Genomic DNA, 55648 nt, shown 5'->3' with positions numbered 1-55648 from the left:
TGCGAGCGTCACTGCCGCCGCCGCGATTGCCAACGTGGAGATGACCCGCTGAATGAGTCGCCTGCTCATGATCCGAGAGCCCTCGCGCCCGCGAGGTCACAGGTGTCGTAGACATCGGCGAGCTTTCGAATCACTTCGGCATTACGAGTCAGTCGCTCTCTCCTCGTGTCTGCTTCGGCGAGGACTCGGGCACTGGAAGCGATTGCTGCTTCCGAAGCTTCGCCACTTGTCGTGGCACGCAGTGAGTCGATCGCCTTCTTCAGGTCGTCGGAAGTCTGCCTGAGTTCCTCCGCCTGGGCCTCCAACCTGGTGGCCTGGTCCAGGAGAGGACCCAGCCGGATATCGAGACGAGATGCCATCGCCATCACCGCGCCGGGCTGCGTCGGGCGCGGAGGTCGGCGACAAGGGGGGACTCCTCGCCGAGGAAGACAGCTGCGCGGTCGGCGGCCGCCTCACGAGCGGCCGACTGCGCGGCCTCGATGGTGCGGGTGAGGGCGGCGTCGAGTCCGGCGCCGAGCTCCGCGCCCGGGGACACACGAACGTTAGTGACGAAGCCCTCGGCCGTGGCGGTGACCTCGCAGTCGTTGCGGGGACTGCGGACCGTGACCGACACGTTCCGCAGCTCCTCTAGATCCTCTTTTAGATTCGCATGGGCGGCCCGGGCGGCCGCCACCTGAGCATCAAGGCGCGCTCGGGCTGCCTCCACGCGCGCGTCGATGTCATCGATCATCATCACTCTCCTGTCCGCGCCACGTAGACCTCGTCAACCGAGCCGTTGAGGAAGCTCCAGTCATTGCGGAAGCCGCCGCCGTTGTTGATGTAGTCCTTGAGGTCGTCTGTGTAGTTGCGTGCGTTGTGCGTCTGGTCAGGGCTCATGGAGCCGTCGGGATCACCCAGGACAACCCAATCCACATTGTCAGGTAGATGCGGCGTGACTGTGACGGACGGTCCCATCGGTCCGTTGACGACGTGGGGTTGCGGGACCAGCGGCGTCTGGAGGTCGAGCTTCGCCACCGGGTCTGAGACGTGCTCCACCTGCATGACCGGGATGTTGTCCGGAATATTGAACCCGTCGATCGGGGAGCCATTGGTGACGACACCGATGGTGTTGTAGGGCACCGCGCCATCGGCCGCGAGGTTTCCTGCCATGATTCCGCCCTGGCTGAACCCCGACCAGACCACATCCGATCCGGGTGGAACCCCCGCGTCCTGCATGGCCTGCATCACCGCGCGTTCATATTGGGTTCGCAACACGGGGTTGTCCATAATCATGAGAGCGATGTTGCTGTCCAGATCGTTCATCGGTCCGGCATCGCGGAACGTGTCCGCCCACTCGCCGCCCATGAGTCCCTTCAGAATGCCCCAGTCCTGCGTCGAGGGCAGGTTGACGAGGGTGTACGTCGACCCATCGGGACGACGGACGGTGGTCACACTGATCGCCGTTTGCTGATCTCTGCCTAGACCGTCGATCAGTTCATTCCCTTGCAGCAGATCAGCGGGAGATCTGATCTCGCTGCGGTTCATGAGATCGTCGTAGAACTGACTCTCCACCGCATCTTCAGGGAACAGCTCGCTCACCCGGGGGTCCGACCGCAGCATGTCTCCCAACCCCGTGCCCAAGAGGTAGCCCAGCACGCCGCCTGTCGCCATCGCGATTCCCGGGAGCATCCGGCCGAGAAGGTCCTGAAAGACTGTCAACCCGTCTTGGACGATCGGCCCGAGCTCCGCCAGAAGTCGCGCGAGCTGACCCAATGCGGTCACAAGCTGCTGCACAAGGTCCCGCGCCAAGACGATGATGTCCCACGCCGCGTCGGCGAACTCGCGGATGGCGTCGAGCTTGTCGAACGGGTTCAGGGTGAAGCTGGTCAGCGAGTCCGCCAAACGCGCCAGGGCGTTCAGCAGGCCGCAGATCGCGTCGCGGCAGGCGGTGACGAGAGTCGACGCGAGGGCCAGCGCGGACGACGCGGCACCCGCCCAGTCCTGCACGTCCGTCAATACCCTCGAGACGTCTTCGTACCGCTGGCGAAGGGCGCGCACCGTCCGGCCATCGAGGTCGTCGAGAGTCCGCGCGGCGGACGCGAGGTCGAGCGTCAACTCCGACACCGACGACTCGACCGTGCGCCATTCCGACGAACGCATCGCGACGGCACCCGGGTCGCCCTGCAACTCGTCCATCCACTGGGGCAGCGGCTGCACGTAGGTGATCAACCAGCCGACGAACCCGGGGATGCCCTCGCAACCCCCGCCCGAAGATCGAGATGCGCCCGCAGCCCACGACTCGCTGCGCAACTGGGCAGCGACGGCGGCAGCGCCGCTCATGACTCGAACTCCTGCATGACCGCGACGGCCTGCTCTTCGACGTCATCAAAGGATTCGCGCGCGACCTGGACGCCCTTCTGCATCGTGGCGACGAGTTCACGCGCGCTCGACAGCAGTTGCGCGGTGTTGCTCGCGAGGCCGTTCGCGGCTCCCACGACGATTCCCGACGCCAGGACGCCGAACGCCGACCCGGGAAGTGGTGCGCCGGCGGCGGCAGCCGCGGCATCCAGGGAATCGCTCACGCGTCCCAGTGTCGACGCCTGTTCCGCCAGGACGTCGGTGTCCATGATGATGTGCGTTCTTCCCGCCACGTGGCCCCCGCTCGTGTCAGCTTTTCCAACACCATAGCGAAAGCCCTCGCGGCCACGCACGGCCCCCTACGGATTGTGGATAACCGGATGCCGGTAGGCTCGATGTCGCTGGGGGCGGTGGCCAAGCTGGTGAAGGCAGCGGGCTCATAACCCGACGATCGTGGGTTCAAGTCCCACCCGCCCTACGACAGACAGGCGCTTGGCGCCGCCGTCCTCGCGGACGTCGGGCCCGCGCAGCCCCCACCGCCCGAGCAGGACCGGCGGAACGAGCGGGAGGGCCGTTCAACGCTCCCGTCTCTTCGCGGCCGGATCAGCCGGTGCTCATCGCGGATTCGTAGACCGCGATGATCGGGTCGACCCGTTGCTCGATCTGAGCGCGTCCCCGGATCATGGCCGCGCTTGCCGCCGTGATCAGGTGGGGTTCCCGCCGGATTTTGGCCACGAGAGCGCTGATCCCCGCGGCATCCGGTGTATCGGTGAGGAAGCCACCGCCCGGCGGCACCACCTCGCCGAGATCCGGGTCGCAGAACAGCACGGGAAGACCGGATGCCGCTGCCTCGAGCATCACCATGGGCTGGTTGTCGAAGTCGTACGAGCTCGACACCAGCAGGTGGCTCGCCCGCATCGCATCGAGCACCTCCTGCTGGGACACTGACCCGTGCAGGGCCAGCCGGGTACCCCTTCTCTCGATCGATCGCCGCGAGAGACCGTCGCCGTAGACGTCCACCGCGACGTCGCGCGCGAAGGTGCGCGCGGCGTCGGCGAGCACCGCGGGACGTTTCTCCGGCGACAGTCGCCCGACCCACACGAGACGGAGGATCTCCCCGGGGGAGAGTCGACGCTCGAGTGGTGCGCCGATGCGGTCGAGCACGCTCGGTTCGAGCCCGTTCGGCACCACCGAGATGGGCGTCTGAACCCCCTGCTGGGTGAGCTTGCGGGCGAAATGCGTCGACGGGACGATCACATGGTCGCTCGCGCGGGACTGAGCGAGCATGAGTCGCCACATGCTCCTTGCCGCCGGGGTGGCGGTATAGGGGGAGTCGGGGCGCACGCGCAGGCCGCGGTGGCTGATGTGGCGGGCGTGCAGGGCGGCCAGCAGGGGAACGGTGACGTGGGGGAGAGGGAGTACACTCGTCGTGTACACGTCCACCCTTCCATGCATGGTGTGGACGATCGGGAGACCCAGATCGCGCGCCGCACGCACTCCCGCGAGGGCGGCGAACATCTCGGAATGCGTGTGCACCACGTCGATCCGGCGCTCGGTGAACTCTCGACGCATCAGCGCCGCTGCGTCACGCGGTGGCCAGGTGAACGGATAGCCGTCGGGACGAAACGCCCGGGAAGTGGGCAGCGCGACGATCGACGGATCAGCGCTCGGCTGCGCCAAGGGGCAGAACACCGCCACCTCGTGCCCCGCTCGGGTGAGCGCTTCGCGGAGCGACTTGACCGCGGTCTGCACGCCGCCGAGCGTGGGCAGGTAGTAGTCCGTCACCAAGGCGATGCGCATATCCCGAAGCATAGGGACAGGCGGCTCTAGACTCGGCCGGATGAGGGAACGGGCAACGGAAGGCGGCGCTCCCGGCGTCTCGCCCCGCGGGAAAACAGCGCTCGTTACCGGCGCGAGCGGGTTCCTGGGCGGGTACGTCGTCCGCGACTTGCGCGCCCACGGGTACGACGTGATCGCGTCGGGTCGGAACGCGGCCGCTCTGCCCGCGGGAGAGACCGTCGTCGGCGATCTCGACGAGCTCGCGCGGGTCGACCTCGGCCGGACGGTGGACATAGTCGTGCACTGCGCGGCGCTGTCCTCGCCGTGGGGTCGCTGGGCCGAGTTCGAGCACGCCAACGTGACCGGCACCGCGCGAGTGCTGGAGTTCGCGCGACGCGCCGGAGCACGCCGGCTCGTCCACATCTCGTCCCCGGGAATCTATGCCGCCCCCCGCGACCGGATCGGCATCCGCGAGGGCGACGTCGATCCGCGGCATCCGATGAACGGCTACATCCGGTCGAAGCTCGAGGCGGAAGCCCTTCTGCATGGCGCGGCCGCGGAGGGGTCGGCGCCGGAGATCGTCATCCTCCGACCTCGCGGAATCATCGGTCACGGCGACCCCAGCCTCGTCCCCCGGATCCTCCGCGTGCGCGAGCGGTTCGGCATTCCTCTGATGCGCGGCGGCCGAACCCTCGTCGATCTCACCGCTGTCGAGAACGTCGCTCTGGCCGTGCGGCTCGCGGCCGAGGCGCCCGGTGTGCACGGCCAGGCGTTCAACATCACCAACGGGGATCCTCGTCCCTTCCGCTCAGTGCTCGAACAACTGCTCGAGGGGCTCGGGCTCGAGCCGCGGTACCGGCGGGTGCCGACCGCGGTCGCATATCGGGTCGCGGCGCTGCTCGAGGCGGTGAGCGGAGTTCTGCCCGGACATCCCGAGCCACCCGTCACCCGCTACACCGTGACGACGATCGCCCATTCGCAGACGCTCGACATCTCGCGCGCTCGGGATCTGCTCGGCTATCGACCCGAGACGTCGCTCGACCAGAGTCTCGCGAGTTACACGCGTGCCTGAGCTCACGTACTTCGCGTGCGGCGCGACCTCCCACGAAATGAGCCGGTTGCTGCGCGGTACCGCTCGGGAGCGGCGTCTCTTCCCGGCCGGGGCTTTCCTGTACCGCTCAGGCGCTCGGCGCGTGCTCTTCGACACCGGCTACGCTCCCGAGCCGTGGCGCGCCGGACTCGGGGCATGGGCGTACCGGAGGATGCTTCCCCCTCGTGTCGAACCGGGTGACACGATCGCCGAGCAGATCGACCCCGCCACGATCACGCACGTCGTCCTCTCCCACCTGCACCCGGACCACATCGGCGGCGTTCGGTTCTTCCCGAACGCCGCTTTCGTCCTCAGCGACGGGGCGCGTCGCACCCTCGAGCGAGCGCGACTCCGCGACGGGCTGCTCCGCAGACTGCTGCCCACGTGGTTCCCCGCGGCGACGGTGCTGCCCTCTCCCGTGTACACGTCCGGTCCGCACGGGTTGCGTACCGCGGACCTGTTCGGCGACGGGTCCTACCTCCTCGTCGATCTGCCGGGTCACGCCCGAGGTCACCTCGGTGCCCTCGTCGAGCAGAAGGTGCTCCTCGCCGGAGACGCCGCCTGGGGGCGCGATCTGCTCGGCGCCGAGCACCGTATCCGGCGCCTCCCGCGACTGGTCAGTCACGACATGACCCGGCAGCGCCACACCGCGCGGGTGCTCTTGTCGGCGGAGCAAGACGGCCTGCGTCTCCTCTTCAGCCATGATCACCATCCGACCGGGCAAAACCTGCTGTGACCATGAGGAGGACAGGGATGCCGCAACATCGACCTACCGGACCGAGCCGTGAGCTTCGGCCGTGCCGGCTGGCGGGATGGGGAACGTACCTCCCGGATCGGGTGGTCACGTTCGGAGAACAGAAACGTCACCGCATCCCCGATGGCATGTCGCAGCTCGACATGCTCGCCGCGGCAGCCGAGGACGCCCTCCGACGAGCCGGGCTTCGTGCTGACGACATCGACTGCATCATCGCGGCCTGTGCGGCGGGCGTGCAGCCGATCCCCTGCACGGCGGCGCTCGTGATGGAGCGCGTCGCCCCTCACGCCGGCGCCGCCGCCTTCGATGTCAATTCGACCTGCACGAGCTTCATCACGGCGGTGGACATCGCGTCGCGGTACCTCGCCGCCGGCGACTACGAGCGGGTGCTCATCGTGTCGGGCGACGTCGGGACCCGCTTCCTCGACGCCGGCCAGCGAGAGAGCTTCGAGCTCTTCTCCGATGCGGCCGCCGCTGTCGTGCTGACGCGTGGAGCTGACGGAGAGAGCGATGCCGCTGCGCCCGGAGTGCTCGGTAGCCTGCAGCAGACGTGGCCCGAGCACGCGCACGACACGGAGCTTCGCGGCGGGTTGTCGCTGCACCCGGCCCAGTCTTACGCCGACGGCGACCCCTCCGACTACGTGTTCGCCATGGACGGGCGGCGGGCACTCCTCGGCATGTTGGCTGTGCTGCCGGATTTCTTCGCCCGGTTCTTCGAACGAGTGAACCTCCGTCTCGACGAGATCGACCTGGTCGTGCCGCATCAGGCGAGCAGGGCCCTCAGCATCGCGATGCGTCGGATCGGCATTCCGAGGGACGCGTACATCGACCGCGTCGCCGAGTTCGGGAACATGGTGTCGTCGTCGGTGCCGTTCATGCTGGCGACCAGTCTCGACGAGGGGCGGATCGGCCCCGGAGACACCGTCGTCCTGTGTGGCACCGCCGCGGGCTTGACCGCGAACGCCCTCGCGCTCAGGCTCTAGCGAGCCACGCTGGCAATGTGCATCGGAGGGATGCCGCGGCCCCACCGTCGAAGCCGGGTCCCGTCGAGGCGGTGTCGCGGCTGGCCCTCTTCACCCACCGATGAGGCGGCCACGCCGGTCGGGCAGCGGGCTCGAAACTCGACGACCGTGGGTTCACCTCCCACCCGCTCTCCGCGAGACCCCCGACCGGCTTCGACTGGTCGGGGGTCCTCTGCATGCGGCGGGCCAGCTCAGCCGGCGATCGGCGTCCGGATGAACAGGAACTGCGAGAAGAACAGGGTCGCCGTCGCGAGGATGACTCCGATCGCGAGGTAGCCGAGGACGAGTCCGATGATCGCCATCACGCGACCGACTCCGTAACGCTGGGCGGCGCGCAGTCCGAAGTGCCCGAGAATGATCGTCGCCACGGCGAGAGGGAACGCGGCGAACACGGCGACGAAGCCGATGAACGGCAGCGGTACGAAGGCCGAGTTGAAGAGTGCGATCGGTCCCACGATCACCGAGGCGATCGCTGTGCCGTTGGTGGTCGGGTCCGCCCGCGGCGGCGACGGCGGAGCGAACGGCGGCTGGTGCGGCGGCACGGCGGGCATCGTCATGCCCCCGACCCTAGTGGCACGACGCTTCCCCGAAAGCCCACCGGATGCCGATGTCGGAGGTGCCGTCTACGGTCGCTGGCGTGGCGGAGAGAGTGCAGGCATGGTGGGCCCGGCGACAGTGGTCGAAGGGGCGGGAGGTGCCCTACGCCGTCGGCGCGTACCGAGACTCGTGGGCCGCCTTTCCGGCGCTCATCCGTCAGTACCACCCCGATCTGAACGCGGGGATCGCACTCAGTCAGGTGCCGCCGGCCGCTGACGTCTTCCTGCTCTGGCAATGCGATTCAGGTCACCGTTTCGCGGCCACGCCCGAAGAGCAGCGACAGCGCCCCGGGAGGGAGCGCCGGCGCAGCGCCTGGTGCCCGGAGTGCAGCGAGCAGGCCAACCCGACACGCGCGATCGCTCTGCCCATGCGCGAATCGGTCTCGGCGCCGCCCGTCGCCGGGAACGCGGTACTTCGGCGCCGCCGAGGTGCCACACGCGCCCCGATCTGTCAAAAGACCCCGGACGTTCCCGTCGGCACGGCCTTCCTCTCACCGTGCGCGCCGCAGCCCGCCTCGGCCGTGGAGGATCGCGTTCGCGCCGACCTGCGGCAACGCCTCCTGCTGAGCGACGGATCCAACGCCATTCGGATTGCCAGACCGTTTTTCCACCATCTCGAGGTGTGGCCCGACATCGTGTTCCCCGAGCTGCGCATCGCCCTCGAATACGACTCGATCGGCCGTCACGGCCTCGAACACGTGGGAAAGCGTGAGGCGGCCGACCGCCGGAAGGACAGGGCTCTGCGCACAGCCGGATGGGAAGTGGTGCGGTTGCGAACCGGGAAGCTCGAACCTCTCGGCCCGCACGACCTCCAGCTCGCGGCCTGGAATCCGGCCGCACTGGACCGGCTGGTCGAGGCATTCCGCGGCATCCGGGGATCTCTGCTCGTGGACTCGTACCTGCGATGAGCCGCGCGCCTGGCGACGGCTCCTTCTCGGAAACCGACGACAAACGGGGCGCGATCCATGCACCGGTCCATCGAAAAGCGACCCCGTGCACGGTCCGCGCCCCGGAACAACGTCCGAGATCGACGCCGCGCGGCTACGAGCCGTGCGCCTCCTCCGACACGGGCTGCCACTCGCGCCACGTTTGCAAGCGCGACTCGTAGTCGCGCTCGGCAATGCCGAGGGGCGCCTTGCCGAAGAAGATGCGCAACGGCGGGGTCGCAGCATCCACCACCTTCAAGATCGCCGCGCGAGTGGCTTCAGGCTTGCCGGGGTCGGCGGCGGAGGGGCGCTTCGCCGCCTGCTCGCGCACGTCGGCGTAGACCTCGATCTCGTCGCTGCGCTGCGCCGAAGGGCCCGACCAATCGGTCGAGTACCCGCCGGGCTCGATGAGAGTGACGTGGATGCCGAACCCGGCGACCTCCTGCGCGAGCGACTGCGAAAGGCCCTCCAGGGCCCACTTCGACGCGTGGTAGGCACCGACCGTGGGGAAGGCGCTGATCCCGCCGATGCTCGACACCTGGATGATGTGGCCCGAGCCCTGCGCGCGCAGGATCGGAAGAGCTGCCTGCGTCACCCAGAGCGCCCCGAAGAAGTTGGTCTCGAGCTGAGCGCGGACCTCGTCCTCAGTGAGTTCTTCGACCATGCCGAAATGCCCGTAGCCGGCGTTGTTGACGACCACATCGAGTCATCCGAACTTCTCGTGCGCCTTCGCGACGGCGTTGAAGTCGGCCGAGCGGTCGGTCACGTCGAGGCTGAGGGGAAGGAATGTGTCGGGGTAGTTCTCGACGAGCTCCGAGACGTCGTCGATGTTGCGGGCTGTGCCGGCGACGTTGTCGCCGCGTTCGAGGGCCGCCTCGGCCCACTCGCGGCCGAAGCCCTTCGATGCGCCGGTGATGAACCAGGTCTTGCTCATGGGTGTCCTCCGAAGAGATGTGGGGGTGAACGCGAGCGACGGTACGCCGCGCTCCTTGGCCCATTCGATGGCTTGACACTCGAACCCGCCGCGCGACTACTCACCCGTGACGAACGCCTGCCGCATCAAGGCACGCTCGCGAGGAGCGCTCCCGAACGCGGCAGGCGTTCATCGCGAGATCAGGTCAGGCGGCAGACCCACCCTGTGCCGCGGCCAGCTCGCCCGGGCCCGGCAGAATCTCGCGCAGCAGGTCGTCGAGAGTCACGACACCGAGCAACTGCTCGCCCGCCACCACGGTGGCCAACTGCACGCGTCCGCGACGCATGCGAGCGAGCGCGTCGTAGGCCGAGGCACTCGGCTCGAGCACGAGCGGTTCGCGCGCGATCTCGAGCGCCGGGGTGTCGGGGTCGACGGTCAACGTGTCACGCACGTGGGCAACGCGAGAGTCCGCGCCCGAGCCCACGAGGATGCGCAGGTGCGTCGACGAGGCGGCGACAGCCTGGATCTCGGCGACCGTGGCATCCCTCGGCACAGACGTCGGGGAACGATCCGTTCGCACGATGTCTCCCACCGTGAGCGTGCCCAGGGCGATCGCCTGAGCGATCGGCTCCGAGTACTGCTTCTCGAGCGTGCCCGCCTGGCGCGAATGCGCGACGAGCTCGCGGATCGTGTCGGCGTCTTGCCCGCCGGCCGCGGCCTTTTCGACGGGCTCGACACCCGACGCCTTCACGAGGCGGTTCGCGATGTGGTTGATCCACAGCAGGAACGGTCGCAGCGGCCAGGTGAGGGCGCGAGCCAGGATGCCGGTGGCCTTCGCCGCCGTCTCGGGATGAGCGATCGCCCAGGACTTCGGGGCCATCTCGCCGATCACGAGGTGCAGGAACGTCACCACGATCAGAGCCAGCATGAACGCGATGATGTCGGCGAGCACGTAGGGCAGACCCCACGCCTCGAACACGGGAGCGAGCGCGTAGTCGATCGCGGGCTTGGTGATGGCGCCGAGCAGGAAGGTGCACGCGGTGATGCCGAGCTGAGCGAACGCCAGCATGACGGTGAGCTCGTTCACACCGCGCAGGGCCGCACGCGCCGAGGCGCTCGTAGCGGCCTGCTCCTCGAGCCGGTGGCGGCGCGCGGCGAGCAGAGCGAACTCCACGATGACGAAGAACGCGCTCGCGATGATGAGCGCCGTGGTGATCAGGGCGACGGTCCAGCCGTTCATCGGGCCACCTCCTCGTCGATCGTCGAGACTCCGTCGGCAGGCTCGGCATCCCGGTCCACCTCGTTCAGGTGCACGGCCAGCTGGGACGGCACGTGTCGATCGACCTCGACGACCTCGATGGCGAGCCAGCGCTCGATGTCGAGGCCCTGCACGGTCTCGGACGCACGCTCGGGAAGGTCGACGCGCACGACACTGCCGATGGCGGGCAGGTCACCGTGGGTCTCGATGACGAGACCCGCGACGGTCTCGACGTCGCTCTCGGCGAGGTCGTACCCGATCAGGCGCTCGAGCTCGTCGAGGTGCAGGTCGCCGGGCACCGTCCAGGCATCGTCTCCGTTCGCCGAGACCTCGGCGACCTCGACGTCGTGCTCGTCGGACAGCTCGCCGATGACCTCCTCGGTCAGGTCTTCGATCGTCAGGATGCCGTCGAAGTTGCCGTACTCGTCGACCACGCACGCGAGCTCGTTGCGCGAGCGACGCATGCGGTCGAGCGCGACGGGCAGGAGCATCGAGGTCGGGATGACGACGGCGGCGCGCATGACGGATACGACGGGCGCATCGTCCGCGGGCCGCTCGCGCAGCACGTCGATCAGTTCGACGACACCGACGGGGGAGTCCTCGTCACCGATCACGGGGTAGCGGGTATGGCCGGTGGCCATGAGCGCGCGGACCTCGCCGACCGTGGTCTCCGGGGTGACCGAGTCGATCTGCGACCGGGGGATCATCGCGTGTTCCACATCGCGCTGCGGGAAGTCCAGGATGCGGTCGATGATCATCGACAGATCGTCGGGGAGGTCTCCGCTCACGCGCGACTCCTCGATGATCGCCTCGAGGTCTCGCGCGGTGGCGCTTTCGTCGACGTCCTCGAGGGGCTCGATCCGCAGCAGTCGCAACAACGCGTTCGCCGCCACGTCGAACACGGTGATGAGCCACCCGAACAGCAGCAGGTAGATCCGTGTCGGAACAGCGAGAGCACGGGCGAGGGGCTCGGGACTCGCGATCGCGAGATTCTTCGGGTACAGCTCGCCGAAGATCATCGTGACGATGGTCGCCAGCAGCAACGCGCCGATGGTGCCGATCAGCACCGAGACGGTCGGGTCGATGCCGGCGCCGCCGAGGAGGGTCCCCAGCGACTCACCGATCAGCGGTTCGGCGACGTATCCGATCAGGAGGCCCGTCACGGTGATTCCCAGTTGGGCGCCCGACAGCATGAACGACGTCCGCTTGGTGATCGCCAGCACCCGCTTGGCCTGCGCGTCGCCCTTCTCGGCCTTCGCCGCCATGCGCGAGCGATCGACCGACATGTAGGCGAACTCCTGCGCGACGAAGAATCCGCAGGCCGCGATAATCGCCAGAGTCACGATGATCCCCAACAGCAGTGTCAGGGCCGCAGCCAGCATCAGATCTCACCCCCTCTCGAGAAGAGGGGGCTCGAAGATCGGCCCTCCTGGTCGGTGGAGGTGCGGTGATGGCTCACGGGTTTTCTCTCTCGTGGGTCGGTGATCACTGATCCCTTCGACTGTATCCAGCGCGATTCCGCCCAGGCTGGGGATTCACCCCGACCGTGCGCTCACTCCGGTTGCGTGATCTTCTGATCGGTGTTCGTGTACACGATCGAGTCGGCCGTGGTGCCGACCAGGCCGAGGGTCACGCGCGCGAGCCCCGGTGCGATCCCGTCGGCCGGTGGGGGAGTGTCGGCCCCGAGGGTGAGGGTCTTGCCGTCGGCGGTGGTCGCCGACAGCGAGTTCAGGTAAACCGAGACGTGCCCCGACAGCGTCATGCGGTCGGCTGTCGTGACGAGGGCGGGACCCGTCGCCCGCCGCACGGTGAGGGCGAACCCGTCGATGGTGATCTCATCGGCCGTCATCTTGAGCACGGTGATGCGCGTGCCGTCGGCAAGCGGCACGGTGACCACGCTGACGAGAGGGATCCCCCGGAACGACAGGGACTGGGCGCCCAACTGGGCCGAGGGTTGCGTGAAGACCGGTGAGTTCTCATCGACCACGGCGGCCTGCGCCGGCGGGGTGGTGGAGTCCTGCGGAGGCGGGGTGGGCGCCGGCGACGTCTGGCTTGCCGGCGTCGTCGGGTCCGGCGCCGGGACCACCGGGACGCCCGGCAGCGTCGGCAGAACGGATCCCGACGTGGGCGTGGGGCTGGGCGTGGGCGACGGAGACGGGTCGCTGCACGGGAGAAGGATCGGGATGCATAGGCGCGCCGGCCGCGTGCCGTCGTCCGCCCACGCGGCTCCGGCGCCTGTCGCACCGCCCAGCAGGAGCATCGCTGCCGTCAGCGCGGCCGCTGCTCGGGCGCGCTTCATCGCCCGGCTCCCGTGATCGCGCTCTCCGCCTCCTCGGCCGTCGGCGCCGGATCGTCCTGCGACCGGGGCGGCGCCCACGACACCGCGATGATGCCACCCACCGTGCTCAACAGCATCCCGAGCAGGAAACCTCCGAGGTTCACCCCGACGAGCGAATAGACGGCCACGGCGAGGGCGACGACCCCGTAGAAGATCCGGTGCGCGGGCATCGAGATGAGCAGGATGCCGAGGAGCACCAGGACGAGGGGGATCACCGTCGCCTGGAGACCCTCGATTCCGAGCTGGATGTGCAGCTGACCGATGTCGAGCTGCCCCGAGAAGAACATCTCGATGCCGCCGAGAGCGACGAGCAGGCCGCCCACGAGGGGGCGACGGCGGCGCCATGCGCGAAAGCGCGCCCGCGCGGTGAGGTCGGGGGAGGTCATGGCGGCGCCGATCAGAAGCACGTCTTCGAGCCGTCGGTCAGCTCGAGCTTCATGCCGGTGAGAGTGAAGACCGACGCCTGCGTGCTCCACGCGGTCTGCTTGAGGTTCGCGATCGAGATGGTGTCGGCATCCTGCGCGAAGTCACCCGCGGTGCCCTTCGCGGACGTGTTGACGGTCGAGGCGTCCACGCCGATGCGGATGTTGCCGAACGAGGAATCGCCCTGCAGGCCCGTCATGCCGATCTGCAGGTCGGAGGCCGACGCGGGGGAGCCCCCGCCGCCCGCGGTGATGAGGACGCCGACCTTGCCGAGCGGGGTCTCGCTGACGACCGATTGGCAGAGGTCGGCGAGCGTCGCCGACGTGATGTTCGCGATGGCGACGTTGTGCTCCCCGCCGGCGGTGTCGTTGGTGACGCCGGCGTACTGCGAGAAGCCGGTGCCCTCGAGCTGCGAAGCACTGATCTGGAATTGGCTGCCCGAGACGGAGAACGACACGGGCACAGCGCCCTGGGCGACACCGGTGAGAAGAAGACTCGCCACGGCGGCGACGGGGACGGTGGCGAGGGCCACACGGCCGGTACGGGAGCGGGTCAGGTCACGGAACTTCATCGATCCTCCTGCGGAAGCGGGCCCGGCGACGGCGCCGAGCGACCTCAGGCTACGCCTCATTGACAGAGTGTCAATAGATCGCCGGCGCATCGCTTCGTTAGAGTTTCCTCATGTCGAGCGACCGGCGAACGCGCCTCACTCCCGATCAGCGGCGCGCCCAGCTCGTCGCCTCGGGCGTGGCGTTCCTCGTCGAGAAGCCGCTCGACGACCTCACGATGGAGGTGCTGTCCGAGCGCGTCGGGGTCTCGCGGGGCCTGCTCTTCCACTACTTCGGATCACGTCAAGGACTCCATCGCGAGGTGGTGGGCACCGCCGCGGCGGCACTGCTCGCGGCATCCGTCCCGCGTGAGGATCTCGCTGCCCGGGAGCGGCTCGACGACACGCTGGCGCGCATCGTGAGCTTCGTCCGCGAGCACCGCGGCACGTTCTTCTCGCTCGTGCGCGGCGTCGCGTCGGGCGACACCGAGGTGCGGCACGAGGTGGATCGCGCGCGCGACGTGACCGCCGGATGGGTCACCGACGGGTTCCTCGAGCTCGGCGCCGAGGACTCGCCCCTGTTGCGCGTCGCGCTGCGTTCCTGGGTGAACTTCGCCGAAGAGGTTCTCGTCGAACTCGCCCTCGGCACCGAGATGCCCGCGGTCGACATCGTCTCGTTCCTCTCGCGCTCGGCCTTCGGCGTCGTCGACTCGGTCGGAGCGGATGCCGAGCAGGCTCCCCGCACCTGAACGCCCGTGCACGTCCTCCCGGAAACCGCCCCCGAGGCGGGGCCGGGTGGCACAATGAAGAGGCCCCCATTGCTGCGCCCCAGCGCGGTCCCCACGAAACACGGTTCGATTCGTCGAGCCAGAAAAGGACCTGTGATGGGACGTCTCATCTATCGTGACCGCGCGTCGTTCGACATCGACGACCGCATCCTCGCCCACCTCCGCATCGTCGTGATGAACAAGCTCCGGCGCAACGAGGGCTTCATGCTGCAACTGCCCGTCAACGAAGGCGTGCGCCAGGCCAGCCTCTGGATCCACGCCTCGAACGCGCTGGTCCTGCAGTTCTACGGTGGCCGGGAGCCGGCGATCGACCGCGCCCTGGTCGACCAGATGATGCACGACGCCAGTGGCGCCGACGGGCTCACGCTCACCGCCGCGGGAATCGCGCCGGCGACCACGGCGCCGCCGCGGCAGCCGGTGGGCGGTCGCTCGGCCTGAGTTCCGGAGTCACCCTGCTGCTCGCTGCTCGAGCGGCAGGGTGACCTCGAAGCGCGCACCGCGATCGCTGTCGACGCATCGCACGTCGCCGCCGTGCGCCCGCGCGATGCCGCGCGCGATCGGCAGCCCCAGGCCCACCCCTCCGAAGGCCGCGCGCGCATCGTCGAGGCGGACGAGACGCTCGAAGATGCGCTCGCGGTCCGCCGGTGGCACGCCCGGCCCGTCATCGGTGACGGCCACGACCGCGGTGGACCCCCGCCGTTCGACGGCGATCGTGACCCGTCCGGTGCGATCCGTGGCACGAGCGGCGTTCTCGATGAGATTCGAGAGCACCTGCGCGACGCGGTCGGGGTCCGCGTGGACGGGAACCGTGGCATCCAAGATCTCCGTCCGGATGCGCAACGAGGGGTGCACGAGAGGAACGCGCTCCGCCTCGGCGGTGACGAGGGAACGCAGATCGAGGTCGGCCCGGGAGAGCTCGAGGCCGCGGTCGACGCGCGCCATAGTGAGCAGGTCGTCGACGAGACGCGACGCACGCGCGGCCTCGCGGGCGACGTGCGCGGCGAGCACCTCGCGTTCGGGTCCGGCGAGGTCGGCGCGGACGAGGGTGTCGGCGGCGGCACGGATGCCGGCGACCGGCGTGCGCAGTTCGTGCGCGGCGTCGGAAAGGAAGGCACGCAGCCGCTGCTCCGCGTCGACGGCCGCCTGCTCGGCCCCCACGACGTCGTCGAGCATGTCGTCGAGGGCGGTCGCGACGCGCCCGATCTCGGTGTCGGGTCGCGTGGGGTGCAGGCGCCTCTCGCGCTCTCCGGAACCGATGGCGCGCGCCACCCGCGACACCTGGTCGAGGGGGCGCAGGCTCCGGCGCACCACCAGGGTGACTGCCCCCGCGGCGAGAACGAGAACCCCGATGGACGACAGGGCCATGATCCACCGCACCTGCACGAGCGTGTCGTCGATCCCCGCCGCCGATGCCGTCAGCGTCAACGTCGAGCCGTCGCTGAGGGTCGAGCGGAGCGTGACCAGGTCGCTGTCTCCCGTCACCTCCGAGGCGACGACGCTGACGTCGCTCGAGCCGGTGGGCTGCGGAGTGGACCGGGCACCCGGCCCTCCGCCTGGACCGCCGGGGCCGCCCGGAGGGCCGTCGCGCAACTGCTCGGGGCTGGGTCCGGCGACGACGGAGTCCCCGCTCGCGCCGTCGATGCGCACGGCGAGTCCCTGGTCGGACAGTCGCTCGGCGAGGTCGGAGTCGTCGACGGTGCCCACGAGGGATGCCGCCGCGGCGGCGCGATCGCGAAGACGGTCTTCGATCTGACCGCGCAGGCGCGCACCCAACGCCACGTCGACGACGATCGCGAGCACGACGAGCAGGAGCGCGACCAGGGCGACCACCGCGACGATCGTGCGGCGACGCAGCGACCCCGATCTGAGCGGGGGAGAGATGCTCATCGTTCCTCGCTCAAGCGATAGCCGAGCCCGCGGACGGTGTGGATCAGCCGGGGGCCGCGCTGCTCCATCTTGCGCCGGAGGGCGCTCAGGTGCACCTCGACGAGATTGGGGTCGTAGTCCTCGTAGCCCCACACTTGCGTGAGGATCTGCGCTTTCGAGAGCGTGCGTCCGCGGCTCTCGGCGAGAAGCTGCAGCAGCCGGAACTCGGTGGCCGTCAGCTCGAGCGACACCCCGCCGCGATGCGCCGTCGCCGCGTCGGGATCGACGACGAGATCGCCCACCGACACGGTCTGCGGCAACCGCCCGCGACGGCGGAGGACCGCGCCGCTGCGCGCGACGAGCTCGGCCATCGTGAACGGCTTGACGACGTAGTCGTCGGCCCCTTCCGCGAACCCGCGCAGGCGATCGTCGACCTCGTCCCGAGCGGTCAGCATGATCACCGCCGTGTCACCGGCGGCTCTCACGAGCGGAAGCAGACGGATGCCACTCGGCCCGGGCATCATCCAGTCGATGATCACGAGGTCGGGGCGGAACGAGGCGAGACGGTCGCTGAGATCGGTCCCGTCGGGCGCCGCCTCGGTGAGGAAACCGTCGGCGCGCAGGGCCGTGGTGACGGCGATGCGGATCGTCTCGTCGTCGTCGAGGACGAGCACGCGGGCAGCGAAGGACATCCGGGCGACGATACGGACGCGGGCTGTACGCCGGTTATGGCTTACCTATGCGAAGCAGGCGGGTGCGCGGGCTTCAGGTTCGCTTCAGTCCCGGCTCGAAGTCTGGTCTCAGAGCCGGTGACCGACACCGGACGGGAAGAGAATCATGAACGACGACAACCCCACGCTGCCGCTGCCGCGACAGGACGAGACCCCCGAACCCCGCCGCCGCTCGTGGCGCGGACCGGCGCTGATCGCTGGCGCCGTGATCGTGGCCGCCGGCCTCACCGGCGGAACCGCCGCCCTCGCGGCGCAGAGCAACGGCGCGGGGTCCCTCGCCGCCTCGTCGACCTCGGCGCCCAGCGCCGACGGCGGATCCACCGGACCGGGTAGCACCCCCGGTACCACCCCGACCCCGGGGGCCTCGCCCACGACCCCGGCCGACGGCACGGCTCCGACGCCTCCCGCGGACGCAACCGCTCCGGCGGCACCCGCCGATGGCAAGGAACCCGGCGCGTGCGGACCTACCGGCCCCGGTGGGCCCGGCGCCCCGAAGGGCGACGCTGCCAAGCCCGCACCGCCCGCCGACGGCACGGCGCCCACCCCTCCCGCCGACGGGCAGAAGCTCACGCCTCCCGCGCCTCCGGCCGATGGCACCGCTCCGACCCCGCCCGCGGAGGGAACCGCTCCGACTCCTCCCGCAACGCCGGGCAGTTGAGCAGCGCCCCGCGCTGACCGCCGCGCCACGCCCTGCGCGTGCAGCGAGCGGTCAGCGCGGTGGGGCACGATCGTTCGGTGGCGAGTACTCGGACGCGCCGACGGCGGACGCCCCGGCAACGGCTGATCCGGCGACGACGCATGACGTTCGCTGCGGTCGCCGTGATCCTCGTGGGCCTGATCGCTCTGGCGGTCATCCCCCTCGTCTCCCTCACCGCCGCGTGGAACAACGAGGCACGGCGCGAGGCCATCGACCTCACCTCGTTCGATCCCGGCCATCTCATCGACGACGAGCAGTTCTACGACGGCGACGCCATGACGGCCGACCAGATCCAGTCCTTCCTCGACGACGAGGTGAGGGAGTGCCGCAACGACTCCTGTCTCTCGGTTCTGCGGTCTGACCTGCCCGCGCGGGGACCGATCGTGTCGGATGCCACGGGCCGCACGATCTGCGAGGGCTACGACGGGGGAGAACTCACCGCCGCCCAGATCATCGATCGCCTGCAACGCGCGTGCGGGATCTCGGCCAAGGTGCTGCTCGTTACCCTCCAGAAGGAGCAGAGCCTCGTGTCCGGCCGAACGGCGCGCGCCCCGTCACCTGAGCAGCTCGGTGCGGCGATGGGGGCGAGATGCCCCGACACCGCCCCGTGCGACGCCGGTGCTGCCGGGTTCGGCGCCCAGGTCGCCCAGGCCGCCACCGATCTGAAGTCGTACAGCGCCTCGGACTTCATGCGGCAGCCGGGAACGCACTACCTCGCCTATTCACCGGATCCCTCGTGTGGGGGTTCAGACGTGACGATCGCGAACGCTGCCACCGCGGCGCTGTACAACTACACGCCGTATCAGCCGAACCCGGCGGCCCTCGCCGCGCGATGGGGGACGGGCGACGCCTGCTCGGCGTACGGCAACCGCAACTTCGCGCTCTACTGGGCGCTGTGGTTCGGCTGACACCCGCTGGGCCGATCGCGCGGCCGCCCCGCGGGACGCGCGGAGGAATCACAGTGTTGTGATTTCGTTATGCACGGGCGATAATGGCCGGACAACCGAACAATCGCCGGCACTCCATCACAGGTCGTAGGGGAAGACGTACCTGACGAAGGAGAAACCATGGCGATCACGTCTTCGCGCGGAGTGATCCTGATCCACTCCGCGCCCCGCGCGCTGTGCCCCCACCTCGAGTGGGCGGTCGGACGTGCTCTCGGCCGCGCCGTCAACTTCGACTGGGCCGAACAGCCCGTGTTGACGGGCAGCCGTCGCGCGGAGTTCTACTGGGAGGGCCCCGTCGGTTCCGGCGCAGCACTCGCGAGCGCCATCCGGGGGTGGGAACACCTGCGCTTCGAGGTGAGCGAGGATCCCACGCAGCGCAGCGACGGCGGACGCTGGATGCACACGCCGGGTCTCGGCATCCACTTCGCTCAAACCGATTCGGCCGGCAACGTCGTCATCGCCGAGGATCGCGTGCGCTACGCGATGGAGGTCGCGGCCGGCGACCCCTTCGAGCTGCAGCGCGAACTCGACGTCGCCCTGGGCTCAGCCTGGGACGAGGAGCTCGAGCCCTTCCGCCACGCCGGAGACGACCAGCAGATCGTGTGGCTGCACAAGGTCGGATGAGCCCGTCGAGTGGGGGAGGCGCCACTACCGGAGGTCGGTGAACACACCCGGCACCGGGACCGCGTATCCCTCGCTTGACGAAACGAGAGCCCCCTGGCATCCCCGATCGCAGTCGGGGGGGGATGCCAGGGGGCTCTCGTCGTGACGGGGAACGCGCTCAGACCGAGGCGATGGCGACGACGGCGTTGTGCCCGCCGAAGCCGAAGGAGTTGCTGATCGCGAGCTGGTCTCCCGCGCCGAGCTCGACGGGCGAGCCCGAGAGCGCGAACGGAACCTCGGGGTCCTGCTCGGTCAGGTTGATCGTGGGGGGCGCGACGCGGTTCTGCAGAGCGAGAACCGTGAAGATCGCCTCGAGGGCTCCGGTGCCGCCCAGAAGGTGGCCGGTGGACGCCTTCGTGGCCGAGACGGGGATCTCGTCGACCCGACCGCCGAAGACGGCGCGCAGCGCCTTGTACTCGTTCGGGTCGCCGACCGGCGTCGAGGTGGCGTGCGCGTTGATGTGCGTGACGTCGTCGACCGACGCGCCCGCCATCTCGAGCGCCATGTGCACGGCGCGAGCGGCGCCATGACCCTCGGGGTCGTTCGCGGTGATGTGGTACGAGTCGGCGGTGACGGCACCGCCCATGATCGACGCGTAGATCTTGGCGCCGCGGGCCTTGGCGTGCTCCTCGGTCTCGAGGATCAGCACGCCGGCGCCCTCGCCCATGACGAAGCCGTCGCGGTCGATGCTGGCCGGACGCGAAGCGGTCTCGGGCGAGTCGTTGCGCTTCGACAGCGCCTGCATCGACGCGAACGAGGCGATCGTGATCGGGTGAATGGCCGATTCGGTTCCACCCGCGATGACGACGTCGGCGAGGCCGTCGCGGATGTGCTGCACCGCGTTGACGATCGACTCGGTGCTCGAGGCGCACGCCGATGCCACGGTGCGCGCGAAGGCGCGGGCGTTGAAGTGCAGCGAGAGGTTACCGGCGGCCGCGTTCGGCATGAGCATGGGAACCGTCATCGGCATGACCCGACGCGGGCCCTTCTCGCGCAGGGTGTCCCACGCGTCGAGGAGGGTCCAGACGCCGCCGATGCCCGTGGCGAAGTCGACGCCGAGGCGGTCGGGGTCGATGTCGGGGGCGCCGGCGTCTTCCCACGCTTCTTTGGCCGCGACCATGGCGAGCTGCGACGAGGGGTCGAGCCGCTTGGCGACGGGTCGCTCGAGCACGGTCTCGGGACGCACGAGCGCCTCGGCGGCGAAGGTGACGGGCAGGTTGTACTGCTCGACCCACTCGTGCTCGAGGGAACGGGCGCCGGAGGTTCCGGCGAGCAGGGCGGACCAGCTCTCGGGTGCCGTTCCGCCGATGGGCGAGGTGGCTCCGATGCCGGTGACGACGATGCGGGGTGTGCTCATGAGCGAAGAATCCTTGGTGCGGCCGACAGGTCGTGACCGGTGGGGGCCGAAGCCCCCACCGGGAGGTGTCAGGACTGGTTCGACGTGATGAAGGTCACGGCGTCGCCGACGGTCTTGAGGTTCTTGACCTCGTCGTCGGGGATGGTGACGCCGAACTTCTCCTCGGCGTTGACGACGATCGTCATCATCGAGATGGAGTCGATGTCGAGGTCGTCGGTGAACGACTTCTCGAGCGCGACCTCGTCGGCCGAGATACCCGTCTCGTCGGTGATGAGCTCGGCAAGGCCGGCGAGAACCTCGTCGTTGGTGAATGCCATGATGTCTCCTGTTTCTTGGGGGCGGGCCTGTCAGGCCCCGATCAGTCTAGGGTTCGGTGTCGCCGCGTCAGGGCAGCACGACGACCTGCGCGCCGAACACCAGTCCGGCGCCGAAGCCGATCTGCAGCGCGAGGCCGCCGCTCAGCTCGGGGTGTTCCTCGAGCAGGCGGTGGGTGGCGAGGGGGATGGATGCCGCGGAGGTGTTGCCCGTAGTCTCGATGTCGCGACCGATGACGACGGTCTCGGGCAGTCCCAGCTGCTTGGCGAACTCGTCGATGATGCGCATGTTCGCCTGGTGCGGCACGAAGGCGGCGAGGTCGGCGGGCTCGATGCCGGCGGCCTCGATCGCCTGGCGCGCGACCTTGACCATCTCCCAGACGGCCCAGCGGAACACGGTCGGACCCTCCTGGCGGAGGGTGGGCCACGCAGCGACGCCGTCGCGGAAGTCGGTGAGCGTGGCGTTCATGCCCACGGCATCCGCCTTCGATCCGTCCGAGCCCCAGACGGTGGGGCCGATGCCGGGGGTGTCGCTCGGTCCGACCACGACGGCGCCCGCGCCGTCGCCGAGCAGGAACGAGATGCTGCGGTCGGTGGGGTCGACGACGTCGCTGAGCTTCTCGGCGCCGACGACGACGACATGCTTCGCCAGACCCGCCCGCACGAGGGCGTCGGCCTGACCGACGCCGTAGGCGAAGCCGGCGCACGCGGCGTTCAGGTCGTAGGCGGCCGCGGGGTTCGCCCCGATGCGGTCGGCGACGATGGCCGAGGCCGAGGGTGTCTGCTTGGGGTTGCTGATGGTCGCGACGATCACGGCGTCGATCTGGCCGGGGGCGATGCCCGACTTCTCGACGGCTTCGCGCGCGGCCTCGGTGGCCAGGTCGATGGCATCCGTGTCCTTGTTCGCGCGGACGCGCGTGACGATCCCGGTGCGCTGGCGGATCCACTCGTCGCTGGAGTCGATGGGCCCCACGAGGTCGTCGTTGGGCACGAAGTTCTCACCGCGCGCGGCGCCGTAGGCGTAGATGCGCGTGTGAGCGGCTCCCTGCAGCTGACGGAGGGTGGGGGTGCTCATGCCTGGTCTTCTTTCAGGAGTGAGACGGCCGCGTCGAGGTCGTCGGGGGACTTGACTGCCACGGTGGGGGTGCCGCGCAGTGCTCGCTTCGCGAGGCCCGTGAGGGCGCCGGCGGGCGAGAGTTCGATGATGCCGGTCACGCCCCGCTCGCCGAACGAGGCCATGCAGCGGTCCCAGCGGACGGGCGACGAGACCTGGGCGACGACGAGGTCGAGGGCGCGGCGACCTTCGGTGACGACGGAGCCGTCGGAGTTGGTCCACAGCGTCGTGGCGGGGTCGGACACCTGGACGTCTGCTGCGGCGGCGCGCAGCGTCCCGACGGCGGGCTCCATGAAGCGGGTGTGGAAGGCGCCTGCGACCTGCAGGGGGATCACGCGGGTTCCGCGCGGCGCCTCGGCGGCGAGCTCGGCGAGGGCGGGGAGTTCGCCGGCGGCCACGATCTGTCCGCCGCCGTTGTAGTTGGCGGGGGTGAGTCCGAGCGCCTCGAGGCGCTCGAGCACGGCGGTCTCGTCTCCGCCCACTACGGCGCTCATGCCGGTCTCGACGGTGGCCGCGGCCTCGGCCATCGCGCGGCCGCGGAGCCCGACCAGGCGCAGCGCGTCCTGGTCGGAGAGCACTCCGGATGCCGCCAACGCGGCGATCTCGCCCACCGAGTGCCCCGCGACACCGGCGACGGAGGTCGTGGCTCGCTCGTTCAGCGCAGACCACGACAGCAGGCTCGCCGCGACGATCAGCGGCTGGGCGACGGCGGTGTCGCGGATCTGATCGGCATCCCATTCGGTGCCGGCGGCGACGAGGTCGACGCCCGCCTGCTCCGAGAAGGTCTCGAGACGCTCGCGCGCTCCGTCGAGTTCGAGCCACGGCGAGAGGAACCCGGGGGTCTGAGAGCCCTGCCCGGGGAAGACGGCGATGATCACCGTTCCATCCTGCCAACGATCGAGCCCACGCTTATGGAGATATCGACACAGATATACGGCGTGTCTTTGTGCGCGCCGTGCATCAGCGCGCCAGGGGCGACCGTCGACCCACGGGTCCGCGACGGCGCGTGGCATCCGTTCCGATCGATCCCAGGATCAGTGCGGTCTGCAGGATGAGCGCCTCCCGGGGGCCCGTGGCATCCCATCCGATGACCTCCGACACGCGCTTCAGGCGATAGCGGACCGTGTTGGGGTGCACGTACAACTCGCGCGCCGTCGCCTCGAGCGAGCGCCCGTTGTCGAGGTAGCTCCACAGCGTCGCCACCAGATCGGCGCTGTGCGCCTGCAGCGGCTGGTAGACGCGATCCACCAGCGTCTGCTTCGCAACGGCGTCGCCAGCGAGGGCGCGCTCGGGCAGAAGATCATCGGCCTCCACCGGCCGCGGGGCATGACGCCACGCGCGGGCGACGGCGAAGCCGGCGAGGGCGGCACGAGCGCTCTGCCCGGCGTCGACCAACGCGGGGACCGCCGGTCCGAGGACGAGATGGCCCGACCCGAAACCGGGCTCAAGACGCTTGGCGATCTCGGGGAAGGGCAGTTCGGCGGAATCCTCTCCACCGCGCGCCGGCAGGTCGGCACGACCGACCACCAGCACCAGGCGCGAGCCCTGCACGCCGATGAGCACGTCGACGCCGAGCTTGCGCGCGGTGCGACGCACCTGGTCGACGTCGAGTTGCGGGGGAGTGGTGCCCACGAGCACCGCGACCTCTCCGTGGCCGTGCCAGCCGAGCGCGGCGATGCGGCTGGGGAGTTCGTCGTCGGCCTCGCCGGTGAGGATCGAGTCGACCACGAGCGCTTCGAGGCGAGCGTCCCAGAGGCCCCGGGCCTCGGCGGCGCGTGCGTAGACGTCGGCCGCGGCGAAGGCGACTTCGCGCGAGTACGACAGCATCGCCTCGCGCACCTTCTCGCTGCGTCCGGCGACGCGCTCTTCCATCACCTCGACGGTGACGCGCACGAGCTGCAGGGTCTGCGTCAGGCTGACGCTGCGCAGAAGCTCACGAGGGGCCGCGGCGAAGATGTCGGCGGCGATCGCCGGAGTGGATGCCGGCTCCTCGAACCACTGCAGGAACGAGGTGATGCCGGCCTGGGCGACGAGCCCGACGGCGGACCGCCGGGCTGGCGGCATCTCGGCATACCAGGGAAGCGTCTCTTCGAGGCGCTGGATGGTCGCCGTCGCGAGATCGCCCGAGATGCGCCGCAGCCAGGTGAGGGTGTCGGCCTTCTCCTGCGCGGCGGCCGCGACCGCGCCCGCAGACCGGTCGGGCCCGGCCCCGCCCATGGAGGCGGAACCGGACCCGTCGGTGGTGCTCGTCACGCGCTCAGGCCTCGCCACCCGCGTTGCCGCTGGTACCGGCGTTGACGTCGTGCAGGCGGTACTTCTCGATGGCCTGACCCACGACCGCGCCGTCGACCTTGCCCTCGGCGGCCAGCGCCTGCAGGGCACGGACGGCGAGCGACGGACCATCGATCTTGAAGAAACGACGGGCCGCGGCACGCGTGTCCGAGAAGCCGAAGCCGTCGGCGCCGAGGGTCCAGTAGTTCTGGGGGACCCACTGGCGGATCTGGTCCTGCACCGCGTGCATCCAGTCGCTGACGGCGACCACGGGGCCGTCGGCTTCCTTCAGCTTGTCGGTGAGGTAGGCCACGCGGGGCTCTTCCTCGGGGTGCAGGAAGTTGTGCTCGTCAGCGGCGAGACCGTCGCGGCGCAGCTCGCTCCACGAGGTGACCGACCAGACGTCGGCCGTCACGCCCCAGTCGTCCTTCAGCAGACGCTGGGCCTCGAAGGCCCACGGCACACCGACGCCCGAAGCGAGCAGCTGCGTCCGGGGACCATCACCCTCGCCCGCCGAGATGTGGTGGATGCCGCGGACGATGCCGTCGACGTCGACACCCTCGGGCTCGGCCGGCTGCACGTACGGCTCGTTGTAGACCGTCATGTAGTACATGACGTTGGGGTCGGGGTGGTTGCCGCCGTACATGCGCTCGATGCCCGAGCGAACGATGTGCGAGATCTCGTAACCGTAGGCCGGGTCGTACGACACGGTCGCCGGGTTCGTCGAGGCGAGCAGCTGCGAGTGGCCGTCGGCGTGCTGCAGGCCCTCACCGGTCAGGGTGGTGCGACCGGCCGTGGCGCCGATGATGAAGCCGCGAGCCATCTGGTCGCCGGCCGCCCACTGGGCGTCGCCCGTGCGCTGGAAGCCGAACATCGAGTAGAAGACGTAGACCGGGATCAGCGGCTCGCCGTGGGTCGAGTACGCCGTGCCCGCCGCGGTGAACGCCGCGAGGGCGCCCGCCTCGTTGATGCCGACGTGGATGATCTGACCCTGCGGGCTCTCCTTGTACGCCAGCAGCAGCTCGCGGTCGACGGAGGTGTAGTGCTGACCCTTGGGGTTGTAGATCTTCGCCGTCGGGAAGTACGCGTCCATACCGAACGTGCGCGCCTCGTCGGGGATGATCGGCACGATGCGGTGACCGAAGTCCTTGACCCGCAGCAGGTCCTTCAGCAGACGCACGAACGCCATGGTCGTGGCGATCTCCTGCGTCCCCGATCCCTTCTTGGGCAGCGCGTACGCGGCGTCACCGGGCAGCTCGAAACCGACGTGCGTGGTGCGGCGCTCGGGCAGGAACCCGCCGAGCGCGCGACGACGCTCGAGCATGTACTTGATCGTCTCGTCCTGCTCACCGGGGTTGTAGTACGGCGGCTGGTACGGGTTCTCGTCGAGCTGCGCGTCGGTGACGGGGATGTCCATCGCGTCGCGGAACGACTTGAGGTCGTCGAGTGTCAGCTTCTTCATCTGGTGGGTCGCGTTGCGACCCTCGAAGTGCGGACCGAGGCCGTAGCCCTTGATCGTCTTCGCCAGGATGACGGTGGGCTGACCCTTGTGCTCCTTGGCCGCCTTGAACGCCGCGAACACCTTGCGGTAGTCGTGGCCACCGCGCTTGAGGCCCCAGACCTGCTCGTCGGTGTAGTCCTTGACGAGCTCGAGGGCACGCGGGTCGCGACCGAAGAAGTTCTCGCGCACGTAGGCGCCGTTCTCGGCCTTGTAGGTCTGGTAGTCGCCGTCGGGGGTGCTGTTCATGAGGTTGAGCAGCGCGCCCTCGGTGTCGCGGGCGAGCAGGTCGTCCCACTCGCGGCCCCAGACGACCTTGATGACGTTCCAGCCGGCACCACGGAAGAAGCTCTCGAGCTCCTGGATGATCTTGCCGTTACCGCGCACCGGGCCGTCGAGGCGCTGGAGGTTGCAGTTGACGATGAAGGTCAGGTTGTCGAGGCCCTCGTTCGCCGCGACCTGCAGCTGACCGCGGCTCTCGACCTCGTCCATCTCGCCGTCGCCGAGGTAGGCCCAGACGTGCGAGTCGCTGACGTCTTTGATGCCGCGGTTCGACAGGTACTTGTTCGACATCGCCTGGTAGATCGCGTTGATCGGGCCGAGGCCCATCGACACGGTAGGGAACTGCCAGAACTCCGGCATGAGGCGCGGGTGCGGGTACGACGGGATGCCGTTGGGCGCCTGCGACTTCTCCTGACGGAAGCCGTCGAGCTGCGCCTCGGTGAGACGGCCCTCGAGGTAGGCACGGGCGTAGGCGCCGGGGGAGGCGTGGCCCTGGATGAAGATCTGGTCGCCACCCGACGGGTCGTCGAGGCCGCGGAAGAAGTGGTTGAAGCCCACTTCGTAGAGCGCCGCCGACGAGGCGTAGGTGGAGATGTGGCCGCCGACGCCGATGCCGGGACGCTGGGCGCGGTGCACGGTGACCGCGGCGTTCCAGCGGATCCACTTGCGGTAGCGGCGCTCGAGCTCCTCGTCGCCGGGGAACTCGGGCTCGTTTTTCTGCGAGATCGTGTTGATGTAGTCGGTGGTCGGAACCATCGGCACGTTCAGGTGCAGTTCTTTCGAGCCCTTGAGCAGGCTCAGCATGATCTCGCGAGCGCGAGCCGGACCCTTCGCCTGGACCAGCTGGCGCAGGGATTCCTGCCACTCCCCGGTCTCTTCCGGGTCGCTGTCCTGCGGCCCCTGCGAATACGGATCCTGGTCGTGAACAGTCACGGAAGACCTTTCGTCGTCTGGCAGGTCATGCCAGAGAATCGCCATACGAGTGCGGCAACCCTTGTTCGCTCCGCACAATCAACCAGCGTCCAGCCTAGCGAGTCGGAACGGGATCGGATGCGCGGCGGGCGCGAGCGATCCTCGCCCTGCGCGCAGACGGTTCGATGTCGAGACGAGTGGATGCCCGTCGAGAACGCCTGCAGCCCCCGCGCCGCGACAAGGCGCTCGAGGACGCAGGTCTACCCTGAGCCCGTGAGTACCCATGAGCGCGAGGGCTTCCGCACCCGGCCGGAGCATCGCTGGCCGGTCCTGATCGCCCTGGCCGTCGGTACGGGGCTGTACGCGGTGCTGCCGAATGAGGCGTCCGGCGTGCTCCGCTACGTCGTCGTCATCGCCGGCGTGCTGTGCGCCATCCCCATGGTCGTGACCAACCCCTCCCGACTGTCGCGCGAGTCGGCGGTCGGGAGGGGGTTCGCGCTGGCGTTCACCGCCGTGCTGCTCGTGGCGAACCAGGTCGCGTTCTTCCTGCTCATCCAGCAGCTGCTGCGAGGGGAAGGAAGCGGGGCCGGCACCCTGCTGGGGGCTGCGCAGGTATGGGCGATCAACGTCATCGGCTACGCCGTCGTCTACTGGGAGATGGACCGCGGAGGGCCCATCGCTCGCCGTCGCGACGCACGCGACGAGCTTCCGCCCGCGGACTTCCAATTCCCGCAGGACTCCGACCGCGACGCGGTGAGCGAGGTTGCCCGCCGTTCGTCCGACACCGAGGACTGGGCGCCCGGGTACGTCGACTACCTGTACTTCTCGGCATCCAACGCCATGGCCTTCAGCCCCACCGACGTCATGCCCCTCAGCACGCGCGCGAAGCTGTTCATGATGGTGCAGGCGGTGTCGGGGTTCATCCTTCTCGCGCTGGTGATCTCGCGCAGCGTGAACATCCTGAACTAACGCGACGCCGTCAGCCAGGTCGGGGCGCCCATCAGGTCCTCGAGCTCGGTGACCAGTCGGGCCGCGTGGAATCCGTCTGCGACCGCGTGGTGGAGCTGCAGGGAGAGGGGCATGAACAGGCGCTCGCCGCGCTCGACGTACTTCCCGATGGTGACGATGGGGGCGAGGTGCGACGCGCCGTTCTCGATGTTGAGGGTGAAGCCCGTGAAGCTCGTCCACGGCACGCTCGATACGTCGAAGGTGTTGCGGGGCGGCTCACCCTGCGGGAAGAAGTCGAGACTGTTCGCGTGCGCGGCGATGGTCTGTTCGGCGCTCGCGTGGAAGGCCGCGAAGTCCGAGTCGTACGGCACCCAGAGACAGGCGAACGTCTCCCGCTCCGCGTGGAAGACCGTGAAGGCCGGGTGGACGACGTTCCAGACGGCGGGCGCGCCCGCTTCGTCGACGCGCATTCGGAATTCCGGATGCCGGTTCACGATCGACGCGATGGCCCAGATCTGCGCGATGGAGGTGCGGCACCCCGATGCGCGCCGAACCGCCACGAAGTCGGTGACGTCGATCTCGACGGTCATCGCGTAGGTGCAGGGCGACGAGCGCAGGTAGTGCTCGAAGTGCTGACGTCGGGGCCACGTCTCGAGGTCGATCGGAGTGAGCTGGTCCATCCGCCCATGATCCCAGGAGAGAAAAGACAGTGCGACTGAAAGGGGTGGGCCCTGCCGGGATCGAACCGACGACATCCACGGTGTAAACGTGGCGCTCTACCAGCTGAGCTAAAGGCCCTGGTCCGTCCGATCCTAATCGGCCCCGTCGATCCACCGAGACGGGAACCTTGTAATATGGCACGTAGTACATATTGGAGGGCACGTGACGACCGCGACACCGCTGCTTCGCGCCGCTCGCAAGAGCCGCAATCTCACGCAGAAGGCCATCGCCGATCGGCTTCACGTCGATCAGGGGCGCATTTCGCGCGCCGAGAGTGCGGGCGAGCTCGAGTATGGAACGGTCGAGCGCATTCTCGGCGCGACCGGCCACCGGTTGTACTCTGCCCCCACTCGTCGCGACGATGTCGCGACTGCCGCGTCGTCCATTCGCTCGCATCTGCGGCGCGGCGATCGACACCGCGCGCTTCGCGCGTTCATCCAACTCAGCGACGACCTTCAGGCCGAACGCGGGCTCATCCGTGGAGTGCTGGTGGTGGCCGAGCCGGAGCCCACCGGGGAAGCCGTGTGGGACTCCGCGCTCGCCGCGCTCGTCTCTCTTCGCCTCAATGAAGAGAATCTGCCGCATCCGGAATGGACCAAGACACCGAACCGGCACCTCCCGTCACCGAGGACACTGGAGGTAGACCCCGCCGACCCGCGCCCTGGCCCCGGCGACGTACCGGAAGAATTCCTCGAGCACGGTGTCCTCATCTGGAGCGACACCCTCGCGAGCGTCTGAGGTGCCCATCCTCGGGCGGGACGACATCGTCGCAGCATTGCGCGATCTCGTCGAAGAACTCGTCGCCAGCGGGGATCGCGTCGGCATCCGCCTCGTCGGGGGAGCCGCAATCGCGCTCCGCCATTTCGAACGGGAATCCACAAACGACCTGGATGCAACAGGGGTGACGAGCCAGGACGATCATGCCGTCGCCGAGGCGGCAGCGCGCGTCGCCGAGCGACGCGGATGGCCGAAGGATTGGTTGAATTTCGAGGTCGACCAGCTCGGAGCAACTCCCTGGATCGGTCGCCCTGCCGAATGGGAGAACCTCTACGACGCCGATGGTGTGGTCATCGAGGTCGCTTCGGCGGAGACGCTGCTGGCGATGAAACTTCGAGCAGGACGCCCCGGTCGCGATGTCAATGACATACGTCGGCTGCTTCATCTGTGTGTAGTCGGCACCATCGATGCGGCGGAGGACCTTTATGAGGGGTACTACCCCGGCGACAGCATGAGCGCACGGACGCGGGGATAGTTGAGCGGATCCTCGAAGAAGCCTCGCCACCACCGCTCCACCCGGTCGACCCGATTCGGTGGTGACCGCGCACCAGGTACGCGTACCGCGGATGTCCGAGGCCCGGGGTAGCGTGGGGGACGTGAATGCCGATCCCGCCGACCAGCGCAAACTGCTCGACCTCGCCGACCTCGACGCGCGTATCCACCGTGACGAGAAGGTCGCCGGCAACCCACCGCAGGCCGACCGCGTGCGCGAGCTCATCGCGCAAAGGGCGACGCTCACGCAGGAGCTTTCGACGCGCGCCAACGTCCGCGACGACATCAACGCCGAACTGAAGCGCCTCGAGTCCGACGTCGCCGTGGTCGACGCCCGCATCGCCCGCGACACCGAGCGACTTGCCGCGTCGTCGAACCCCAAGCAGGCCCAGGGCTTCGAGAGCGAGCTGACCTCGCTCAAGCGGCGCAAGAGCGACCTCGAAGACATGGAGATCGCGCTCATGGAGCGGCTCGAGGCAGCTGATGCCGCTGTCACCGAGCAAGAGGCAGTGATCGCCGACACCAACGCGCAGGGCGCTCAGCTCAGCGCCGAGGCCAAATCCACCGTCACCGACGCGACCACGCGACTCGAGGGCGCGCGCCGTGATCGTGAGGCCGTGGCCGCTTCGGTTCCCGCCGACTTGCTCGGGCTCTACGAGCGGCTCGCCTCGCGCGGCAACGGTGCCGGACTCCTGCGTGCCGGGGCGTGCGAAGCGTGCCGCATGGTGCTTCCGCCGAGCGATCTCGCCGTCGTCCGCCGCGCGCAGACAGACGAGGTCGTGTTCTGCCCCGAGTGCGGCGCGATCCTCGTCCGCACCGAAGAGTCCCGATGACCCGAGACGGCCGTGGCCTCTGACACGGTCGTCGTCGCCCGCGCGGCATCCGGTTCCCCCGTCCTGATCGAGCTCGACGCCGACGCGAACCCGCTTCGCTCGACCGAGGTCGACGAGCTCGTCGCGGCCGTCCGCGCGCGCGAGCACGCGGGCGACGTGCGCTGGGTCTGGCCCGACACCACCACCGCCTACCCAGAGCTGCTCAATGCAGGCGTTCGCGTCGCACGAGCGTGGGACCTTCGGCTGGTGCACGCGATCCTGCGCGACGCCGTGGCCGTCACCGGCGACGCCGGGCTCCGCCGCGCGACCGCCTGGGATGCCGCATCCACCCCACCCGACGCGGGCGACGCCCTCTTCGACCTGGGGGAATCGGCATCCGGAGTCCCCGAATCCGCCGACGAAGCGGTCGCCGAATACCGGCGCCAGCATGGCGCCATCGCCGCCGCAGCGACACCCGGCGCCCTGCGGCTGCTGGCCGCCGCCGAGTCGGCCGGTGCGCTCATCGCCGTCGAACTGCACGCGGCGGGCGTGCCGTGGAGTGTCGAGGCGCACGAGCGCCTGCTGGAGACCGAGCTCGGGCCGCGGCGCGGCGGCGGGCTCCCGGAGCGCATCGAGCAGACCGCCGCCGTCGTCCGCGACGCGCTCGGCGACCCGAAAGCCTCGCTCGACTCGCAGCCGCGACTGCTGCGCTCCCTGCACCGCGCCGGCCTGCTCGTGCAATCGACGAGCCGCTGGGAGCTGTCCGAGCACGACCACCCCGCCGTCGCCCCACTGATCGCCTATAAAAAGCAGATGCGCCTCTACACCGCGAACGGCTGGGCGTGGCTGGCCGAGTGGGTGCGCGACGGTCGGTTCCGTCCCGTCTACGTGCCGGCCGGCGTCGTCACCGGGCGGTGGGCCTCGTCGGGCGGGGGAGCCCTGCAGATCCCACGCGCCCTGCGGACCGCGGTGCGGGCCGACCCCGGCTGGACGCTCGTCACCGCCGACGTGGCCCAGCTCGAACCCCGCGTCCTCGCCGCGATGGCACGTGACACGGCGTTGGCCGAGGCGGCATCCGGTCGCGATCTCTATGCCGGCATCGTCGAGCGCGGTGCCGTCGCCACCCGCGCCGAAGCGAAGCTCGCGATGCTCGGGGCGATGTACGGCGCCACCACCGGAGAGAGCGGACGGCTTCTCCCGCGGCTGCGGAGCACGTTCCCCTGCGCGATGCAACTGGTCGACGACGCGGCGCGCACGGGAGAGGACGGCGGGGTCGTTCACACCTGGCTCGGTCGGACGTCCCCCACTGCTGGGGAGTCCTGGCGCGCGCTGCAATCTCGGGCGAGCGACGCTGCGGCATCCGGGATCGACGAAACACGCGCGCGCCGATCCGCGCGCGACCGCGGACGCTTCACACGCAATTTCGTGGTCCAGGGCACGGCAGCCGAGTGGGCGCTGGCATGGCTGGCCGACCTCCGCTCACGTCTCGCGAGGTTCCCCGAGGTGGATGTCGCCCACGCGGCGCCTGCGTCGGGACCGGTGTTCCACCGGGCGCCGCACCTCGCCTTCTTCCTGCACGACGAAATCGTGGTGCACACCCCTCTTGCGCACGCGGATGCCGTGGCCGACGCGGTGCGGGAGGCGGCGGCATTCGCCGGGCGCTTGCTCTTCGGAGCGTTCCCCATCGACTTCCCCCTCGACCTCCGCGTCGGCACGACCGCAGACAAGGGCTGACGGGCGCTCGGTACGCTCGAGGGGTGATCGAGCTGCCGCCGTACCCGCGACGCGCCTCGAATGCCGCGGTGAGGGACGCCGATCCGCTCGCCTACCGCCTGGCCGCGACGGGCGTGGGCACACTCGCCCTCGGACTCCTGCTCCTGGTCGGGTGGGCGCTCGTGCAGTTCGAGGTCGTCAGAGCCGCATGGCTCGACACGCTCGCGGGACTGGTCGCTGTCGTCCTCCTGTGGGCGGGTGTCCTCGGGCTGGCGCTCGGGGCCGCACTGGTCGCCCATCCGGCCGGAGTGCGGCGCGAACTCGCCCTGCACCGCTTCGCGCGTTCTGTGGGGTTGTCGTACGCGCGATTCGGCGCACCTCTCGAGATGGGCGGAGTCTTCTTCGCCGAGCGGGCCCCCGGTGCCGATCCCTCGTACGGGAGCGCCTTCGAGCTGTATCGGCCACCTTTCGACGATGCCCCGCTTCGCCTGGGTGTCGCCACGTTCGAGGGGGGACGGGATGCCGCGCGCGGGCCGCGCCACGCTTTCCGCTTCCTCGCTCTCCGGCTGCCCCGCCCGATGCCGCACATCATGATCGACTCGGTGCGCAACGGACGCCTCCGAGCCGAGCTACCGGGCGCGCAACGGGTGTCCCTCGAGGGCGAGATGGATCGCCACTTCGCGGTCTATGCTCCTCTCGGCTACGCGCGCGACGCTCTCCAAGTCCTCACACCCGACGTCCTCGTCTGCCTCCTCGAGCACGGACGGAACTGGGACGTCGAAGTCGTCGACGACCTCCTGCTCGTGGCATCCACCCGATTCCGGCGGGGCCGGGATGCCACGGAAGTGCCCGCTCTGCTGCGCTTCGCGACCCTCCTGGGTGCCGAAGTCCGCACGCAGGTCGTGCCGTACACCGACCCCCGCGCTGTGTTCCCCCGCACGCAGGTCGCCGCCGCGGGGAGACGTCTGCGGCGGCGTTCGGTCTGGTGCGACATCGCCATTCTGCTCGGGCTCGTCATCGGAGTGCCCGCGGCGATCCTCGGTGGCGTCTTGCTCGTCGCCCGGTGACGGTGTCGGCGCGGCACGGCCCCGTAGACTAGCGAGCGCGAATGGGTCGGCTGGACGGTCGCGTCACGGGTTCGCCCGTGCCGAGGAACGTCCGGGCTCCACAGGGCAGGACGGTGGGTAACGCCCACCCGGAGCAATCCGCGAGACAGTGCCACAGAGAGCAGACCGCCCCGTCCCCTCGGGGTGCGGGGTAAGGGTGAAAGGGTGGTGTAAGAGACCACCGGGGTCGTGGTGACACGACCCGCGAGGTAAACCTCGTCCGGAGCAAGGCCAGACAGGGGATGACGACGCGGCTCGCCGAGTCCCCGGGTAGGCCGCTGGAGCGGCACGGCAACGTGTCGCCGAGAGAGATGACCGTCCACGGGGTTTCGACCCCCGGACAGAACCCGGCGTACAGGCCGGCCCATTCGCCCCTCGGGATCGCACGCCGAAAACCAGTAGTCCGGTCGGCATCTGAGCGCCGTGCGGCTCCGAAGACCTGTCGTGGCACAAGACGACGCACGGGACTTCCTGGTCAATCTCATCGATCGGGCGGACGCGACAGGACGACCCTTCTGGGACGCGACCGCCGACGAGCGGGCGATCGTGCGTGCGCGCTTCGGCACGCCCGCGGCCGCGCTGCAGACGACGCGCAGCCGCGACGGCGATTCGGGGGCCGTCGGCGCGGCCGATCTGTTCCTCGGCACGGCGATCCTCGTCGAGGTCGCGGCGGAGCTCCTGCAGGCGCCGAGCAATGGGCGCTCGCGCCAGCAGGCCGTCGCCGCCATGCGCGAGCGGGTGCATCTGCTGCTCGGCTAGACGCGCTCGCGGGTCACCCCCGATGCCGAGTGTCGGACATATGTTCTACACTCGACCACGGCCGGGGAAGGGGTCCGGTGCATGGGTTCGACGAGAGTCAGCGACGAGATGGTCGCTCGGGTGTTGGCATCCATCGCCCCCTGCACGTTGCAGCCCGAGACCTGGGGAGCGCGACCCATCGAGTGGTACGCGCAGAAGCGCCCCGTATGGGCGTGGGTGACCTGGCCCAACCGGGCCGCCACCCGCGAACCCGCGTGGGCGACGGGTGGCAACGATCGCGTGGTCATGCTCGAGGTGCCGTGCGAGGGCGGCCACTGGGCACCCGTCGTGTGGCGCAACGCGGTCAGCCTGCGTCGGGCAGACGCCGCCTGAAAGGTTTCCGGATGCCACGGCACCGGCCCCGGATCTACTTGACCGCGGGCAGCGCCTCGGGCACCGGCACCGCGAGCGACGCGGCGCCGATGATGCCGGCGTTGTTGCGGTGCTTCGCCGGGACGATGGGAGCACGCAGCTTCAGCAGGGGGAGGAAGTTCTCGGAGTGCTTCGACACGCCCCCGCCGACGACGATGAGGTCGGGGCTGAAGAGGAACTCGACGTAGTCGTAGTACCACTGCAGGCGCTTCGCCCACTTGTCCCACGACAGTTCCTCGCGCTCCATGGCCGAGTAGGCCGCGAAGTGCTCGGCGTCCTTCTTGTGCCCGGCGCGCTGCAGGTGACCGAGCTCGCTGTTGGGAACGAGCACGCCGTCGTAGATCATCGCCGACCCGATGCCCGTGCCGAGCGTCGTGAGGATGACGAGACCGTTCACGCCCTGGGCCGCGCCGTAGCGCACCTCGGCGATACCGGCGACGTCGGCGTCGTTGGCGAAGTGGATGTCGCGCGACAGGCCGTGCTCGAAGAACTTCTCGGCCTCGAAACCGATCCACGACTTCGAGACGTTCGCGGCCGAAAGGGTGCGGCCGCCCTTCACGATCGCGGGGAACGCGACGCCCAGGGGAAGATCCGCGGGGGCCTCCAGAGTCTCGAGCACCTGCTTCACCGCCGCGAGGACGTCGGCCGGCTCTGCACCCTCGGGCGTCGCGACCTTCACCCGGTCGCTGATCAGCTCACCGGCATCCAGATCCACGATCCCGGCCTTGATGCCGGTTCCGCCGATGTCCACTCCGACCGCACGAGACGCATTCGTTGCCATACCCCTCAGCCTATCCAGCCGCACGGTCGGGATCAGTAGGATCGGGGGAGCACCGGCGGTTCGCGCCGAGACGCGAGATCCACGTGAGGAGCGATCGTGAGCGACGATGACAAGAAGTACTGGTACAACCTCGAGACCGGCAAGGTCGAGCAGGGATACGAGTCGCCCGCGGTGGATCGCGCCGGCCCCTTCGACACCGCCGAAGAGGCGGCCAACGCGCCGCAGCTCATGAAGGAGCGCTCGAAGCAGTGGGCCGAAGAAGACGCCCGCGACGACTGGGGCTCCGGCTCCACCCGCTGAACGCCCACCGAAACGAGGGATGACGATGGACAAGCAGCGCGATTTCGTCTTGCGCACGATCGAGGAGCGGGGCGTCAAGTTCGTCCGCCTCTGGTTCACCGACGTGGTCGGCACGCTCAAGTCGGTGGCGATCGCCCCGGCCGAGGTCGAGGGCGCCTTCACCGAGGGGCTGGGCTTCGACGGCTCCGCGATCGAGGGACTGACGCGGTCGTACGAGTCCGACCTGCTCGCGCACCCCGACCCCACGACCTTCCAGATCCTGCCGTGGCGCGGTGAGATCGACCCGACCGCGCGCATGTTCTGCGACATCACGACGCCCGACGGGCAGCCGGCCGTCGCCGACCCGCGTCACGTGCTCAAGCGCACGCTCGCAAAGGCGGCCGACGCCGGGTTCACGTTCTACACGCACCCCGAGATCGAGTTCTACCTGTTGAAGTCCTCGCAGCTGGGTGCCGACGGTCGCCCGCAGCCGGTCGACTCGGCCGGGTACTTCGACAACGTCCCCGGCGGCACGGCGCACGACTTCCGTCGCCGGTCGGTGCGCATGCTCGAAGACCTCGGCATCTCGGTCGAATTTAGCCACCACGAGGGCGGACCCGGCCAGAACGAGATCGACCTGCGCTACGCCGATGCGCTGACCACCGCCGACAACATCATGACGTTCCGCACGGTCGTGAAAGAGGTCGCGATCGAGCAGGGCGTGTACGCCACCTTCATGCCGAAGCCGATCAGCGGCCAGCCCGGCAGCGGTATGCACACGCACCTGTCGCTGTTCGAGGGCGACATGAACGCGTTCTACGAAGAGGGCGCGCAGTACCAGCTGTCGAAGGTGGGCCGTCACTTCATCGCGGGCCTGCTGCGTCACGCGAACGAGATCTCGGCCGTGACCAACCAGTTCGTCAACTCGTACAAGCGCCTGTGGGGCGGCGACGAGGCTCCCAGCTTCATCTGCTGGGGCCACAACAACCGCTCCGCTCTCGTGCGCGTGCCGCTGTACAAACCGAACAAGGGCCAGTCGACGCGGGTCGAGTACCGCGCGCTCGACTCCGCCGCCAACCCGTACCTGTCGTACGCACTCATGCTCGCGGCGGGCCTCAAGGGCATCGAGCAGGAATACGAGCTCCCGGCCGAGGCCGAGGACAACGTCTGGTCGCTCAGCGACGCGGAGCGCCGCGCGCTCGGCTACGCACCGCTGCCGGCCAGCCTCGACCACGCCCTCGAATACCTCGAGGAGTCCGAGCTGGTCGCCGAGACGCTCGGCGAGACGGTCTTCAAGTACGTGCTGCTCAACAAGCGTCGCGAATGGCAGCAGTACCGCGCTCAGGTGACGCCGTTCGAGCTCGCGAGCAACCTCGAAGCGCTCTGACAGTCGTTCCATGACCTCGGGCGATCGTTCCACTGCGCTCACCGCCCTCGCCCGCACCGGCTTCTCACGGCTCGCCGAAGCAGACACGCTGCTCTCCGAGCTCGAGGAGTCGGTGGGGGTGGAGCGGGCGGATGCCATGCAGCTCGCGCAGCGCGTGGCCGACCCCGACCGTGCCCTGCTGTCGATCCTGCAGGTCACCCGCCGTGATCGCGAAGCGGTTCGCGCGGCGGCGGCGGACGCGGGAGCGTGGCGCGCCCTGTGGGACATCGTGGGCGCCTCCGACGGCTTCGCGGAGTTCTACCTGCGCCACCCCGATGAGCTCGCGCATCTCTCGGGTGCGGGCCTGACCCTGCCGGACGAGCCCTTCATGCGCGCCGAGCTCCTGGCATCCGTCGGCGATGTCGAGGGCTTCTCGTCGGATGCCTCGGATGCCGCGTGGGTGGCGTTGCGCGTGCGCTATCGGCGACTGCTGGCCCGGATCGCGGCCTACGACCTCGGGCAGGACGACCCCGCGGGCGCGATTCCCGCCGTGGCCTCGTCGTTGGCCGACTTGGCGGGAGCGGCCCTCGAGGCGGCTCTCAGCGTGGCGAGGGCGCGGGTCAGCGGGCCCGGGCCGGGATCGTGCCCTCGTGAACAGGTGGAGGCGACCCGGTTCGCGATCATCGCGATGGGCAAGACGGGCGCGCGTGAGCTGAACTACGTCAGCGACGTCGACGTGATCTTCGTGGGGGGATCGGCCGATGAGGACGCCGTCACCGAGGCGCGCGCGATCGACATCGGCACGCGGCTCGCCGTGCAGACGATGCGCGGCATCTCGGGTCCCGAGATCGAGCCGCCCCTGTGGGAGGTCGACCCGAACCTGCGCCCCGAGGGCAAGCAGGGCGCGCTCGTCCGCAGTCTCGCCTCGCACGAGCAGTACTACGCGCGGTGGGCGAAGAGTTGGGAGTTCCAAGCCCTGCTGAAGGCCCGGGCGATCGCCGGGGACCCGACGTTGGGCGCCGAGTACGTCGCCGCCGTCCAGCCCCTGGTGTGGCACAGCGCCGCGCGAGAGAACTTCGTCGAGGGCGTCCAGCGCATGCGCGAACGCGTCACCGATCACATTCCGTCCGCGGAGGTCAATCGACAGCTCAAGCTCGGGCCCGGCGGCATCCGAGATGTCGAGTTCACCGTGCAGCTCCTGCAGCTGGTCCACGGTCTGACCGATGAACGGATCCGCCAGCGCGGCACGCTCGAGGCGCTCGACGCGCTGGTCGCCGAGGGGTACATCGGGCGGTCCGAGGCCGAGGCGTTCGGTCGCGACTATCGCCTCCTGCGTCTGCTCGAGCACCGCCTCCAGCTTCGCGGTCTCCGCCGCACGGCGCTGCTGCCCGAGAAGGACGACGACCTGCGGGTCCTCGCGCGAGCGTCGCGACTGGCCGACTCGGCATCCGGGGTGCAGGCCGTGTGGGAGGGCATCAAGCGCGAGGTGCGCGACATCCACGTGCGCCTGTTCTACCGCCCCCTGCTGTCGGCCGTGGCCGCCCTTCCCGAGGGGGAGCGCACCCTGTCGACCGAGCAGGCACGCGATCGCCTCGCCGCGATCGGCTTCCGCGACCCGGCCGGAGCGCTCCGCCACATCGCCGCGCTGACCAGCGGCTTGAGCCGCAAGGCGACGATCCAACGGCACCTCATGCCGATCATGATCCGGTGGTTCGCCGACGGCGTGGATCCCGATTACGGTCTGCTCGTCTTCCGCCGCATCAGCGAGCGGCTCGGCAACACCCCCTGGTTCCTGCGGATGCTGCGCGACTCGGCCGGGGCCGCCGAGAGCCTCACGCGGGTGCTCTCGGGCTCGCGGTACATCGGTGAGCTCATGGAATGGATCCCCGAGTCGGTGGCCTGGCTCGACGACGACGCGCTGCTGCGCCCCCGTTCGGGAAAGGCGCTCGAAGAAGAGGCGCGCGCCATTCAGACCCGCTGGCAGAACATCGACGACGCGATGCGTTCGGTGCGGGCGCTGCGCCGGCGCGAGATGCTGCGTGTCGCGATGGCCGCGGTTCTCGGAACGGTCTCGCTCGAGGAGCTCTCCGACGCCCTCAGCACCATCACCGAGGTCACCATCCAGGCCACCCTGCGCGCCGTGCGCCGTGTCGTCGTCCCGCCCGAGGACGACGATCTCGACTTCGCGGTCATCGCGATGGGACGCTTCGGCGGACGCGAGATCGGTTTCGGATCGGATGCCGACGTGATGTACGTCTATCGCGCGAACGGAATCGACCCGCAGCGGGCCAGTCAGCTCGCGCTGAAGCTCGTCGCCGGCCTGCGCGAGCAGTCGGAGGACCACCGTCTGCCGCTCGACCTCGATGCGGAGCTCCGACCCGAGGGGCGAAGCGGTCCTCTCGCCCGCTCCCTCGACGCCTACGCCGAGTACTACCGGCGGTGGTCGTTGTCGTGGGAGGCGCAGGCGCTCCTGCGCGCCCGTGGCGTGGCCGGCAGTGTCAAGCTCATCGGGGCGTTCCTCGAGCTCGCCGACGAGGTGCGGTATCCGGTGTCGGCCGATCAGAACGGGCTCCGCGAGATCCGGCGCATCAAGGCGCGCGTCGAGAACGAGCGTCTGCCGCAGGGCGCCGACCCCGCTCGGCACCTCAAGCTCGGCCCCGGTTCGATCAGCGACGTGGAGTGGCTCGTGCAATTGCTGCAGCTCCAGCACGCGCGCGCGATCCCCGCGATGCGGACGACGTCGACGCTCGAGGCGTTGGATGCCGCTGTCGACGAGGGGGTCATCGAGGCCGACGCGGCCGAGAAGCTCGCCGCGGCTTGGCATCTCGCGAGCCGTCTTCGTTCGGCGAACACGCTGTTGTCGGGCCAGACGAGCGATGTGCTTCCCGTGGATCGCGCGAAGCTCGACGGCATCGGTCGCATCCTCGAATATGCTCCGCGCTCGGCCACGCAGGTCGAAGAGGACTACCTGGGCACCACGCGCCGCGCGCGCCGCGTCTTCGACAAGCTGTTTTACGGATGACCGTGAGCGGAAGGGATGCCGCCCGCTCGCGGCATCCCTTCTGCACAGCTCACGACATGAGACGTTCGCGCACCTCGCGTCGCTGGACCTTCCCGATGAGGGAGCGGGGCAGGTCGTCGACCACGACGACACGACGCGGCACTTTGTAGGCCGCGAGGCGCGCCTTGCAGAAGTCGCGGATCGCGTCGGGTTCGACGTGGACGCCGTCGCGCAGCACGATCGCCGCCGCGACGTCTTCTCCGCCGCTCGACTTGGGGAGGGCGACGACGGCCGCTCCGGCAATGTCGGGGTGCGAGGTCAGGACGTCTTCGACCTCGCTGGGCGACACGTTGAACCCGCCCGTGATGATGATCTCTTTGAGACGGTCGACGATGGTGACGAAGCCGTCCGGTGAGACCGAGGCGATGTCGCCCGTGCGCAGCCATCCGCCGTCGAGCAGTGTCGCCGCCGTGTCGGAGGGGCGGTTCCAGTACCCCTGGAAGACCTGGGGACCGCGCAGGAGGAGCTCACCGGGCTCGCCGAGGGGCCGGTCGACGGTCGGGTCCTCGGGGTCGACGACGCGGATGTCGGTGCTCGGAAAAGGCACGCCCACCGTTCCGGGGCGGCGGGACGGGCCGATGGGGTTGCCGAGGGCGACCGGCGACGACTCGGTCATTCCGTACCCCTCGACGAGAAGACCCCCGGTGGCGGCCTCCCACCGATCGACGGTGGCGACGGGCAGGCTCATCGCCCCCGAGATCGCGAAGCGCACGGTGCTCAGGTCGAGCGTGCCCCGGGCTGCGGCGCGCGCGAGCTGGTCGTAGATGGGGGGAACGGCGGGAAGGAAGGTGGGCGGGCTCTTCTTCGCCGCCGCCGCGACCAGCTCGAGGTCATACTTCGGGAAGAGCACGAGCTTTGCCCCGATGCTCATGGCGAATGTCAGGCAGAGCGTGAGCCCGTAGGCGTGGAATAGGGGGAGGACCCCGTAGAACGACTCTTCACCGTCGCGAAGGCCCGGTACCCACGCGCGGCCCTGCATCGCGTTGGCCCGCAGGTTCGAGTGGGTGAGGACGGCGCCCTTGGGGCTGCCCGTGGTGCCGCTCGTGTACTGCAGCAGTGCGATGTCGTCGAGAACGGGGCCGGGGTGCTTTCGAGACAACGTGCCGTGCGTGAGGAGCTTCTCCCACGCCTGCGGACGCTTGGACCGCGGCGCGCTGGTGAGCTGCTCGCGCGCGGCCTTGGCTTTCGCCACCGGGAGGCGCAGCGCGAGGCGCTTCGCGAAGGGGAGGGCGGTCGTGATGTCGACGCTGATGATCTTCTCGAGCGCCAGGTCGGCCGGGAACTCGGCGACGGTGTCGGCCAGCTTGTCCCACACGATGGCGAACCGGGCGCCGTGGTCCTCGAACTGATGACGCAGTTCGCGGGGCGTGTACAGCGGGTTGTGCTCGATGACGATCGCGCCGAGGCGCAGCGCGGCATAGAACGCGACGACGTGCTGCGGCGAGTTCGGTAGGACGAGGGCGACGCGGTCGCCGGCCCGAACCCCCAGTCGACGCAGGCCCTCTGCCGCGCGGGAGACCTGGTCGCCGAGCTCGCGATAGGTGGTCGGCGCACCGAAGAACTCGAGGGCGGTCTTCTTTCCGTACCGCGCGACCGAGGCCGCCAGCATCTCGGGCAGTGTCTGCGAGGGCTCGTCGATCTCGAGGGGCACCCCCTCGGCGTAGGAGGTGGACCACGGACGCGACGCGTATGGGGACTCGGCCATGCTCCCATCCTCCCGTGCCCCTCCGACATCGCGGCGGAGGTTCACCTGAAGGGATGCCGGGAAGCTGGCGACCTGCTTCGATGGGCTCGTGCACTTCCGCTCTTTGACCGACGACGACCTGGCCGCTTCTTCTCCGTGGTGGGGCGACCGCTCCCTCGCCCGCGATGGCTGGCGCAGTGACGAGACGCGGTCGGCGGTGGCGGTCGATGGCGGCAGGATCGTCGCCGCCGGTGCGATCTGGCTCTCGCGCGTGCACGACGACCGGTTCTGGCTCGAGGTCGTCGTCGACCCCGAGCGGCGCCGGCACGGAATCGGGACGGCCCTGACACGGCACCTTTCGACGTTGCGTTCGCGCGACCTCCCCCTGATGGCGCGCGGTTATGTCGACGACGAGTCCCTGCGGTTCGCCGAGGCGTTGGGTGCCCGCACCATTCAGACCGTCCCGCCCGTGCGCGCGAGCCTCGAGACTCGAACGGACCTGCGCTTCCACGCCGCGGTCCAGCCCCTGGCCGGCGCCGACCGATCACGCGTCGAGGCCGCATTCACGGAGCTCTACCGCTGGACGCACGAGGACTGGAGCCCCGTGCGACAGGCCTTCGAGGTCGCCTTGGTCGAGGGCCTATGGGACGACCTCGACGTCGAGGCCTCAGCTCTCGCCGTCGACGAATCCGGCCGCATCCTGGCGCTGGCTCTCACGTACCTCGACACTGATCCGCCGCTCATCGTGTCCGAGACCGTTTCGCGCGATGAGCCGGGGGGAGAGCATCTGGTCGAGGGGTGCATCCGTCGTGCGATGGCGATCCTCGCGCACCGCGGCCTCACGGTCGTCGATTTCGACGGTCACGTCAGCGATCCGCACTTTCTCCCCGCGCTTTCGCGCCTCCGGCCGACCGGCCGCTGGTTCCGTCTCGTCGAGATCCCGGCGCCATGACCCTCGCAACCGGCGGCCGATCGGCCTAACCTGGCCCGCATGTGCCGCAATATCGTTCCCCTGCACAACTTCACGCCCCCGGCGACGGATGCCGAGTGCCACGACGCGGCGCTCCAGTTCGTCCGCAAGATCGTGGGGACGACGACGCCATCGCGGGCCAACCAGGACGTCTTCGATCGCGCCGTGGACGAGATCGCGGCATCCGTCCGGAATCTGCTCGACGACCTGGTGACGAAAGCCCCGCCGAAGGTGCGCGAGGTCGAGGCGGCGAAGCGGCAGGCCCGCTCGGCCGAGCGCTACGAAGCCATCCGCGTCTTCCAGGAGCAGAAGCGAGCGTCACGCGCCGGATGATCCGCAGGCGAACGACGATGCCCGCCCCCGCGAAACGGCGGGGACGGGCGTCGACGTGGATGATCGGGCGATCAGACCCCGAAGTACAGCTCGTACTCGAAGGGGTGCGGGCGCTGGGCGATCGGCTGGATCTCGTTCTCGATCTTGTACTCGATCCAGGTGTCGATGAGCTCCTGCGTGAACACGCCGCCGGCGAGCAGGAACTCGTGGTCGGCGCGCAGAGCCTCGAGCGAGTCGAGCAGCGAGTTCGGAACCTGCGGGATGTTCTTGGCCTCTTCGGCGGGGAGCTCGTAGAGGTCCTTGTCGACGGGCTCGTGCGGCTCGATGCGGTTCTTGATGCCGTCGATACCGGCCATGAGCTGAGCCGCGAACGCGAGGTACGGGTTGCCCGAGGCGTCGGGAGCGCGGAACTCGATGCGCTTTGCCTTGGGGTTGGTACCCGTGATCGGGATACGGATGGCCGCGGAGCGGTTACCGGCCGAGTACACCAGGTTTACCGGAGCCTCGAAGCCCTTCACCAGGCGGTGGTAGCTGTTGAGGGTCGGGTTGGTGAACGCGAGGACCGCGGGGGCGTGCGCCAGCAGACCGCCGATGTACCAGCGGGCGACGTCGGAGAGTCCGCCGTAGCCGGTCTCGTCGTAGAACAGCGGCTTGCCGTCGTTCCACAGCGACTGGTGCGTGTGCATGCCGGAGCCGTTGTCACCGAAGAGCGGCTTGGGCATGAAGGTCGCGACCTTGCCCCACTGCTCGCAGGTGTTCTTGACGATGTACTTGAACTTCAGGATGTCGTCGGCCGCGTGCAACATCGTGTCGAAGCGGTAGTTGATCTCCTGCTGACCACCGGTGCCGACCTCGTGGTGCGAACGCTCGAGCGCGAAGCCCGCCTCGATCAGCTTGAGGGTGATGTCGTCGCGCAGGTCGGCCGTCTTGTCGACCGGCGAGACGGGGAAGTATCCACCCTTGTAGGGGGTCTTGTTGGCGAGGTTTCCGCCCTCCTCTTCGCGTCCGGTGTTCCAGGCGCCCTCTTCGGAGTCCACCGAGTAGAAGCTCGAGTTCTGCTTCACCTCGTAGCGGACGTCATCGAAGATGTAGAACTCGGCCTCGGGGGCGAAGAACGCGGTGTCGGCGATGCCGGTGGAGGCGAGGTACTTCTCGGCCTTCTTGGCGACCTGACGCGGGTCCTTGCCGTAGATCTCACCATTACGCGGGTTGTAGATGTCGAAGATCATGACGAGGGTCTTGGCCTCGCGGAACTGATCGACGTACGCGGTGGTCACGTCGGGGATCAGCTGCATGTCCGACTCGTGAATGTTCGCGAACCCGCGGATCGACGAGCCATCGAACAGCTGTCCGACGGTGAAGAACTCCTCGTCGACGGTCGAGGCGGGGATGTTGAAGTGCTGCTGCACACCAGGAAGATCCGTGAAACGGATGTCGAGGAACTTGACGTCCTCGTCCTGGATGAACTTGAGCACCTCGGACGAATCTTTGAACATGAAGACTCCAGAGGTAGAACATTCGGGATCATGCCGGCCTCGGCCAGCCTCCTCGACCCTACCCAGAACCGGTGTCCCGGTCATATCTCGCATGTTTCGGGGATGTTACGCGGCGCCGATTACGCTGGATGCCGTGAGCGTCCCCGCCGAGAACGAGTATCCGGGCCAGCGGCTCGGCCTTCCCCGCGAGGGTCGCGGCTCCATCGCCCGTCCAGGACGCCGCATCGCGGCCCTGCTCATCGACGTCGCGAGCGCCGGCCTCATCGGCTACGCGTTCTTCTCCGCACCCGACCCGGTGACGGGCGTGCCGTTCGCGAATCCGATCGCGACGAACCTGATCTTCTTCGCCGTCCAGATCCTCTTCATCCCCCTCCTCGGCGGCAGCCCCGGACACCGGATCCTGGGGATGCGCCTGGAGCTGGCATCCGGGGGCTGGGTGGGCCTTTGGCGCCCGATCGTGAGAACCGTCCTCCTCGCCCTCATCATCCCCGCGGTCGTGTGGGACGCCGACCAGCGCGGCCTGCACGACAAAGTCGTCGGAACGGTCCTCGTGCGTTCCTGAATCCCCGATCCATGGAAAAGGCCCCCGCCGGAGCGGGGGCCTTTCTCATGAGATCAGCGGGGACGCGGGGAGCGCATCTTCGTCGGGTCGACGCCCTTCGGGATCGGCAGCGACGACAGGCCCTGCGACACCGAGGACACGCGCTTAATGACGGCGGCCATCGTCGAGCGGTCGACCTTCTTCGGGAGCGCCTTGATCGTCGAGGCGAGCTTGGCGATCGGCACCTCGTCGTCGCCGTGTCCGACGTAGAGAACGGTGACGGGCACGCCGGCGGCGACGCGCGTCACACGGGAGCGCTCCTCGCCGACGAGACGCGTCAGACGGCTGCGGTTACCCTCGCCGATGAGGACGACACCGCCGCGGCCGATGGCCCGGTAGACGGCCTCCTGCGTGCGCGGGTTGACGCCGATCGGAGCCTCGGAGGCCTGCCAGTTGCGCCCGAGCGACGACGACAGCACGTGACCGGTGGCGCCGGGCATGCCGTCGATCTTCTTGTACATCGCGGTCGTCGACAGACGCGTCATCGTGATCATCGACGCCAGGATGCCGGCCAGCAGGCCCGTGACACCCCAGAGGATGATGCTCCAGGCCGCCAGCGGCGGGATCAGGAAACCGATGAGCACACCGAGGGCGATGCCCACCAGCACGATTCCGGCCAGCAGGAACGGCAACCACCGGTACTCCTTCTGGGTGAAGGTGTACAGGGTTTTGATCTGCGAGAAGAAGCCCGGACGCTTCTCGGGCGTGGTGGTGCGAGCGGCCATGAGAATGATTCTATCTTCGCCGCGAGTCCTTCCTCCCCAGGCGGCGGATCCCTCGTTCGCTCCCCACTTCAGGGGCGACGCGCCCTCGAGGGGCGGCGGGTTCGGCCACCATCGCGGAATGAGCAGCTCCACGGCATCCGTTCTCGCCGAACCCCTCGACGCGTACCTCAGACGTCGAGCGCGCAGCACCCTTCCCCTGACGCCGGGGGAGGCCGTCACGGCAGCCGTCGGCCTCCTTCGCGGATGCCGCGCATCCACCACCGCGGCGGACGGGAAGACCTGGTGGCTCACCGCGACCGGGTGCCCCGTGGCGATCGACGACCCGGACGGACCCGACGCGATCGCAGCGACCGCCGAGACGCTCGCGCACCTCGCTAACATCGCCGACGACACGCCCACGCGCGAGATCGTCAGTCGCGCACGAGAAAGCGTGTTGACGCGCCCTCCACGCGATTGGGAGGCGGTCGAGAGGCGTCTGTTCGCGCACGCGACGCCCGTTCCGCTCGTGCTCGGCCCGTTGTTCCCGGCAGCGGAACCCGTCGCGGATCCGCCGACGCGCGAGCAGGACGGCCCGGCGATCCGGGTGCTCGACCTCGTCGATGCCGACCTCGCCGACGCGACCCGACAAGCGCTCGAGCGTGTCCGCGGACACTGGCGTCGGTCTCGCGTCTTCCGCATGTCCACGTTGAGCGCGAGCATCGGGGTGATCGCCGTGCTGGCCTTCTGCCTGATCCCCGAAGACCGCGCAACGCCGCAGCCTTCTACCGGCCAAACCGTCGTCGATCCCGCGCCGACCTCGACGACGCCGTGGCTGTCGGACCCGCTGCCGGTGGACGAGCGCCGTCCGCTGTCCGACGACGTGGAACAGATCGCCCGCACACTGTTCACGGAGCTGCAGGGATGCCGAGGCGACGCGGCCTGCGTGTCCAGGTACGAAGAGAACTCCGCCTTCCCACGGGAACCTGTGGCGGCTGGGGCGGCGGCAGGAATGATCACCGTCGTCGACGACTTCGGGGGAGTGACCGTCGTGCGGGTCGATGCGGCAGAAGCGACGCAGTACGTGACCCTCGTGCGCCAGAACGAGCGATGGCTGGTCCGCGCCGTCAGAACGGTAGCGGACCAGCCATCATGAGCCGGTGCTCGGTGGGATCAGATTCCGAGGTCACCCTCGAACTGCGCCGCCTCGAGGCGAGCCTTGACCGTGCCGAGGAAGCGAGCGGCGTCGGCTCCATCGATGATGCGGTGGTCGTACGACAGCGCGAGGTAGACGTACGAGCGGACCGAGATCGCGTCCTTGCCGTCGACCGAGACCACACCGGGCTTCTTCACCACGGCACCGAGGCCGAGGATCGCCGACTGCGGCAGGAACACGATGGGCGTGTCGAAGAGCGCGCCGCGCGAACCGGTGTTGGTCAGCGTGAACGTGCCGCCGGCGAGCTCGTCGGGCTTCAGCTTGTTGTCGCGCGTGCGGGCGGCGAGATCGGCGATCTCGCGCGCCAGCTGCGCGATGTTCTTGTCGCCGGCGTCCTTGACGACCGGGGTGAGCAGGCCGCGCTCGGTGTCGACGGCGATCGACACGTTCTCGTGAGCGGGGTAGACGATCTCGTCACCCTCGACCGTGGAGTTGATGATCGGGTACGCCTTGAGACCCTCGATGGCCGCGATGGCGAAGAACGGCAGGAACGAGAGCTTGTCGCCCGTCTTCTGCTGGAACTCGCCCTTCATGCGGTCACGCAGAGCCGCGAGCTTGGTCACGTCGACCTCGACCACCGTCGTCAGCTGAGCCGTGGCCTGCATCGACGCGACGGCGCGCTCGGCGATGACCTTGCGCAGGCGCGACATCTTCTGCGTGGTACCGCGCAGGGGCGAGACCTCGACCGGCGCGGGGGCGGCCGCCGGGGCCGACGCGGCAGCGGGAGCCGCAGCGGCGGGAGCGGACTTGGCTGCCTCGGCGGCCTTGAGCACGTCTTCCTTGCGGATGCGTCCACCGACGCCGCTGCCCTTGACCGAAGCCAGGTCGACGCCCTGCTGCTGCGCCAGGCGGCGCACGAGCGGGGTGACGTAGGTCACGTCGTCGTTGGACGAGGCGGCCGGAGCCGCGGCGGGAGCGGGCTGCTCGGCCGGCTTCTGCTCGGCGGCGGGAGCGGGCTGCTCGGCGGGCTTCTCCTCCGCCGCGGGGGCGGGCTGCTCGGCCGGCTTCTCTTCGGCGGCCGGGGCGGCGGGCGCCTCGGGCTGCGCGGCCGGGGCGGCACCACTGCCGATGCGCGCGAGGGCGGCACCGACGTTGACCGTCTCGTCTTCCTGAACCAGGATCTCCTGCAGCGTGCCGGCGACCGGCGAAGGAATCTCGGTGTCGACCTTGTCGGTCGAGATCTCGAGAAGCGGCTCGTCGACCGCGACGTCGTCGCCGACGGCCTTCAGCCAGCGGGTGACGGTGCCCTCGGTGACGCTCTCGCCGAGCTCGGGGAGCTTCACCTCGGTGGAGTCGCCACTCGCGGCGGGCGCGGACTCGGCAGCGGGCTGCTCGGCGGCGGGCTGCTCGGGAGCGGCCTCGGCGGGGGCCGCCTCTTCGGCCGGAGCGGACTGCTCCTCGGCCGGGGCGGCCTGCGGGGCGTCGTCGGACGAGGCGGCGCCGGAGCCGTCACCGATCTTCGCGAGGACCGCTCCGACCTCGACGGTCTCGTCTTCCTGGACCAGGATCTCCTCGATCACGCCCGAGACGGGCGAGGGGATCTCGGTGTCGACCTTGTCGGTCGAGATCTCCAGCAGACCCTCGTCCTCCTGGACGGTGTCACCGACCTGCTTGAGCCAGCGGGTGACCGTTCCCTCGGTGACGCTCTCGCCGAGAGCGGGGAGGACGACGGAAGTGCTCATGGATATGTCTCCTTCGTACCGGATGCGGTACCTAGCTTAGTGACCGGTTTGCGGTCAGAGTGCGTGCAGGGGCTTGCCGGCGAGAGCCAGGAAGGCTTCGCCGAGCGCCTCGCTCTGGGTGGGGTGTGCGTGGACGAACGGCGCGATGTCTTCGGGGTGGGCTTCCCACCCCACGGCGAGCTGCGCCTCCGAGATCAGTTCACCGACGCGATCGCCCACGAGGTGGGCGCCGACGACGGGGCCGTCGATACGTCGGACGATCTTCACGATGCCCGAGGTGCCGATGATCTCGCTGCGGCCGTTTCCGGCCAGGTTGTACTCGTACGCCTTCACGGCATCGGATCCGTAACGATCCTGCGCCTGCGCCTCGGTGAGCCCGACGGACGCGACCTCGGGGTGCGAGTAGGCGACGCGGGGGACGTCGACGTCGGGGACCAGCACGGGCGCCAGCCCGGCTATCTCCTCCGCCACGAAGATGCCCTGCTGGAAGCCGCGGTGCGCGAGCTGCAGGCCGGGGACGATGTCGCCCACCGCCCACACGTGGTCCGCGGCGGTGCGCAGACGCTCGTCGGTCTGGACGAAGCCGCGGTCGAGGACGACGCCGGCTTCTTCGTAGCCGAGTCCGGCGGTCACCGGGCCCCGGCCGACAGCGACCAGGACGTAATCGGCCACGAGCTCGGAGCCGTCGTCCAGGGTCACGGTCGCCGAGTCCGCGGACTGCGAGAGGGAGGCGAACCTCTTCCCGAGCTGGAACGAGATCCCGCGCTTTCGGAACGCGCGCTCGAGCGCCTTGCTCGACGCCACGTCCTCGGCCGGCAGCAGGTGGGGGAGTGCCTCGACGATCGTGACGTCGACGCCGAACGAACGCCACACGCTCGCGAACTCGACACCGATCACGCCACCGCCCAGGACGACCACTCGCTCGGGGATCACATCGAGGTCGAGGGCCTGCTCGCTGGTGAGCACCCGCCCGCCGATCTCGAGGCCCGGCAGGCTCCGGCTGTACGAGCCGGTGGCGAGGATGACATCGGTTCCGCGGTACACGTCGTCGCCGACGCGAACCGTCGGCCCCGCCGCGAGCACCCCTTCGCCGTGGACGACACGGATGCCGCGAGCCGAGATCAGGCCCTCGAGTCCCTTGAACTTCTTCGCGACGATGCCTTCGCGGTACGCCCGCACGCGCGCCGGATCGATGCCCGAGAAGGTCACATCGACGCCGATGTCGGCCGCGCCACGGGCGGCATCGGCGACCTCGCCGGCGTGGAGGAGCGCCTTGGTCGGAATGCACCCCCGGTGCAGGCAGGTGCCGCCGAGCTTGTCCTTCTCGACGAGCACGACGTCTTTGCCCAGCTCGGCGAGGCGGAGGGCGGCGGCGTAGCCACCGCTTCCACCGCCGAGCACGACGACGTCGGCGGAGTACTCGGTCACCGTACGCCGTCCGTGGCCAGCATCTCGACGAGCGAGCGGACCGTCGCTCCCGTCACGCCCTTGTCGGTGTACCCGAAGGGCGCGGACTTGTTCATGCCCACACCGGCGATGTCGAGGTGCACCCAGGGGATACGCGGAGCATCGGCGTCCGACGAGACACGACCCACGAAGTGGCGCAGGAACAATCCGGCGAACAGCGAGCCGCCCGCGGGATCGCCGATCTTGGCGTTCTGCAGGTCGGCGATGGGGGAGTCGAGGTCGTCGACCATGTGGTCCGGGAGCGGCAACTGCCAGGCGAGCTCTGCCGTCCGCGAAGACGCGGCCAGGTACGTCGCGACCGCCTCGTCGTCTCCCATCACACCGGTGTGGCGGTTGCCGAGCGCGACGGTGATCGCCCCCGTCAGAGTGGCCACGTCGACGATGAGATCGGGGTTCTCGCGGCTGGCCGCGGCGAGGCCGTCGGCGAGCACGAGGCGACCTTCGGCATCGGTGTTCAGCACCTCGACGGTCGTGCCGTCGAGGGTGCGCAGTACGTCGCCCGGGCGCGTCGCGCGACCCGAGGGCATGTTGTCCGCGATGCAGAGCCAGGCGCTCACGTGCACGGGCAGACGCATCTCGGCCGCGGCCTTGAGGACGGCGAGCACTGTCGCGGCGCCGCACATGTCGTACTTCATACCGACCATGGATGCCGGCGGCTTGAGCGAGAGGCCACCGGTGTCGAACGTGATGCCCTTGCCGACGAGGGCGACGTGACGCTCCGCGTCGGCGGGCGCGTAGTCGAGGCGCACCATGCGCGGCGGGCGGTCGGATCCCTGCCCGACTCCGAGGATGCCGCCGTATCCGCCCTCGCGAAGGGCGTTCTCGTCGAGCACCTCGACCTCGACGGGCAGGCCCTCGACGGCCTTCACGGCGGCGTCGGCGAAGTCGGCGGGCCCGAGCCACTCGGCCGGGGTCGTCACCAGGTCCTTCACCAGCGCGACCGCACCGGCGACGGCCGCGACCGCAGCGGTGTCACTGTCGGCGGGCGCCTCATCGGCGACCACCGTCACGCGGGTCGCGCGCACCTTCGCCGCCTTCTTCTTGTAGTCGGCGAAGCGGTATCCGCCGAGAGCGGCACCCTCGGCGATCGGTCGCCACGGGGAGGCGACGAGCGACTTCACGGCGACGTGCTCGAAGCCGGTCAGCTGGCGGAGCCCCGTGCCCGCGGCGTCACGCAGAGCCGCGTCCGCCGGGTTCGAGCCCGCACCGGCCACGGCCACGGGGGTGGAGACGCCCGGGACGTGCACCCGCTGGAACGAGCCCGCCGCGCCGGTGAAACCGACGGCGGACAGCGACGCCATCAGTCCCTCCCAGCCGGCCGGATCCGGAGCCCCCTCCGAAACAGTGGGGACGATCAGAAGGATCGCGTCGGCGTCGGACTCGAGAACGGGGGCGTCGGTATACGCCACGGAGGGAAACGGCATGGCATCCATCCTAGGTTCGAGCGTGTTCGCTAGGAGCGGGACGCACCGCGGCCGACGCAACCGGCACGCTCGTAGAGTGGAGGTATGCGTTCCTCCGCCCCGCTGTACGACCGCGCCCCTGCGGCGCCCCCCGTGCCGTCGGGCCTGCCGCTCGTGATCGCCCTCACCGGTTTCACCGATGCCGGTGGCGCGGTGACCCGTCTCGTCGAGTACTTCCGAAACGACGTGCAGCCCAACGCCCTCTTCGTCTTCGACAACGACGCGCTGCTGGATTACCGCGCGCGCCGACCCGCGATCACGTTCGTCGAGGACCACCTCACGGACTACCGACCCGCGCGCCTCGAGCTGTCGCTCGCACACGACTCCCTCGGGCAGCCCTTCCTGCTCCTCGCGGGATACGAGCCCGACTTCCTCTGGGAGGCCTTCGCCGAGACCGTCCTCGAGCTGTCGGCGGGACTGCAGGTCTCGTCGATCTCGTGGGTGCACGCGATCCCCATGCCGGTCCCGCACACGCGTCCCATCGGCACCACCGTCAGCGGAACGCGCCCCGACCTCGCCGAGGCTCACTCCGTCTGGCGCCCTCACACCCAGGTGCCCTCCACGGCGGGCCACCTTCTCGAGTACCGCTTCGCCGAAGCCGGCGCCAAGGTGGCAGGCTTCGCCCTGCTCGTTCCCCACTACCTGGGCGACACGGAGTACCCCGCCGCAGCCCTCGCCGCTCTCGACAGCTTGACCGTCGCGACCGGTCTGGTGTTCTCGGGAGAAGTGCTGCGCGAAGAGAACCGCGAGTTCCTCGAGAAGGTCACCGAGCAGGTCGAAGGCAGCGACGAGCTGACCCGCATGCTCGAGAACCTCGAGGAGCGTTACGACGCCTACATGGCGGGTTCGACCCAAGCCACGCCGATCATCCACACGGGCGATCTGCCGAGTGCCGACGAGCTCGCCGCCGAGCTCGAGCGCTTCCTCGCCTCGCGCCCCGGCGACGACGATCGTCGCGGCAAGCTCGGCTGACGGCATCCGACATCCGCGTCGACGGGATGCCGAGGAGTCGGCATCCCGGGAATGTCCCATCGGGCGCGAGCGTTGTCTACGCATAGATCCCCGGTCCACGTCAAGTCCCGGTCCGGGAATGTGAGACAATGAAGAACCTGACCCGTTGTCAACCGGACCAGGAGCCCCCGCTCCTCGGTTCGGGACTTGACAAGGGTCTTACTAGTGTCCGAGAACGACCGGTGGCCGTGCAGCGTGCGTTCCCGGTGAAAGGCGAAACGTGGCAGACACGACAACCAAGACCCGCTCCCGGAGTGCGAAGGACACCGAGCTCGAGAACTCCGAGGAGACCGTGACGGCGTCGAAGACGACGACCGCCAAGAAGGCCCCCGCGAAGAAGGCTCCGGCCAAGGCCAAGGCGACTCCCGCCAAGGCGAAGGCCAAGGCCAAGAAGGACGACGACCTCGAAGAGGACGACGAGGTCGAAGAAGGCGACGTCGAGATCGACGAGACCGACGACAGCGACGACTCCGACGACGCGGCCAAGACCGACGCGAAGAAGTCCGACGACGACGATGACGACGAGACACCGGCGGCGCCCGCCGAGGCACTTCCCACCGGCGCCATCGTCATCTCGTCGAACGACGAGGACGACGTCCCCGTCTACTCGGCGCAGATCACCGGCGCCACCGCCGACCCGGTCAAGGACTACCTGAAGCAGATCGGCAAGGTCCCGCTCCTGAACGCGGCCGAAGAGGTCGAGCTCGCGATGCGCATCGAGGCCGGTCTGTTCGCCGAAGAGAAGCTGTCGAACATGTCGGCGGCCGAGAAGACGAGCCAGCTCGGACTCGACCTGCAGTGGGTCGCCCGTGACGGTCAGCGCGCCAAGAGCCACCTGCTCGGCGCCAACCTCCGCCTCGTCGTTTCGCTCGCCAAGCGCTACACCGGCCGTGGCATGCAGTTCCTCGACCTCATCCAGGAGGGCAACCTGGGCCTGATCCGTGCGGTCGAGAAGTTCGACTACACCAAGGGCTTCAAGTTCTCGACCTACGCCACCTGGTGGATCCGTCAGGCCATCACACGCGCGATGGCCGACCAGGCCCGCACCATCCGCATCCCGGTGCACATGGTCGAGGTCATCAACAAACTCGCGCGCGTCCAGCGTCAGATGCTGCAGGACCTCGGTCGCGAACCCACGCCCGAGGAGCTCAGCCGCGAGCTCGACATGACCCCCGAGAAGGTCATCGAGGTGCAGAAGTACGGCCGCGAGCCGATCTCGCTGCACACGCCTCTCGGTGAAGACGGAGACAGCGAGTTCGGTGACCTCATCGAGGACACCGAGGCCGTCGTCCCCGCCGACGCGGTGGGCTTCACCATGTTGCAGCGTCAGCTGGAGTCGCTCCTCGACTCGCTCAGCGAGCGCGAGGCGGGCGTGATCCGCATGCGCTTCGGCCTCGGCGACGGTCAGCCCAAGACCCTCGACCAGATCGGCGACACGTTCGGTGTCACGCGCGAGCGCATCCGCCAGATCGAGTCGAAGACCATGGCGAAGCTGCGTCACCCCAGCCGCTCGCAGTCGCTCCGGGACTACCTCGAATGAGCGGCGAGGCCAACGCCGGCAAGGCGCTCACCGTCACCGTCGAGGGCACGTCGTACGCCCGCATCCCGATCCGCACGCGGGTCGTCATGCCGGGCGACGACCTCGACGCGTTCATCCTCGAGTACGCGAAGGATGCCGTGCAGCCGGGCGACCTGCTGTTCGTCACCGAGAAGATCGTCGCGATCACGCAGGGCCGGTCGTTCAAGCTCGACACGATCAAGCCCCGCAAGCTCGCGCTCTTCCTGTCGAAGTACGTCACCCGCACGCCCTACGGCATCGGTCTCGGCATGCCCGAGACGATGGAGATGGCGCTGCGCGAGTGCGGAACGCCCCGCATCCTGTTCGCCGCGGCCGTCTCGGCCGTGACCAAGGCGTTCGGACGCAAGGGCGACTTCTACCGCATCGCCGGCGACAAGGCGCGCGCGATCGACGGCCCCACCAAGGGCACGATCCCGCCGTACAACCAGGCCGTGGTGCTCGGACCCGAGCGTCCCCGCGAGGTGGCCGCCCGCCTCAAGTCGCTGCTCGGCGGCGACCTGCAGGTGGCCGTGGTCGACATCAACGACCTGGGTGGCAACATCCTCGGCTCGACGATGGACAAGGCCGGTGAGAAGCGCCTCGTCGCGATCCTCAAGGACAACCCGCTCGGTCAGGGCCACGAGTCGACGCCGCTCGGCATCGTGCGCCACGCCTGAGACACCTCGTCGAGAGGCCCGTCCCGTTCTCGGGGCGGGCCTCTCGCGTTCCCGGATGCCGCCTCCCAACCGCCCGCGCCCGTCACGCTGATGTCTCGCCCCGGTTGCGCGGCGACGGCCCCGCCGGGCGCCCACTTGCGG

At 69.3% G+C, this 55648-nt stretch carries 55 protein-coding genes, 2 tRNA genes, 1 other RNA gene and 1 pseudogene (1 of these 59 running past the window's edge); 29 read left to right on the top strand and 30 right to left on the bottom strand.

From position 1 onward, the window contains the following. The 5 genes in view from OVA26_RS10280 to OVA26_RS10260 are tightly spaced (at most 5 nt apart) and all read right to left on the bottom strand, a layout consistent with a single transcriptional unit that may run on beyond the window. Positions 1-69 carry the beginning of a hypothetical protein gene (locus OVA26_RS10280; RefSeq protein WP_144785156.1) on the bottom strand. Its footprint begins 390 nt before the window's first position, so the window shows 69 of its 459 coding nt (coding positions 1-69); the start codon lies at positions 67-69; its stop codon lies beyond the left edge, outside the window. Beyond that, on the bottom strand, positions 66-359 hold the full coding sequence (locus OVA26_RS10275; RefSeq protein WP_268104028.1) for a hypothetical protein: 294 nt from the start codon (positions 357-359) through the stop codon (positions 66-68). The genes OVA26_RS10280 and OVA26_RS10275 overlap by 4 nt, the downstream gene beginning before the upstream one ends. Before the next feature lie 5 nt (positions 360-364). Further along, a complete protein-coding gene (locus tag OVA26_RS10270; RefSeq protein ID WP_268104027.1) occupies positions 365-730 on the bottom strand; it encodes a YbaB/EbfC family nucleoid-associated protein in 366 nt (121 codons plus the stop codon). Positions 731-732: 2 nt separating this feature from the next. Continuing rightward, positions 733-2319 carry a hypothetical protein gene (locus OVA26_RS10265; RefSeq protein ID WP_268104026.1) on the bottom strand — a complete coding sequence of 529 codons (1587 nt, stop codon included), beginning with the start codon at positions 2317-2319 and terminating at the stop codon, positions 733-735. Next, positions 2316-2606, bottom strand: a complete 291-nt coding sequence (locus OVA26_RS10260; protein ID WP_056231366.1) for a hypothetical protein — start codon at positions 2604-2606, stop codon at positions 2316-2318. The genes OVA26_RS10265 and OVA26_RS10260 overlap by 4 nt, the downstream gene beginning before the upstream one ends. Positions 2607-2741: 135 nt before the next feature. On the opposite strand from OVA26_RS10260, the gene OVA26_RS10255 reads away from it, so the two are divergent. Continuing rightward, positions 2742-2815: transfer RNA gene (locus tag OVA26_RS10255), tRNA-Ile, on the top strand. Positions 2816-2940: 125 nt separating this feature from the next. Here the strand turns inward: OVA26_RS10255 and OVA26_RS10250 are convergent. Continuing rightward, entirely contained in the window at positions 2941-4137 is a 1197-nt protein-coding gene (locus OVA26_RS10250) for a glycosyltransferase (protein ID WP_268104025.1), read from the bottom strand. Positions 4138-4177: 40 nt separating this feature from the next. On the opposite strand from OVA26_RS10250, the gene OVA26_RS10245 reads away from it, so the two are divergent. From OVA26_RS10245 to OVA26_RS10235, 3 genes are read left to right on the top strand one after another with little or no spacing between them, the layout of a single operon-like run. Next, a complete protein-coding gene (locus OVA26_RS10245) occupies positions 4178-5188 on the top strand; it encodes an NAD-dependent epimerase/dehydratase family protein (RefSeq protein ID WP_268104024.1) in 1011 nt (336 codons plus the stop codon). Next, a complete protein-coding gene (locus OVA26_RS10240) occupies positions 5181-5942 on the top strand; it encodes an MBL fold metallo-hydrolase (protein ID WP_268104023.1) in 762 nt (253 codons plus the stop codon). Before OVA26_RS10245 ends, OVA26_RS10240 begins: the two co-directional genes overlap by 8 nt. A gap of 2 nt (positions 5943-5944) precedes the next feature. Then, positions 5945-6943 (top strand): 3-oxoacyl-ACP synthase III family protein, encoded by a 999-nt coding sequence (locus tag OVA26_RS10235; RefSeq protein ID WP_326493364.1) that lies wholly within the window; start codon positions 5945-5947, stop codon positions 6941-6943. Positions 6944-7173: 230 nt separating this feature from the next. Here the strand turns inward: OVA26_RS10235 and OVA26_RS10230 are convergent, their stop codons facing one another. Continuing rightward, entirely contained in the window at positions 7174-7539 is a 366-nt protein-coding gene (locus tag OVA26_RS10230; RefSeq protein ID WP_056231373.1) for a hypothetical protein, read from the bottom strand. 80 nt (positions 7540-7619) lie between these two features. Here OVA26_RS10230 and OVA26_RS10225 point away from each other — a divergent pair, with 80 nt between their 5' ends. Continuing rightward, positions 7620-8486 carry a zinc-ribbon domain-containing protein gene (locus tag OVA26_RS10225; RefSeq protein ID WP_268104912.1) on the top strand — a complete coding sequence of 289 codons (867 nt, stop codon included), beginning with the start codon at positions 7620-7622 and terminating at the stop codon, positions 8484-8486. 133 nt (positions 8487-8619) lie between these two features. On the opposite strand, the pseudogene OVA26_RS10220 reads toward OVA26_RS10225, so the two are convergent. The 6 genes and pseudogenes from OVA26_RS10220 to OVA26_RS10195 all read right to left on the bottom strand — a co-directional run bounded on the left by OVA26_RS10220 (position 8620) and on the right by OVA26_RS10195 (position 14007). Further along, positions 8620-9438 (bottom strand): annotated as a pseudogene (locus OVA26_RS10220) (SDR family oxidoreductase). Between the two features lie 184 nt (positions 9439-9622). Beyond that, entirely contained in the window at positions 9623-10657 is a 1035-nt protein-coding gene (locus OVA26_RS10215; RefSeq protein WP_056231380.1) for a CNNM domain-containing protein, read from the bottom strand. Further along, positions 10654-12057 (bottom strand): hemolysin family protein, encoded by a 1404-nt coding sequence (locus OVA26_RS10210; RefSeq protein WP_268104021.1) that lies wholly within the window; start codon positions 12055-12057, stop codon positions 10654-10656. Before OVA26_RS10210 ends, OVA26_RS10215 begins: the two co-directional genes overlap by 4 nt. A gap of 170 nt (positions 12058-12227) precedes the next feature. Next, on the bottom strand, positions 12228-12974 hold the full coding sequence (locus OVA26_RS10205; RefSeq protein WP_268104020.1) for a hypothetical protein: 747 nt from the start codon (positions 12972-12974) through the stop codon (positions 12228-12230). Beyond that, positions 12971-13399, bottom strand: a complete 429-nt coding sequence (locus tag OVA26_RS10200) for a DUF6114 domain-containing protein (RefSeq protein ID WP_268104019.1) — start codon at positions 13397-13399, stop codon at positions 12971-12973. The genes OVA26_RS10205 and OVA26_RS10200 overlap by 4 nt, the downstream gene beginning before the upstream one ends. 11 nt (positions 13400-13410) lie before the next feature. After that, positions 13411-14007, bottom strand: coding sequence for a DUF6230 family protein (locus OVA26_RS10195; RefSeq protein ID WP_074694982.1), 597 nt, complete (start codon positions 14005-14007; stop codon positions 13411-13413). A 110-nt stretch (positions 14008-14117) separates the two neighbouring features. Here OVA26_RS10195 and OVA26_RS10190 point away from each other — a divergent pair, with 110 nt between their 5' ends. Continuing rightward, positions 14118-14732, top strand: a complete 615-nt coding sequence (locus tag OVA26_RS10190; RefSeq protein ID WP_074694981.1) for a TetR/AcrR family transcriptional regulator — start codon at positions 14118-14120, stop codon at positions 14730-14732. A 135-nt stretch (positions 14733-14867) separates the two neighbouring features. Further along, the gene (locus tag OVA26_RS10185; RefSeq protein ID WP_074694980.1) at positions 14868-15209 is read left to right on the top strand and encodes a DUF7882 family protein; all 342 of its coding nucleotides are present in this window, start codon (positions 14868-14870) and stop codon (positions 15207-15209) included. Between the two features lie 9 nt (positions 15210-15218). Here the strand turns inward: OVA26_RS10185 and OVA26_RS10180 are convergent, their stop codons facing one another. Both OVA26_RS10180 and OVA26_RS10175 read right to left on the bottom strand, forming a co-directional pair. After that, positions 15219-16658: a sensor histidine kinase gene (locus OVA26_RS10180; protein WP_074694979.1), complete on the bottom strand. Its 1440-nt coding sequence runs from the start codon at positions 16656-16658 to the stop codon at positions 15219-15221. Next, positions 16655-17329 (bottom strand): response regulator transcription factor, encoded by a 675-nt coding sequence (locus tag OVA26_RS10175; protein WP_056231404.1) that lies wholly within the window; start codon positions 17327-17329, stop codon positions 16655-16657. The genes OVA26_RS10180 and OVA26_RS10175 overlap by 4 nt, the downstream gene beginning before the upstream one ends. A gap of 145 nt (positions 17330-17474) precedes the next feature. On the opposite strand from OVA26_RS10175, the gene OVA26_RS10170 reads away from it, so the two are divergent. From OVA26_RS10170 to OVA26_RS10160, 3 genes are all read left to right on the top strand, one after another. After that, the gene (locus OVA26_RS10170) at positions 17475-18026 is read left to right on the top strand and encodes a hypothetical protein (RefSeq protein WP_074694978.1); all 552 of its coding nucleotides are present in this window, start codon (positions 17475-17477) and stop codon (positions 18024-18026) included. 140 nt (positions 18027-18166) lie between these two features. Continuing rightward, complete coding sequence (locus tag OVA26_RS10165; protein WP_268104018.1) at positions 18167-18973, top strand: hypothetical protein; 807 nt, start codon at positions 18167-18169, stop codon at positions 18971-18973. A 159-nt stretch (positions 18974-19132) separates the two neighbouring features. Continuing rightward, positions 19133-19636: a DUF3145 domain-containing protein gene (locus OVA26_RS10160; protein ID WP_268104017.1), complete on the top strand. Its 504-nt coding sequence runs from the start codon at positions 19133-19135 to the stop codon at positions 19634-19636. Positions 19637-19793: 157 nt separating this feature from the next. Here OVA26_RS10160 and OVA26_RS10155 read toward each other — a convergent pair whose 3' ends face one another. From OVA26_RS10155 to aceE, 6 genes are all read right to left on the bottom strand, one after another. Then, complete coding sequence (locus OVA26_RS10155; RefSeq protein WP_268104016.1) at positions 19794-21032, bottom strand: beta-ketoacyl-[acyl-carrier-protein] synthase family protein; 1239 nt, start codon at positions 21030-21032, stop codon at positions 19794-19796. Between the two features lie 68 nt (positions 21033-21100). After that, positions 21101-21349, bottom strand: coding sequence for an acyl carrier protein (locus OVA26_RS10150; RefSeq protein WP_022880558.1), 249 nt, complete (start codon positions 21347-21349; stop codon positions 21101-21103). A 67-nt stretch (positions 21350-21416) separates the two neighbouring features. Further along, complete coding sequence (locus OVA26_RS10145) at positions 21417-22421, bottom strand: beta-ketoacyl-ACP synthase III (RefSeq protein WP_268104015.1); 1005 nt, start codon at positions 22419-22421, stop codon at positions 21417-21419. Next, the gene (locus tag OVA26_RS10140; protein WP_268104014.1) at positions 22418-23338 is read right to left on the bottom strand and encodes an ACP S-malonyltransferase; all 921 of its coding nucleotides are present in this window, start codon (positions 23336-23338) and stop codon (positions 22418-22420) included. Before OVA26_RS10140 ends, OVA26_RS10145 begins: the two co-directional genes overlap by 4 nt. Before the next feature lie 82 nt (positions 23339-23420). Next, positions 23421-24677 (bottom strand): PucR family transcriptional regulator, encoded by a 1257-nt coding sequence (locus tag OVA26_RS10135; protein ID WP_056232370.1) that lies wholly within the window; start codon positions 24675-24677, stop codon positions 23421-23423. Between the two features lie 40 nt (positions 24678-24717). After that, on the bottom strand, positions 24718-27444 hold the full coding sequence (aceE, locus tag OVA26_RS10130) for a pyruvate dehydrogenase (acetyl-transferring), homodimeric type (RefSeq protein WP_074694976.1): 2727 nt from the start codon (positions 27442-27444) through the stop codon (positions 24718-24720). A 252-nt stretch (positions 27445-27696) separates the two neighbouring features. Between aceE and OVA26_RS10125 the strand changes: the two genes are divergently transcribed. Then, positions 27697-28392, top strand: a complete 696-nt coding sequence (locus OVA26_RS10125) for a DUF1345 domain-containing protein (protein WP_056231440.1) — start codon at positions 27697-27699, stop codon at positions 28390-28392. On the opposite strand, the gene OVA26_RS10120 is transcribed toward OVA26_RS10125, so the two are convergent. Both OVA26_RS10120 and OVA26_RS10115 read right to left on the bottom strand, forming a co-directional pair. Next, positions 28389-29051, bottom strand: a complete 663-nt coding sequence (locus OVA26_RS10120) for a CatA-like O-acetyltransferase (RefSeq protein ID WP_074694975.1) — start codon at positions 29049-29051, stop codon at positions 28389-28391. The genes OVA26_RS10125 and OVA26_RS10120 overlap by 4 nt on opposite strands. Before the next feature lie 45 nt (positions 29052-29096). Next, positions 29097-29169 (bottom strand) — tRNA-Val (locus tag OVA26_RS10115). A gap of 84 nt (positions 29170-29253) precedes the next feature. Between OVA26_RS10115 and OVA26_RS10110 the strand changes: the two genes are divergently transcribed. The 8 genes from OVA26_RS10110 to OVA26_RS10075 all read left to right on the top strand — a co-directional run bounded on the left by OVA26_RS10110 (position 29254) and on the right by OVA26_RS10075 (position 35122). After that, entirely contained in the window at positions 29254-29829 is a 576-nt protein-coding gene (locus OVA26_RS10110) for a helix-turn-helix domain-containing protein (protein WP_056231447.1), read from the top strand. Between the two features lies 1 nt (position 29830). Further along, positions 29831-30343, top strand: coding sequence for a hypothetical protein (locus tag OVA26_RS10105; protein WP_056231451.1), 513 nt, complete (start codon positions 29831-29833; stop codon positions 30341-30343). Between the two features lie 121 nt (positions 30344-30464). After that, positions 30465-31193: a zinc ribbon domain-containing protein gene (locus OVA26_RS10100; protein ID WP_056231456.1), complete on the top strand. Its 729-nt coding sequence runs from the start codon at positions 30465-30467 to the stop codon at positions 31191-31193. Positions 31194-31205: 12 nt separating this feature from the next. Then, positions 31206-32906: a bifunctional 3'-5' exonuclease/DNA polymerase gene (locus tag OVA26_RS10095; RefSeq protein WP_268104013.1), complete on the top strand. Its 1701-nt coding sequence runs from the start codon at positions 31206-31208 to the stop codon at positions 32904-32906. Between the two features lie 23 nt (positions 32907-32929). Further along, positions 32930-33952 (top strand): hypothetical protein, encoded by a 1023-nt coding sequence (locus OVA26_RS10090; protein WP_268104012.1) that lies wholly within the window; start codon positions 32930-32932, stop codon positions 33950-33952. Between the two features lie 42 nt (positions 33953-33994). Further along, positions 33995-34362, top strand: an RNA gene (gene rnpB / locus OVA26_RS10085) — RNase P RNA component class A. 73 nt (positions 34363-34435) lie between these two features. Continuing rightward, complete coding sequence (locus tag OVA26_RS10080; protein ID WP_268104011.1) at positions 34436-34750, top strand: hypothetical protein; 315 nt, start codon at positions 34436-34438, stop codon at positions 34748-34750. 81 nt (positions 34751-34831) lie between these two features. Continuing rightward, a complete protein-coding gene (locus tag OVA26_RS10075) occupies positions 34832-35122 on the top strand; it encodes a hypothetical protein (RefSeq protein ID WP_143017854.1) in 291 nt (96 codons plus the stop codon). Positions 35123-35156: 34 nt separating this feature from the next. Here the strand turns inward: OVA26_RS10075 and ppgK are convergent, their stop codons facing one another. Then, entirely contained in the window at positions 35157-35942 is a 786-nt protein-coding gene (gene ppgK, locus OVA26_RS10070; protein WP_268104010.1) for a polyphosphate--glucose phosphotransferase, read from the bottom strand. 96 nt (positions 35943-36038) lie between these two features. Here ppgK and OVA26_RS10065 point away from each other — a divergent pair, with 96 nt between their 5' ends. Genes OVA26_RS10065 through OVA26_RS10055 form a run of 3 tightly spaced genes read left to right on the top strand, consistent with a single transcriptional unit; the run spans position 36039 to position 40609 of the window. Next, complete coding sequence (locus tag OVA26_RS10065) at positions 36039-36242, top strand: hypothetical protein (RefSeq protein WP_056231480.1); 204 nt, start codon at positions 36039-36041, stop codon at positions 36240-36242. A gap of 25 nt (positions 36243-36267) precedes the next feature. Next, complete coding sequence (glnA, locus tag OVA26_RS10060; protein WP_056232374.1) at positions 36268-37608, top strand: type I glutamate--ammonia ligase; 1341 nt, start codon at positions 36268-36270, stop codon at positions 37606-37608. A 10-nt stretch (positions 37609-37618) separates the two neighbouring features. After that, complete coding sequence (locus tag OVA26_RS10055; RefSeq protein ID WP_268104009.1) at positions 37619-40609, top strand: bifunctional [glutamine synthetase] adenylyltransferase/[glutamine synthetase]-adenylyl-L-tyrosine phosphorylase; 2991 nt, start codon at positions 37619-37621, stop codon at positions 40607-40609. A gap of 49 nt (positions 40610-40658) precedes the next feature. On the opposite strand, the gene OVA26_RS10050 is transcribed toward OVA26_RS10055, so the two are convergent. Continuing rightward, complete coding sequence (locus tag OVA26_RS10050; RefSeq protein ID WP_268104008.1) at positions 40659-42353, bottom strand: long-chain-fatty-acid--CoA ligase; 1695 nt, start codon at positions 42351-42353, stop codon at positions 40659-40661. An 88-nt stretch (positions 42354-42441) separates the two neighbouring features. Between OVA26_RS10050 and OVA26_RS10045 the strand changes: the two genes are divergently transcribed. Together OVA26_RS10045 and OVA26_RS10040 are read left to right on the top strand one after the other, a co-directional pair. Further along, a complete protein-coding gene (locus OVA26_RS10045) occupies positions 42442-43284 on the top strand; it encodes a GNAT family N-acetyltransferase (protein ID WP_268104007.1) in 843 nt (280 codons plus the stop codon). A gap of 39 nt (positions 43285-43323) precedes the next feature. Next, positions 43324-43635, top strand: a complete 312-nt coding sequence (locus OVA26_RS10040) for a DUF2277 domain-containing protein (protein ID WP_056231489.1) — start codon at positions 43324-43326, stop codon at positions 43633-43635. Between the two features lie 71 nt (positions 43636-43706). Here the strand turns inward: OVA26_RS10040 and glnA (OVA26_RS10035) are convergent, their stop codons facing one another. Then, positions 43707-45131: a type I glutamate--ammonia ligase gene (gene glnA, locus OVA26_RS10035; RefSeq protein WP_056231492.1), complete on the bottom strand. Its 1425-nt coding sequence runs from the start codon at positions 45129-45131 to the stop codon at positions 43707-43709. Positions 45132-45264: 133 nt separating this feature from the next. Between glnA (OVA26_RS10035) and OVA26_RS10030 the strand changes: the two genes are divergently transcribed. Continuing rightward, on the top strand, positions 45265-45693 hold the full coding sequence (locus OVA26_RS10030; protein WP_256335554.1) for an RDD family protein: 429 nt from the start codon (positions 45265-45267) through the stop codon (positions 45691-45693). Positions 45694-45746: 53 nt separating this feature from the next. Here OVA26_RS10030 and OVA26_RS10025 read toward each other — a convergent pair whose 3' ends face one another. Then, the gene (locus OVA26_RS10025) at positions 45747-46457 is read right to left on the bottom strand and encodes a DUF4191 domain-containing protein (protein ID WP_056231496.1); all 711 of its coding nucleotides are present in this window, start codon (positions 46455-46457) and stop codon (positions 45747-45749) included. A gap of 118 nt (positions 46458-46575) precedes the next feature. On the opposite strand from OVA26_RS10025, the gene OVA26_RS10020 reads away from it, so the two are divergent. Next, positions 46576-47589, top strand: a complete 1014-nt coding sequence (locus tag OVA26_RS10020) for a hypothetical protein (RefSeq protein WP_268104006.1) — start codon at positions 46576-46578, stop codon at positions 47587-47589. 17 nt (positions 47590-47606) lie between these two features. Here the strand turns inward: OVA26_RS10020 and sucB are convergent, their stop codons facing one another. Genes sucB through OVA26_RS10005 form a run of 3 tightly spaced genes read right to left on the bottom strand, consistent with a single transcriptional unit; the run spans position 47607 to position 52222 of the window. Then, on the bottom strand, positions 47607-49331 hold the full coding sequence (gene sucB / locus OVA26_RS10015; protein ID WP_268104005.1) for a 2-oxoglutarate dehydrogenase, E2 component, dihydrolipoamide succinyltransferase: 1725 nt from the start codon (positions 49329-49331) through the stop codon (positions 47607-47609). 54 nt (positions 49332-49385) lie between these two features. After that, positions 49386-50759, bottom strand: coding sequence for a dihydrolipoyl dehydrogenase (lpdA, locus tag OVA26_RS10010; RefSeq protein ID WP_268104004.1), 1374 nt, complete (start codon positions 50757-50759; stop codon positions 49386-49388). Further along, on the bottom strand, positions 50756-52222 hold the full coding sequence (locus OVA26_RS10005; RefSeq protein WP_268104003.1) for a leucyl aminopeptidase: 1467 nt from the start codon (positions 52220-52222) through the stop codon (positions 50756-50758). The genes lpdA and OVA26_RS10005 overlap by 4 nt, the downstream gene beginning before the upstream one ends. Positions 52223-52306: 84 nt before the next feature. On the opposite strand from OVA26_RS10005, the gene OVA26_RS10000 reads away from it, so the two are divergent. The 3 genes from OVA26_RS10000 (at position 52307) to OVA26_RS09990 (ending at position 55507) form a co-directional block, all read left to right on the top strand. Then, on the top strand, positions 52307-53233 hold the full coding sequence (locus tag OVA26_RS10000) for a proteasome assembly chaperone family protein (RefSeq protein WP_056231507.1): 927 nt from the start codon (positions 52307-52309) through the stop codon (positions 53231-53233). A gap of 259 nt (positions 53234-53492) precedes the next feature. After that, positions 53493-54812: an RNA polymerase sigma factor gene (locus tag OVA26_RS09995; RefSeq protein WP_268104002.1), complete on the top strand. Its 1320-nt coding sequence runs from the start codon at positions 53493-53495 to the stop codon at positions 54810-54812. Then, positions 54809-55507 carry a coenzyme F420-0:L-glutamate ligase gene (locus tag OVA26_RS09990; RefSeq protein WP_268104001.1) on the top strand — a complete coding sequence of 233 codons (699 nt, stop codon included), beginning with the start codon at positions 54809-54811 and terminating at the stop codon, positions 55505-55507. Before OVA26_RS09995 ends, OVA26_RS09990 begins: the two co-directional genes overlap by 4 nt. Positions 55508-55648 lie beyond the last annotated feature (141 nt).

Source organism: Microbacterium sp. SL62 (assembly GCF_026672635.1).
In the GTDB taxonomy this organism is placed as follows: Bacteria; Actinomycetota; Actinomycetes; order Actinomycetales; family Microbacteriaceae; genus Microbacterium; species Microbacterium testaceum_A.
The sequence above is the reverse complement of the archived record's forward strand: the minus strand, read 5'-3'. Positions and strand labels throughout refer to the sequence as shown.

Coding starts and splice junctions, on each gene's coding strand:
- OVA26_RS10275 (WP_268104028.1), bottom strand. CDS start 359: ATGGCATCTCGTCTCGATATCCGGCTGGGTCCTCTCCTGGACCAGGCC.
- OVA26_RS10270 (WP_268104027.1), bottom strand. CDS start 730: ATGATCGATGACATCGACGCGCGCGTGGAGGCAGCCCGAGCGCGCCTT.
- OVA26_RS10265 (WP_268104026.1), bottom strand. CDS start 2,319: ATGAGCGGCGCTGCCGCCGTCGCTGCCCAGTTGCGCAGCGAGTCGTGG.
- OVA26_RS10260 (WP_056231366.1), bottom strand. CDS start 2,606: ATGGACACCGACGTCCTGGCGGAACAGGCGTCGACACTGGGACGCGTG.
- OVA26_RS10250 (WP_268104025.1), bottom strand. CDS start 4,137: ATGCGCATCGCCTTGGTGACGGACTACTACCTGCCCACGCTCGGCGGC.
- OVA26_RS10245 (WP_268104024.1), top strand. CDS start 4,178: ATGAGGGAACGGGCAACGGAAGGCGGCGCTCCCGGCGTCTCGCCCCGC.
- OVA26_RS10235 (WP_326493364.1), top strand. CDS start 5,945: ATGAGGAGGACAGGGATGCCGCAACATCGACCTACCGGACCGAGCCGT.
- OVA26_RS10230 (WP_056231373.1), bottom strand. CDS start 7,539: ATGACGATGCCCGCCGTGCCGCCGCACCAGCCGCCGTTCGCTCCGCCG.
- OVA26_RS10215 (WP_056231380.1), bottom strand. CDS start 10,657: ATGAACGGCTGGACCGTCGCCCTGATCACCACGGCGCTCATCATCGCG.
- OVA26_RS10210 (WP_268104021.1), bottom strand. CDS start 12,057: ATGCTGGCTGCGGCCCTGACACTGCTGTTGGGGATCATCGTGACTCTG.
- OVA26_RS10205 (WP_268104020.1), bottom strand. CDS start 12,974: ATGAAGCGCGCCCGAGCAGCGGCCGCGCTGACGGCAGCGATGCTCCTG.
- OVA26_RS10200 (WP_268104019.1), bottom strand. CDS start 13,399: ATGACCTCCCCCGACCTCACCGCGCGGGCGCGCTTTCGCGCATGGCGC.
- OVA26_RS10195 (WP_074694982.1), bottom strand. CDS start 14,007: ATGAAGTTCCGTGACCTGACCCGCTCCCGTACCGGCCGTGTGGCCCTC.
- OVA26_RS10190 (WP_074694981.1), top strand. CDS start 14,118: ATGTCGAGCGACCGGCGAACGCGCCTCACTCCCGATCAGCGGCGCGCC.
- OVA26_RS10185 (WP_074694980.1), top strand. CDS start 14,868: ATGGGACGTCTCATCTATCGTGACCGCGCGTCGTTCGACATCGACGAC.
- OVA26_RS10180 (WP_074694979.1), bottom strand. CDS start 16,658: ATGAGCATCTCTCCCCCGCTCAGATCGGGGTCGCTGCGTCGCCGCACG.
- OVA26_RS10175 (WP_056231404.1), bottom strand. CDS start 17,329: ATGTCCTTCGCTGCCCGCGTGCTCGTCCTCGACGACGACGAGACGATC.
- OVA26_RS10170 (WP_074694978.1), top strand. CDS start 17,475: ATGAACGACGACAACCCCACGCTGCCGCTGCCGCGACAGGACGAGACC.
- OVA26_RS10165 (WP_268104018.1), top strand. CDS start 18,167: ATGACGTTCGCTGCGGTCGCCGTGATCCTCGTGGGCCTGATCGCTCTG.
- OVA26_RS10160 (WP_268104017.1), top strand. CDS start 19,133: ATGGCGATCACGTCTTCGCGCGGAGTGATCCTGATCCACTCCGCGCCC.
- OVA26_RS10155 (WP_268104016.1), bottom strand. CDS start 21,032: ATGAGCACACCCCGCATCGTCGTCACCGGCATCGGAGCCACCTCGCCC.
- OVA26_RS10150 (WP_022880558.1), bottom strand. CDS start 21,349: ATGGCATTCACCAACGACGAGGTTCTCGCCGGCCTTGCCGAGCTCATC.
- OVA26_RS10145 (WP_268104015.1), bottom strand. CDS start 22,421: ATGAGCACCCCCACCCTCCGTCAGCTGCAGGGAGCCGCTCACACGCGC.
- OVA26_RS10135 (WP_056232370.1), bottom strand. CDS start 24,677: ATGGGCGGGGCCGGGCCCGACCGGTCTGCGGGCGCGGTCGCGGCCGCC.
- OVA26_RS10120 (WP_074694975.1), bottom strand. CDS start 29,051: ATGGACCAGCTCACTCCGATCGACCTCGAGACGTGGCCCCGACGTCAG.
- OVA26_RS10075 (WP_143017854.1), top strand. CDS start 34,832: ATGGGTTCGACGAGAGTCAGCGACGAGATGGTCGCTCGGGTGTTGGCA.
- ppgK (WP_268104010.1), bottom strand. CDS start 35,942: ATGGCAACGAATGCGTCTCGTGCGGTCGGAGTGGACATCGGCGGAACC.
- glnA (WP_056232374.1), top strand. CDS start 36,268: ATGGACAAGCAGCGCGATTTCGTCTTGCGCACGATCGAGGAGCGGGGC.
- OVA26_RS10055 (WP_268104009.1), top strand. CDS start 37,619: ATGACCTCGGGCGATCGTTCCACTGCGCTCACCGCCCTCGCCCGCACC.
- OVA26_RS10050 (WP_268104008.1), bottom strand. CDS start 42,353: ATGGCCGAGTCCCCATACGCGTCGCGTCCGTGGTCCACCTCCTACGCC.
- OVA26_RS10040 (WP_056231489.1), top strand. CDS start 43,324: ATGTGCCGCAATATCGTTCCCCTGCACAACTTCACGCCCCCGGCGACG.
- glnA (WP_056231492.1), bottom strand. CDS start 45,131: ATGTTCAAAGATTCGTCCGAGGTGCTCAAGTTCATCCAGGACGAGGAC.
- OVA26_RS10025 (WP_056231496.1), bottom strand. CDS start 46,457: ATGGCCGCTCGCACCACCACGCCCGAGAAGCGTCCGGGCTTCTTCTCG.
- OVA26_RS10020 (WP_268104006.1), top strand. CDS start 46,576: ATGAGCAGCTCCACGGCATCCGTTCTCGCCGAACCCCTCGACGCGTAC.
- sucB (WP_268104005.1), bottom strand. CDS start 49,331: ATGAGCACTTCCGTCGTCCTCCCCGCTCTCGGCGAGAGCGTCACCGAG.
- OVA26_RS10005 (WP_268104003.1), bottom strand. CDS start 52,222: ATGCCGTTTCCCTCCGTGGCGTATACCGACGCCCCCGTTCTCGAGTCC.
- OVA26_RS10000 (WP_056231507.1), top strand. CDS start 52,307: ATGCGTTCCTCCGCCCCGCTGTACGACCGCGCCCCTGCGGCGCCCCCC.
- OVA26_RS09990 (WP_268104001.1), top strand. CDS start 54,809: ATGAGCGGCGAGGCCAACGCCGGCAAGGCGCTCACCGTCACCGTCGAG.